This is a genomic window from Frondihabitans sucicola (assembly GCF_030296615.1).
Taxonomy (GTDB): domain Bacteria; phylum Actinomycetota; class Actinomycetes; order Actinomycetales; family Microbacteriaceae; genus Frondihabitans; species Frondihabitans sucicola.
On the sequence record NZ_AP027732.1, the window covers coordinates 1011045 to 1067378 of the forward strand.

Here is a 56334-nt window from a genome sequence, read left to right on the forward strand (position 1 = left end):
GCCCGCCGGGCGGCTCCCACCACCTAGAGAAAGGCGACCTCGTGTCGACCGGTCAGACCGAACCCTCCACCACCACGACTCGCGATTCGTCCCCCGACGAGCTCGCCGCTCTCTTCGAGTTGCAGCGTCTCGCCCACCGGGGCGCCGGCTCGCCGACCGCGGCTGAACGACGCGATCGCATCGATCGTTTCGTCCTCGCGGTGCTGGAAAGCGCCGACGAGCTCGCTCGCGCCCTCGACGCCGATTTCGGGGTCCGCCCCGAGCTATTCAGCTACCGGGCGGACATCGTGGGAATGCTTCCCACGATCGAGCACACGCGGGAGGGCCTCGAAGAGTGGATGGCGGACGAACCCGTCGCCGAAGGATCGGCGCTGGGAATCCCGTCGTTCCTCCAGAAGAAGCCGAAGGGCGTGGTGGGCGTGATCGGCCCCTGGAACTTCCCGGTGCAGCTGACCGTGCAGCCCGCCGTCGAGGCCCTGGCAGCCGGAAACCGCGTGATGATCAAGTTCTCCGAGATCCCACAGCAGACCGCCGCTGTCTTCGCGCGTGCCGTCGCCAGCCGAATGGACCCCTCCGAGGTCGCCGTCGTGCTGGGAGGACCGGCCACGGCGACGGCCTTCTCCGACCTGCCGTTCGATCACCTCTTCTTCACCGGCTCGCCCTCGGTCGGGCGTCGCGTGGCAGCGGCCGCCGGGCGCAATCTCGTCCCCGTGACCCTCGAACTCGGAGGCAAGAACCCGGTGATCGTCGCGAGAGGAGCGGACCTGGCCGTCGCCGCGGACCGGATCATGGGAAACAGGATGATCAACGGCGGGCAGCTGTGTCTGTGCCCCGACTACGTGTTCGTCCCCTCCGAGAGCGTCGACGCATTCGTCGACGACTATCGCGCTCACCTGTCGTCGACCTATCCCGAGTACGCCACCTCGTCCGACATCGTCTCCGTCGTCAACCCGCCGAACTACCACCGCGTCGTCGGACTCATCGAGGACGCCCGCGCGAAGGGAGCGGTGGTGCTGAGCGCCATCGGGGCGCAGGACGCCGATCGCCTCCCCGACGAGGCGACGCGGCGGATCGCGCCCACCGTCCTGCTCGAGGTCACGGAAGACATGGCGATCGCGTCGGAGGAGATCTTCGGCCCGGTCATAGTCGTCTATCCGTACGAGGAGGTGGACGACGCGATCGACTACGTCAACGGGCATCCTCACCCTCTCGCCGCCTACTGGTACGGCGAGGACGACGCGGACTATCGGCGCTTCCTGGATCGCACCACGTCGGGGGGCGTGACCCGAAACGACATGGCGCTGCACCTGTCGATCCCCGACGTCCCCTTCGGAGGCGTGGGCCAGAGCGGCACGGGGTACTACCACGGGAAAGCGGGCTTCGACACGTTCACGCACGTTCGCGCGGTGGCGGCGTCGGAACTGCCGCACAGGATGTCCGGCTCCGGCACCCCGCCCTACACCGACGCCGACCTCGAGGCGGCTCGCGCCTCGGTGAGTCGGACGATCGAAGCGATCACGAACCGAATCGGCTGATCGCGGTGGCCAGAACCTCTCGCTCCCTCCCTCTCGACGGGATCCGTGTGGTCGATCTCGTCCGAGGCCCTCTGCAGAGCGTCGGAAAGACCCTCGCCGACCTCGGGGCCGAAGTCCTCCTGGTCGAGCCCGAGGGCGGATCGGTCGCCCGGCGGACCGGCGTCGTGAGAGGCGACACCAGTCTCACCTTCGCGGTTCTGAACCGCGGCAAACGAAGCGTCGTGGCCGATCCGTCGACGTCGGATGGTCGGCGAACTCTGGACGCACTCCTCGCCGACGCCGACCTGTGCCTGATGGACGCCAGGCCGAGCGAACTCGGTGCGTTCGCCGACCCGGAGTGGATCCGCAGCCGGTACTCCCGACTCGCCGTGGTCTCGATGACGGATTTCGGCCGGTCGGGGCCGCGCAGCGGATGGAGCGCGACCCCCGATGTGCACGCCGCCATCTCGACCGCCCTGTCGCGGAGCGGCCTCCCGTCGGTCGACCACCCTCTTCTGCCGCCGGAGTTCCTGGCCTCCGGAGCGGCGTCTGCCCAGGGGCTCTTCGCCGCTCTCGTGGCGCTCTACCAGTCACTGCGCACCGGAACGGGCGAGTACGTCGATTTCAGCGTCTCCGAGGCGCTCATGCACGTGCTGGATCCGGCGTTCGGAATCGGCGGCACGGCTCGGGTCGGCCTCTCGGTGCGGGACCTGCCCCGTGGCCGGCCCGACGCAGGCCACATGTACCCGGTCTTTCGCACCCTCGACGGCTGGGTGCGGATCTGCGTCCTCAGCCCGCGTCAGTGGGCGGGCATGTTCGAGTGGCTGGGCCGCCCGGAGCGATTCGCCGACGCGCGCTACACCGACACCCAGACGCGCTTCGATGCGGCGGCCGAGCTCTACCCCTCTATAGCGGCGCTGTTCGCGGGCCTCACGAAGGACGCCGCGGCGGAACTCGGCCAATCGTTCGGTGTCCCCACGGCCGCGCTTCTCTCGGTGAGCGAAGTCCTGGAGAGCGAGCACTACGGTGCGGCGGGCTCCTTCGGCGCTGTGCGAGCAGGCGATCTCGACCTCGTCGCGCCCACGGGCGTGTTCGACCTCGACGGCGCGCACGTGGGTGCCGACGCCCCGGCTCCCGAGCTGGACGAAGCGCGCGAGCTCGCACGGGAGACGCGCGTGCGCCGCGATACGAATCTCTCGCCGACGGGGATCCTGCCCTTCGAGGGACTCCGCGTCCTCGACCTCGGGGTGATCGTGATGGGAGGCGAACTGGGCCGCCTCTTCGCCGATCTCGGCGCCGAGGTCATCAAGATCGAGAGCCGGTCGTTCCCTGACGGAAGCAGGCTCGCCGGAGACATCACGGAGAGCTTCGCGTGGGGTCATCGCAACAAGCTGAGCATGGGACTCGACCTCACGTCGGACGACGGCCGCGTCGCCTTCACCGAGCTGGTGCGCCGATCCGACGTGGTGCTCACGAACTTCAAGCCGGGCACGCTTCAGAAGCTGGGCTTCGGCTACGGCACCCTGAAGGCCATCAATCCCCGCGTCATCCTGTCCGAGTCGAGTGCCTTCGGCAACGGAGGGCCCTGGAGCGGTCGGATGGGGTACGGCCCGCTGGTGCGCGCGAGTGCCGGGCTGAGTCTGCTGTGGCAGTACCCCGACATCGAGGGCAGCTTCAGTGATGCGATCACCATCTATCCCGATCACGCGGTGGCTCGACTCAACGCCGCGGCGATCATCGCCCTGCTGATCCGGCGCGGCCACACCGGGCTCGGCGGTTCGGTCTCGACCGCGCAGGTGGACGCCATCCTCGACGCCATGGCCGTGGAGATCGCCCTCGAATCGGTCGAGCCCGGCTCCGTTCGCGCAGCCGGCAACCGGCGGGACGGCGACGCTCCCCGCGGAATCTTCCCGGCGGCGGGAGACGACGAGTGGGCCGTCATCGACGTCCAGGGCGGCGACGTCTTCGCCGCGCTCGCTCGCGTCGTCGGGCACTCCGAGTGGACGGCGGACCCGCGATTCGCGACGGCTTCCGGACGGCTCGAGGCCGCCGCCGAGATCCGTGCGGGTGTCGAGGAGTGGACCCGCAGGCTGTCCTCGTCGGAGGTGGCCAGCCGATTGCAGCAGGCCGGTGTCCCCGCCGGTGACATGAAGCGGACCGAGGATCTCGTCGACGATGCGCATCTGGCGGAACGCAACACCCTGGGAGTGCTGCAGCAGCCACAGCTGGGCGGTCCGCTCCCCGCCTTCGCTTCCGAGACCACGTTCGAGACGATTCCCGAACCGAGACTGCGCCCCGCTCCATCGCAGGGCGAACACACCAGACGTCTCGCCGAACGTCTCCTCGACTGGGGTCCGCAGCAGATCGAGGCGGCGATCGTGGCGGGGGCCCTCGAGGTCGGCGAGGCCGAAACGGCGCGCCCCGAACGAGCCGATGCCTGACCCCTGCAAGCCTGCTCCGCCGGAGCACGCGGTGCCACTCGAAAGGAAAAGCCGATGACAGACCTCGTCGAAGACCCCGTCCCGTTCCCCCTCGGTGGCGAGGGGGCGGTGCTGGCCGAGGTGCGCGGCCACGTGCTGCTCGTCACGATCAACCGGCCGGAGGCGCGGAACGCGGTCGACGTCAACGTGACGCGGGGCATCGGAGAAGCGCTCGATCGCGCGGAGCAGGACGCCGACGTCTGGGTCGTGATCCTGACGGGTTCGGGAGACCTCTCGTTCTGTGCGGGACAGGATCTCAAGGAGGCCGCGGCCGGGGTGTTCTTCGACGGCCCCGAAGCCGGGAGGTGGGGCTTCGCCGGCTATGCGAACCACGCCGTCTCGAAGCCGACCATCGCCGCCGTCAACGGGTACGCCCTCGGGGGCGGCACCGAACTGGTGCTCGTGAGCGACTTGGCCGTGGCTTCCGAGACGGCGACCTTCGGCCTGCCCGAGGTCACGCGCGGGATTCTCGCCGGAGCCGGCGGGAGTTTTCGGCTGCCCCGGCAGATCCCTCAGAAGATCGGCATGGAGGCCGTCCTCACCGGTCGGCCGATGACAGCGCAGCGGGCCTACGAGCTCGGACTGGTCAATCGGGTGGTGCCCCCGAGAAGCTCCTCGACGAGGCGTTCCGTCTGGCCGACGCGATCATGGCGAACGCGCCGGTGGCCGTGCAAGTGTCCAAGCGAATCGCGCGCGGCATCGACGACGGGGTCTTCACCGCCGAGAGCGCGGACTGGAGGCGCACCGACCGGGAAGCTGCGATCGTGATGGCGACCGACGATGCGATCGAGGGGATGACCGCCTTCGCCCAGAAGCGCGCCCCGCTCTGGACGGGCAAATGACGACCACGGAGACGGCCGTCGCGGGGCTCGGCATCACTCGACTGGGGAAGGTCTACGGAAGGACCGCCACGCAGTTCGCCGCAGAGGCGGTGCGGCTGGCCGCCGAGGACGCCGGCATCTCTCTCGGCGATCTCGATGGGCTGATCGTGTCGGGAGGAGTGACGAACGCGGTCGGCCTCGACCTCCAGGGCGTCCTGGGCCTCACCGACCTGCGCCTGCTGACCGCCATGCAGGGCTACGGCTCCACCGCGGGCCAGATGGTGCAGTACGCGACGATGGCCGTGCGATCGGGGATGGCCGAGACGATCGCGGTCGTCTGGGCCGACGATCCCCTGAGGGAGAACGGGCGCAGCTCGGCCGCGTACGCCGCCGCGGGTACCGCTCCCGCAGGCTTCGCCGGACTTCGAGCCTCGAATGGGATCTCGTCGACGAACACTCTGTACGCCCTCGCCGCACGCCGCCACATGAAGCGGTACGGCACCACGCAGGACCAGCTCGGACACATCGCCGTCGCCCAGCGCGACTGGGCCGTCCTGAATCCGCTCGCGCAGTTCCGCAGCCCGCTCACTCTCGAGGAGTACCACGCGTCCCGGTACATCGCCGAGCCGTTCCACCTGTTCGACTGCTGCCTGGTGTCGAACGGAGGCGCCGCCCTGATCGTCACCACACTCGACCGCGCACGCGCCATGAGGCAGCCGCCGGTCCGCGTCCTCGGCTGGGGGCAGAGCCATCCGGGCGCCACCGGCATCCGCAACGACGAGTTCGGACTGGTGACCGGTGCTGCGGCATCGGGGCCGCGAGCGCTGGCGATGGCAGACACGTCCCTCGACGAGATCGGCGTCGTCGAGCTCTACGACTGCTACACGTACACGGCCCTGGTGACCCTCGAGGACTACGGATTCTGCGAGAAGGGCGAGGGCGGCTCCTTCGTGTCCGAACCGGGAGTGCTCGGTCCGACCGGTCGACTCAAGGTCAACACGGGAGGAGGACAGCTCTCGTCGTACTACCTATGGGGAATGACGCCTCTGACCGAGGCGGTCATGCAGACGCGCGGCCAGGCGGGAGAACGCCAGGTGGCGGATCACGATCGAGTGCTCGTCTCCGGTAACGGCGGCGTCCTCGACCACCACTCGACCCTTGTCATCGGCACCGATTAGGAGACCGCCATGCCCCAGTTCCCGCTTCGCCGCGACGCCGAGTCCGCGGAGTTCTTCGCCGCCGCCGCCGCCGGGGAGTTCTTGCTCGTCAGGGATTCCGAGACCGGAGAATTCCACGGGCCGCAGTTCGATCGCACCGTCGATCCCCAGCGCTACGTGAGCGCACCCGCCGCCGGCACCGGACGCGTCGTCAGCTGGGCGGTCGTGCACGACCGCGGCTCCGACGGACTCACGACGCGGGTCGTCGTCGGCATCGTCGCCCTGGACGAAGGCCCGTGGTGGTGGACCGAGCTCGCTGACGCGGATCCGGACACCGACCTCGACGGCGCGAGAGTCGAGGTCGCCTTCGAGAGGATCGGCAGCGGCGACGAGGACGAGGTCCAACCGTTCTTCCGGATCCTGGGGTGAGTCGCCCCGCAGCTCAGGCCACGGTGCGCGCTGTTCTCACCGTTCGTCCGCGAGAGTCGCGGCGAGCTCCTTCGCCGCGCGCCATGCGAGCGCGACGGTCGTCAGCGTGGGGTTCGCCGCGGTGGCGGTCGGGATGACGCCGTTGCCTCCTACGTACAGGTGCGCGATACCCCACACCCGAAGCCGTTCGTCGCACACCGACGAGCCGTCGTCGACCGGCCCCATGCGCACGGTGCCCTGGTAGTGCAGCGACGATCCGCCGGCCGCGAGCGTGGGCTGGTCGGTGAGCTCGCCGATGCGTGCGGCGGACCGGATCGAGTTCGCGTACATCGCCGAGATCGTCTTCTGATCGTGGTCGGTGCGTGAGTACCGGATCGTCATCCGCGGCATGCCGAAGAAGTCGGTCTCCGTCTCACTGAACTCGACGGCGTCCTCGTACCGGACGTCCTTCGCGGCGTACCAGGCGAGGATCCCGAGGCGCGACGCGGCAGCTCCGTCGTCGTCTCCGATCGCGTACGGGGAATCCGCGAGGGCCATCACGCCGCCCTGCATGGGGCGCGCGTCGGAGAACGGGATCAGTACGTAGCCGTGTTCTCGGGGATCCCGGCCGAACCGCGCGGGGTCGAAGTCGTCGCCGAGCTGCAGGAACGACGCCATCTGGAAGTGCTCGTTGAGGTAGTGGCCGAGTGCTCGGGGCCGGATGCCGGACGCGAACAGCACCTGGGGAGTCCGGAGGCCGTCGGCGCACACGACCACTCGAGCAGCCCGAACGGTGGAGACCTCACCCGTTATTCGATCCTGCAGCTCGGCGCCCACGGCGACCCCGTCTTCGAGGAGGACGCGGCGCGCGAGAGTCTCGGGCCGCAGTTCGAAGCCGGGAACGTCCTCTTCGAGGTCACCGAGAATCGCACCGGTGCCGGAGAACACCAGTCGCTCGCCCTCCCAGTGCATCGCGCTCGGCATGAACCCGACGGGAGTGAGTCCCGGGCCGTCGAACTCCTCCGCCATCGCCGAGTGGATCGCGGCTGCGAGCCCCGCTCCGGGCGGCCTCTGCTCGGTGACGCCGAGCACGCGTTCGGCGTGCGACAGAGCGGCGTCCATCTCGTCCTCGGGGATGAACGGGATGCGCTCCGACTGGTGTGGTCGCGGTGTCGAGGCACCCCAGTGGATGCCCATGCCGCCGACGCCGGTGGACATACTCGCTGCGGGGAGGCCCACCTCGCCACTGCGGAGAGTCGGATGCGAGTCGACGAAGTGCAGCCCGGGCAGGACCGTCTGACGGAATTCGAGACTGGGATCCAGTCCTTCGGCGATGTCGAGGAGAGCGGCGTCCCGCTGGGTCCCGGCATCTGGACCCTGTGTCAGCAACTGCGCGGCCTCCCGATCCTGCTCCGACATGTTCTGCGTGTGGTCGCCGCGCGTTCCCGGGACGCGCGGACCCGCCTCGACCATCAGAATGCGAGCGTGCGGGACGAGCTCTCCGATCGTCCTCGCGTACATCGACCCTGCGGGACCGCTGCCGACGATGAGGACGTCGACGTCCGTTCTGTCGTTCCGCGGGCTCACGCTCGAGCCTCCGCGGCGAGACGGGTGACCTCGAGGACCCGGGCGCTCTTGGCCCACGGATCGCCTCCTGTGCCTTCGTACTCGATCGTCAGCGGGCCCGAGTAGTCGTGCTCCCGCAGGATCTTGAGCGCGCGGTCGATGTCGACGGCCCGGACCACCCCGGCCTCGTCGACGTCGTGAGCCTTGACGTGGACGAGTTCGGCGTGCGGAGCAAGTCGTTCGATGCCCGAGTAGACGGTCGTGAGGTCGACGCTGTCGAGCACCTGCGCGGCGTCGGCGGCGGGTGCGCCGTCAGCGGGGAACGCCAGCGCCCCGACGGGCTCGAGGAGGGCGTCGAAGTTGCCCAGGTCGAGCAGGAGGCCGAGCCGCTCGACGCCGACCGAGTGGAGGAGGTCGAGCATCCACGCGGGGTCGCTGCTCGGGCCTCCGTGATTCTCGACGAGGAGACGGCTGCCGTATCGCGCGGCGAAGTCCCCGAGCTCTCCCAACGCCTCGACGAGATGCGCCGGTGGCTGCGCGCCGCCGTCGTGGGGGCTGAACGGCGAACCGGGATTCACTCGCAGGAAGCGGGCGCCCATCTGACCGAAGCGGGCGATCCAGTCCTTCAGCTCAGCGACATCGCCTGCGCGCCTGAGCTCGTCGGGGTCGAGCAGGTCGCCGACATCGATGGCCACGTTCACCAGGGTCACGCCGGCCGCGCCGAGCGCGTCGGCGAAGGCGTCGAGCTCCGGATCGCCCAAACCTCCCGTGAACTGGAAGGCGACCGTCTCGATGGCATCCACGCCGAAGGCGCTCTTCGCCCGCTCGGGGAAGTCCGCGAGCGTCAGGAGACTCGGGAACGGAAACGAGAACGACCGGTCCTCCCCGTGGGAGTCGGTGAACTGGAACTCGACGGGTCCGAGGTGCTCTCGGACGCTGTACGACGACATGGACAGTGTTGTCACGGTGGTTCTCCTGTCGGTGAGGGGGCAGGGAGGGCGGTTAGAGGCAGGCGCGCAGGGCGGCCGACAACAGTTCCGCGCGCTCGTCGGGAACGCCGCCGGGTCGGATGGTCTGGTAGGCGAAGGACACGCGGCCTTCCAGCCGCGCGAAGCCGAGGTGCCCGCCGGCGCCGTCGTGACCGAAGCTGCCCTCGCCGGCCATGCGGCGCGCGCGGTTATCGATCATGAATCCGGTTCCCCATCGGAGGCCTTCGTCCGGGCCGACGAGCGGGGCGCCGAACGACACGGGTCGGATCGCGTCGCGCAGGGTCTCCGGCTGCAGGAGGCGGACTCCGTCGACCTCACCGACGGTCGCCGCGTAGATCCGGGCGAGTGCGCCGGCGCTGCTGACGAAGTCGGCAGCGGGGATCTCGGCCGCGAGGAAGTCGGGCCGGTTGGCCGAGTCGAAAAGACGGAGGCCGTCGTAGGCGCCGTTCATCCCGAGCACCCGGTCGAGGAGGAGAACGTCGGCTTCGCTGGGCCCGGGTCCGGTCGTGTCGGCGGCCGTGGCCAACTGCTCGCCCTGGAAGGCGAAGTCCGCGTCCGTCGGGTCGGCTCCGAAGCCCGCTCGCAGGTGGAGCGGCGAGGCGATGCGATCCTGCAGCCACTGCGCGGGTCGCTTCCCGGTGGCCCGGCGCAGGATCTCGCCGGCGAGGTAGCCGAAGGTGATCGCGTGGTATGCGAACGCGGTGCCCGGCTCCCACATCGGGACTTGACGAGCCAAGAGGTCGACGACCGGCGTCCAGGCCTGGAGGCCCGAAAGGGTGACTCGCTCGGCCGGGGCGATGAGTCCTGCGCGATGCGCGAGGACGTCGCGCACGGTCGTGGCCGCTTTACCCCCTGAGCCGTATTCGGGCCAGTAGTCCGTGACGAGTGAATCGAGTGCGAGAGCACCCTCCTCGACTGCCATGAGCAGGCAGATGGTGGTGATGCCCTTGCTGACGGAGAACAGGACGCTGCGCGTCTCGGATGTCCACGTGCCTCGGCCGGTGTCGCCGCCCCAGAGCTCGACCACGTGCTGCCCGTCGACGTAGATGCTGCAGGCCGCACCGGTGTCGCCGCGGACGCTGAAGTTCTCCCGGAAGACGTCGGCGACCGCGCCGTAGCCGTGCTGTGCGTGCCCACTGAGCACCACGTCCGTGTGTCTCATGGCACTCCCTCGTGCGAGATCGAACAAAAATGGAAGTCACTGCCAATATGAAGTCACATCCATTCTTTTGTCAAGGCCGGCCCTGGTCGTCCTAGACTGCGGGGGTGGGCCTGCGAGAGATGAAAGCCGCTCGGACGCGACAGCAGCTCGTCGATGTGGCGGTGACGACGTTCATCGACCAGGGCTACGACGAGACCACGATGGAGCGGATCGCCGAGCTCGCCGAGGTGGGCACCTCGACGCTCTATCGCTACTTCCCGAGCAAAGAGCTCCTCCTCCTCGCGCCCTACGCCGAAGTCGTCGACCCGGGACGGTATCTCCGAGCGCGCCCCGTCTCCGAGCCGACCGGGGTTGCACTGGCCGGAGCCCTCCTCGACCTGGGTGACGACTACGCGGACCCGTCCCGCCGCATCCCCGAGATCCGGCGGATCCTCGACTCCTCGCCGGTGCCTCGAGCGCGCGTCTGGGATGTCCTCCTGCAGTCGCGGGCAGACCTCGAGGCGGCGCTCGCGGAGCGCATGGGCTTGCCCGCCACAGACCACTCCGTGCAGATCAGTGCGGGGATAGCTCTCGACGTCTTCTATCGGGTCGACGAGGAGCGGAAGAGCGGCGACCGGGAGGACTACCGCGCGCTCTTCCGGGAGGCGCTGGCATCCCTCTCCACGACGACGATCGTGCTCCCCGTCCTGCCCTGACCCGTCGGCCCGTCGGGCTCCTCGGCGGCGGTCTCGCAAGCCCGGCTGCGCATCAGGACGCGGTTTGTCGCGCCTGATTCGTCTCGGATCCGGTCACTCTTCGATCCCTGTTGACAAGAATCCGTTTGCTGTTAGTGTCTCGTATGCGAACGCCAATCGCCAGTATGAACAAACAGCAGCAAGCGTTCATGTTTATGAACAAGCGTTCGAAATACTGATTGATTTTCCCTTCACCGAGAGGAAGCACGAACGATGAAGTTCAGCACTCTAGCGGCGGGCGCGGTTGCCGTCGCCTTGGCCGTGTCCCTTGTCGGATGCTCGAGTTCGAATTCGACAGGCGGAGCCAAGAAACCCGACAAGCTCGTCATCCTGACCACAAACAGCCCCAGCGAGAAAGCGTTGCAGGCCACCGGAAAGCTGTACACAAAAAAGACCGGCATCGACATCCAGTTCGTGGACGTGCCCTACGACCAGCTCGCCACCAAGCTGGTCCTCGCGGGAAAGTCCAAGACGTCGACGTTCGACGTCGCCATGCTGGATCCGCTGTACCTCGCCACGGTCGCCCCCTCGGGCGGACTCCTGCCCCTCGACAAGCACCTCGCGAAAGACTCCACGTACGACTACTCGGACTTTCCCGCGTCGTTGAAGGACTACCCGAAGTACAAGGGCGTCACCTACGGCCTGCCTCTGTCGACGGAACCCTACGTCCAGCTCTACCGCACCGATCTCTATAAGAAGGCGGGTATCACGCCCGCGACGACGTGGGATCAACTGAACTCGAACGTCAAGGCGACGACGAGTCCGGGTTCCAGCCAGTACGGCTACGCCGGCTGGTACGGGGCGCAGGGAGCGAGCGCCGAGCCCTACCTCGAGCGGCTCTACGAGTACGGCGGCCGCCTGCTCGACCCGAAGACGTCGGAGCCCCTGCTGAACACCGCCGTGGCGAAGAAGGCCATGAAGGACTTCCTCGAGCTGACGGCCGATTCTCCGGAGGCCACCATTTCCGGCGGGTCGCCCGACGCGGCGACGCAGTTCAGCCAGATCCCGGTGGCTCTCGATATCGCGCCCTCCGGCTGGTACTCCACCGTCGCCGATCCTGGGACGTCCAAGGCCGCCGGCAAGGTCGGAGTGGCGCCGGTTCCGTCGCAGGCGATCGGGAAGTACGCCCCCAAGGGAATCCTCAAGGGATGGATGGTCGGTATCTCGGCACAGTCGAAATACGAAGACGCGTCCTGGGACTTCTTGTCGTTCGCGCTCAGCAAGAGCAACGTGCAGACGTTCATCGACTCCGGATCACCCGTCGTGGCACGGACCTCGACGCTCGACGACGCGAAGTACCAGAACCAGTTGCCGTATCTCCAGTACCTGAAGCCCGGCGTCGTCAACGGAGTGCCGCTGCCCGCGATCCCCGAGCTCCTGCCCCTGGCCGTGGCGCTCGGCAACGGGATCAACTCGATGGCCACACAAGGGTCCAAGGCCAACGTCGACTCGAGCATGGACTCGCTCAATCAGAAGCTGCGTCAGATCCTCGTCGACTCCGGGAGGCTCAAGAAGTGACGCGCACGGAAACGGAGGGAGGCCGCACCGCCGGCCTCCCCGGGTTCGGGACATCCCCCGACCCGCACGCGATCCGCGACGCCGGGCCATCCGGCGTCGCCAGTACCTCGAGTCCCTGCCTTTCGTCGGTCCGGCCTGGGTGCTCGTGGGCCTGATCGGGATCGTGCCCCTCATCTACGCCGTCTGGGAGGCCTTCACGAATCAGGGGGTCTCGGCCCTCCATCACAACTTCGTCGGTTTCAGCAACTTCATGGCCGCCGTCTTCAGGCCGTCGTTCCTCGACTCCCTCGTCGTCACGGGAATCTTCGTGGTGGTCTGCACGGTCGTCGAGTTCGTCATCGGCTACGGAATCGCCTATTTCCTCAACCTCCAGCTCCGGGGCTATCAGCTCGCACGAAGCGTGCTGCTGATCCCGATGCTGCTCACCCCCGTCGTGATCGGCCTCGTGTTCAAGTTCATGTTCACGCCGAAGATCGGGGTCGTCTACGCCCTGCTGCAGAGCGTCGGCGTTCACATCCCGTGGTTCACCGACGCCTTCTGGGGCAAGGTGTTCATCGTCACGCTCGATTCCTGGCTGTTCGTGCCATTCGTGATGCTGATGCTCCTCGCCGGGATGTCGGGGGTGTCGAAGGAGCAGCTCGAGGCGGCCTCGCTCGACGGCGCAGGCTGGTGGAAGAAGACGCGCTACGTGTCGTTGCCCGCACTGGCTCCGGTGATCATGATCACCCTGCTGCTCCGCGTCGTCGACACGTCGCGCATGTTCGATCAGGTCTACTCGTCGACCCGTGGCGGTCCTGGGACGTCGACGCTGACGACCTCGATCCTGGTCTACAACGACACCTTCGGCTCCTTCCAGTTCGGCTACGGGGCAGCAGAAGCCGTGACTCTGACGCTGTTGCTGTCGCCCTTCTACTTCCTCTACATCCGATTGACACGCATATGAGAATCGAACGAACCGTTCAGCGCCTCGTGGCGCACGTCGTCCTCATCGTCGCCTGCCTCCTGGCGTTGTTCCCGCTGTTCTGGGTCGTGCTGACCTCGATCAAGAGGAACGTCGACGCGAACTCGCCCTCCGTGAACGCGTTCGCGTTCACGCCGACGTTGCAGAACTACGCCGACCTCTTCAACTCGCCGGTGTTCCTCCATGCCGCACTGACCACCGCCGTCACCACGGCGGGGACCACTCTGGGTTCCGTCCTCGTCGGCACGCTCACGGCGTACGGCCTGGGCCGCCTCTGGGTCTTCGGGCGTCGAGTCCTCGTCGGCATGATGGTGCTGCTCCAGGTGGTGCCGTTCCTCGTCCTGATCGTTCCGCTGTTCAACATCGTCAGCGCCGTCGGGCTCTACGACACGTGGATCGGCCTGATCGTCGTGCAGGTGGGGCTCTTCACGCCGTTCGTCACCTGGCTGATGCTGGCGTTCTTCCGCTCCGTCCCGGTGGAGGTCGAAGAGGCGGCATTCGTCGACGGCGTCAACCGGTACCAGCTGTTCCGTTACGTGCTGGTGCCCATGCTCGCGCCGGGTCTCGTGGCGGCCGGCATCTTCACGGCGATCGCCTCGTGGAACTCCTTCTTGCTTCCGGTCGTGCTGGGGCAGACGGTGACTCAGACGCTGACGGCCTTCGCGGCGACGTTCGCTTCGTCCGAGCAGCTGCTCTGGGCGCAGATGTGCGCGACGGCCGTCGTCATCCTGGCGCCGATCGTGATCTTCACGCTGATCATGCAGCGACCGCTCGTGAACGGGATCACCGCCGGGAGCCTGAAGTCGTGATCACCATCGGGTGAAGCACGGCTTCGGATCGCGCGTCAGGAGCGGAGGCGCGCGATCAGGCTGTCGAGCATGACGGCCGAATCGCGGAGGTGGGCGATGATCGCTCTCTCGCGCTCATCGGTCATCCTGCTCGTGGGCACCGAGCAACTCAGCGCGTTGAGGGAGCCGGCCCGGCTGGCGAGGGCGACGCCGATGCAGCGAATGCCGGGACTGTTCTCTCCGTCGTCGACACTCCAGCCGGCGACCCGGATGCGGGCGAGCTCGTCGTGCAGGGCATCCTTCTCGACGATCGTGTTCTCCGTCAGGCGCGGGAGGGGAATTCGAGGCGTGCGTCGACGTCCTCGTCGGGAAGGCGGGCCAGGATGGCCTTGCCGAGAGCCGTGGCGTGCGCGGGCAGCCGGCGTCCTACCGCCGAGAAGAGGCGCAGGGTGTGACGGGACTCGCGCTTCGCCAGGTAGACGACGTCACTGCCGTCGAGCCGGCCGAGGTGCACGGTCTCGCCGGTGAATTCGGCGAGGGAATCGAGAACGGGTTGCGCCATGCCGACCACGTCATCGCTCTCGATGTACGCGTTGCCGAGGACGAGAGCGCGGAGACCGAGCCCGAACAACGTGCCCGTGCCGTCCGTTTCGAGCCACCCCATCGACTCCATCGTTCGGAGGAGCCCGTGGAGACTGCTCTTCGGGATGGAGAGTTCGCGGCTCAGGGTCGCGACGGACCTCTTCTCGTTCGAGCGGCTCAGTGTCTCGAGGATCTCGAGGGTGCGAACCGACGATTTCACTCCCGCGCGGGCGACCGTCGGTTCGCCTTCCGCGACGTCCGTGACAGTGCTCACAGCCGCACTTCCCTTCTCGTCGACTTCCCGCAGGCCATCGTATATGTTCACATATGCGAGCGCCATGCGGGTGTGTGAACACGATGGCGGCTGGGGTAGGCGACCGGGCGGCTGTCTCCTCAGAAGGTCGCAACCGCGCTGGCGACGAGCTCGTTCTGCGCGATCAGCCGACGCAGCTTCATGATCTTGCGTGGTTCGTTGAGCGTCGCAGCGCCGACCAGGCGATCGCCCCGGCGGAACAGGGCGACGAACGCCTCTTCGTCCGGGCCTCCGGAGACGAAGCTGACCGCGTCCGCGATCGCGGTGCCGACGAACTGGATGCGATTCCCGTACCAGTCGCTCCAGAAATACGGCACGGTCTCGTACGGTTCGGCCCGGTCGGGGAAGAGGGCGTTGAGGGCGGCGTGCGCTCCCTGATCGGCGGCGTTGGTCCAGTTCTCCAGGCGCATGGTGGTGTCGAGAAGGCCGTTCGGCCAGTGCGCGACGTCGCCGGCTGCGTACACCCCGTCGGCCGAGGTTCGCAGGTACCGATCGCAGATCAGGCCGCCGTCGACCGGGCTCAACTCGAGTCCGGAGTCGGCCAGCCAGCCTGTTGCGGGTGCGGCGCCGACGCCGACGACGACGAGATCCGCGGCGATCAGTTCGCCGCCGACCAGGCGCACGCCCTCGACGTGGTCCTGTCCGATGACCCTCTCGATCTGAGCGGAGCACAGGAGGCGAGTCCCGTTGCGTCGGTGGAGATCGGAGATCGCCGCACCGACGACCTCTCCCACGGCTCGAACGAGAGGGACCGGTGAAGCCTCGACGATGGTGACCTTGGCACCCCGCTTCCGAGCCGACGAGGCGATCTCGGACCCGATGAACCCCGCCCCGATGATGACGACATCCGCGCCAGGGACGATCGCCGAGCGGATCCTCGTCGCGTCGTCGACCGTTCGAAGGGTCTCGATTCCAGCCATTCGCGGAAGGTGCGACAGGACTCTCGGTGATGCTCCCGTCGCGATGATCAGGCGGTCGTAGGGGATCGGCCCGTCGGACGTCCGGAGGATCTTGCGATCGTCGTCCAGCGACAGGACCTGGCATCCGAGACGGAGGTCGACCGAGAGGTCGTTCCGGAGCTCGTCCTCCGTGGCGAGATAGTCGACGACGCCGTCGACCTCGAGGAAGGCCTTCGAGAGGGGAGGGCGGTTGTACGGAAGGTGTCTCTCGGCACCGACGAAGGTGATCGATCCGGTGTATCCGTCGCGGCGAGCGGCTTGAACGGCGCTCACCCCGGCGAGTCCCGTTCCGACCACGACCAGTCCAGGATCGCCCGTCACGCGAGGACCGCCGAAGAGGCGACCGACCGCAGCGCGATCGTCGGTGTCAGGGAGGTTCTCATGGCTGCTTCCTTGCGTGAGACGGTGGTGAAAGCTAATCGCGAAAAGCCGCCGCCTTGAATGTCTTGAAGGATCAAAGCATGGATTTTTCACTCAGGGACGAACTGCCTAGCTGAATGGGGCCCGTCAAATCAAGGAACGGTCGATCGCGTACTCTGGACGAATGCCACCGGTGCAGAGCGAACCGTCCGCCAGCGATTCCGTGGCGCGGAGCGGCGGCCCCGCTGTCGTCCACGCGGCGACGTACCACATGAAGCGAGGCGAGGTGCTCCACAACACCTACGTCGAGAGCGTCTGTTTCGTCTGGACCGTCAGCGGATCGGGGACGATCGAATGCAACGGCGAGACCTTCGGCGACTCCGGCGATTTCATGCTGCGCCTCCCGTGGGGGCACGAGGTGCGAGCCACGTGTAACGCACCGTTCCAGTTCGGCGTCGTGCACGTCGTCCCGTGGCTCGAGCAAGCCGACGACTTCGTCGCTCGAGTGGCGGTTCGGAGCGGCGATCCGCTCCTCGGCGCTCCCGGACGCAGCGGTCGTGGGTCGGGGCCGGCGATCGCGGCGATCCCCGCCCACTCGCCGTCCGGCGCACGCCTCACCGACCTCGCGACGTACACGGTCAGCCGATTCCTCGAAGAACGCGTCGAGGAATCGGCCCTTCGATCCCTCGGCGTCCTCCTCATGGACGAGAGCCGGGACTGGGATCACAGCGCCTCGGGCCGGCAGTATCCGGCGTCACTCAACCGGATGATGCGCTTCGTCGACGAGAACCTGCGATCGCCCCTCACGGCCCGTGTCATCGCCGACTCCGCGGCCGTGAGCACATCGACCGCGGAGCGGCTGTTCCTCCGCCACACGGGCACGTCGGTCCGCGCGTGGCTGCGTCGGCGTCGAATGAAGGTGGCGTCCGTTCTCCTGCAGAACAGCGACATGCATGTCCGCGAGGTGGCCATCAGCGTGGGCATACCGGACGCCTTCTACTTCTCGCGCGTCTTCACCGCCGCCTTCGGCGTGCCACCCAGCCAGTACGCGGACAGCGTGGTGAGGAGCAGATCCAGCCGGTGACCGACCGACATCGGGTCACCCGCAGAAGGCGGTGTCGAGAGTCGTCTCGACGTCGTGCGCGATCCTGACGATCTTGGCCTCGCCGGTCGCGAGGGCCTGGGGGAGGGCGGTGACGGCGATGGTGACGGCTTTGCCGCTGGCGTCGACACCGTTCCGGGTCTCGTAGCCGGGGATGTCGCCGCCGTGGCCCCAGATGGCTCGGCCGCAGCTGAGCGGGTAGCGGGCCAGTCCCAGGCCGTATCCGGCGTTCGCCCAGACATCGTCGTAGGGAACCGTGGTCTTCATCTGCGTGAGTTCGGCGGGATCGAGAAGGCGTCCGCCGAGGAGGGCCTTCATGAAGCGGTTGAGATCGCTGGGCGACGCGACGATCTCGCCGGCGGCCCACGCCCAGGACGGGTCGCTGACGGTGATGTCCTCGAGCTTCCCGGTCGTGGTGTTGTTGTACCCCCGCGCGTGCGGGCCGTGGATGCGGGAGTCGCCGGGCGCCGGGAACGTCGTGTGCTTCAGGTGGAGCCTGTCGATGATGCGATCCGAGATCAGCTCGCCGATGGGCCGGCCGGTGACCCTATCGGCGAGGAGGCCCGCGACGGCGTAGTTGGTGTTGCTGTACTCGAACCTGCTGCCGGGAGCGAAGTCGGCCGGCATCGACAGGGCCCGATCGATCAGATCCCTCGGAGAGAGGTAGGTGTTCCGGATGGCGAAGAGGTCGGTGCCGAAGGTGAGGGTGTAGTTCGGCAGACCGCTCTTGTGCTGAAGCAGCTGCCGGACCGTGATCTTCCTTCCGTCGATGCCCGTGCCCCGGAGGAGCCCGGGGAGATAGCGGTCGACGGGCTGATCGAGAGAGACCTTGCCCTCCTGGACGAGCTGCAGGATCACGACGGAGGTGAACATCTTGGTGTTGCTTCCGATCCTGACCAGGCCGTCGGCCGGGGAGCGGTGGTCGAGCCGAGCTTGGACACTCCCGCGGTGTAGGTGGTGACGTGGCCGTCGGGATCGGTGACGGTCGCGGTGGCGCCGGGGAACCCGTCTCGACTGACGAGGCGGTTCAGACTGGTCTGCAGCGAGTCCTGCTTCTGCGCTCCCCAGGCGGTCGGGACGAGCGCGGAGGCGGCGGTCGACACCGCAGCGGCCACCCCGACGATCGCCCAGATGCGGCGGCGTCGGTGACGGCGAGTGGCGGTGGATGAGTGGGTGATGAGATCGTCTTTCGTCATGCCTCCACCGTGACTCCCCGCGGCCCGCTGCACCCCGGCCGGTCGGCTGGTCCGAGGACTGGCCGTTTGGCGGGGGATCTCGAACGCGGACGGAGGGAGCGTTGACCCATGACAACGAATCAGGACGATCCCATTGCGATCGCACACCTTCACAAGGAGTTCCGCGGGCACGCGGCCGTCGACGACATCAGCTTCACCGTTCCGCGCGGTCGCGTGGTCGGCCTGCTCGGCCCGAACGGCGCGGGCAAGACCACCACGATGCGCATGCTCCTCGGCCTGGCAGGCATCACCCGGGGAACCGCGACGGTCCTCGGCCGGCCCTATGGCGAGCTGACCTCGCCGGCGCGGTCGGTCGGAGCCGTTCTGGACGCCGGTGGCCTGCACCCGGGACGGACGGGGCGCCAGCACCTGCTGATCGCCGCCGCCGCGGTGGGCGCACCGCGATCGAAGGCGGACGAGCTGCTCGACGAGGTGGGCCTGGCATCCGGCGCGCACCGGAAGATCGGCACCTGGTCGCTCGGCATGCGCCAGCGACTCGCGTTGGCCACCGCGCTCCTCGGCGACCCCCGGGTGCTCGTCCTCGACGAGCCCGCGAACGGTCTCGACCCGGTCGGCACACGTTGGCTCCGCGACCGACTCGCCTCGTTCGCGCTGGCCGGGGATCGGTGCTGCTGTCGTCCCACCTCCTGGCGGAGGTGGCCCAGGTCGCCGACGACGTCGTCGTGATCGTCGACGGCCGCATCGCGGGTGGTGGCAGCGTCGCCGCGCTGACCGACGCGAGCGAGGGCGGCCTCGAATCGTTCTACCTCGACCTGGTCTCGGGCGGCGTGGACGACGACACGAAAGCGGTGCGCTGATGTTCCGTTCGGAGATCTTGAAGGCCGCGTCCCTGACCTCCACCCGGGTCGTCTTCGGCGTCGGAGTCCTCGGCCTCCTGGCCACCCAGATCCTGCTCGTGACCCTGCTGCCCGCTCTCGCCAGTGGAGCGCTGCGTCCGCAGGGCGAGAACCTCGGTTCGGAACTCCCCGGCGTCGACCTGTCGTCGGGCTCCTTCCAGTACTCCGCCCTCAGCGTGTTCGGCGACGGTGGCTCGTCGGGTTCGCTCGGTCTCGCCGTCCTCGGAGCACTGGCGCTCGGGCTGCTCGTCGCCACCACCGACTACCGATTCGGCGGCATCGTCGGAACCGCGCTCGCGGAACCCCGCCGACTGCGGATCCTGCTGGACAAGGTGGCCGCGACGGGCGTCTTCGCCGCCCTCCTCGGCGTCGTCTACGCCGTGATCTCGGTCGTCGTGGTCGTCGGGACCGTGCAGTTGTCGCCTGCGGCGCGCCTGCGCGTGTCCGGGCTCGACATCCTCAGCACCTCGGCCCGCGGCGTGGTGGCGGTCGTCCTGCTGTCCCTCCTCGGCCTCGGTGTCGGGCTGCTCGTCCGGAGCCAACTCGCCGGATTCCTGACCCTCGGCGCCATCGTCGTCGGCGAACCCCTCGTGCAGGGAATGGCCGGCCTCCTCGCGGGCGGCGCTCCCGGCTGGACGCAGCTCCTCCCGGTGACGCTGAGCCACGCGATCGTCCGCAGCTTCAGCGCCTCCGGCACCAACCCCGGCGTGGCTCTCCTGGTGCTCGGGGTCGAGGTGGCGGCGGTGCTCGCGGCGGCCGGAGTGGCGCTGAGGCGTCGAGACCTGTGACGAGGGGGCAGGATCCCGCCGCCGCGAGCAGGAACGTCCCGGACAATGGCAGGGTGACCACACAGAACCCGAGCCGCACCCCGATCGGGGAGGTGCTCTGGCGCGGGCTGCCCTCCCTGCTCGTGATCGTCGTCGCAGCCGGACTCGCGCTGGGCGAGGTCGCCCAGCGCAGCGCCGTGGGTCGCGACGTGCTGGGCGGCTCCAGCCTCGTGCACGGCCCGGTGGTGCTCGTCGTCGTCCTGGTCGCCGCGCAGGGCATCCTGCTCTGGTGGCGACAGCGGTTCGCCGGCAGCGTCCTCCTCGCCGTCACCGTGATCGACATGGCGCTGCTCGTCGTCACCCGGGGCGACCTCGGTGTCGGGTCCATCGCCGTCCTGGTGGCCGCGTACGTGCTCGGACTGCGCTCGCTCGGTCGCCCCGACCTGCTGATCCTGACCGGGGCTGCGGCCGTGTCGACCGTCGCCGCGTGGATCGCCTACGCCGGTGGCGACACCGTCCCGCGCGGGCTCGAACTGCCTCTCGCCGTATTTCGCACCCTGCTGACCTATCTGCTCCCGGTCCTGATCGCTCATCTCGTCGGTACCCGGGCGCGCATCCTGGAGGGACTCCGCGAGCGCGCCGAATACGCCGAGCGGGAGCGCGCCCTCCTGGCCCGGGAGGCGGTCGAGAAAGAACGGACCCTGATGGCACGTGAGCTGCACGACATCGCCGCGCACCATCTCTCCGGAATGATCCTCGGATCGCAGGCGGCCCGAGCGCTCGTCGACGCCGATCCGACGCGGGCGGGCGAGTACATGGGCGACGTCGCCCGGGAAGCGCAGCAGACCCTCGCGAACCTGCGCCAGACCGTCGGGCTTCTCCGGACCGACTCCGAAGGGTCCCGGTCTCCGGCGCCCGACATCGGCCAGATCCCCGACCTCGTGGAGAGCCTGACGGCCGCGGGGATGGACATCGACCTCCGGACGACGGGGACGCCGCGACCCCTCGGGCCCGTGGCGGAGATCAGCGCGTATCGCATGGTGCAGGAGTCTCTCGTGAACGCTCGACGTCACGCTCCGGCGGCGCGCTGCACGGTGCTGCTGGCCTACCGGGACGGCGGCGCCGACATCACCGTCACCAACGAGCGCGCCACGAGACCCGCCGGGCCGGGTGGAGGCGGTGGCTTCGGTCTCGTGGGCATGGAGGAGCGTGCCGTTCTCACGGGGGCTCGATTGACGACCGGTCCGACGGCCGAGGGCGGTTGGGAGAACCACCTGGTCCTGCCACCGCAGGACACACCCGGCTCGTTCTTCCGGACGGGCGAGGACTCGTGATCCGCGTCCTCGTCGCCGACGACCAGGCGATCGTGCGCGCGGGCTTCACCGTCATCGTGGAGGCCGAGGGCGACATGGAGGTCGTCGGAGCGGCCGAGGACGGCTACGAAGCCGTCCGACTGGCCCAGGAGCTGCGACCGGACGTCGTCTGCATGGACATCCGGATGCCGGGTCGAGACGGCATCGAGGCGACCCGGATCCTGTCGGCCGACCCGGCAGGCGCGATCCCGGTGCTCGTCGTCACCACATTCGATCTCGACGACTACGTCTTCGGAGCTCTGGAGGCGGGCGCCTCCGGCTTCCTGCTGAAAGGGGCCGACGAGACGACGCTCCTGTCGGCCATCCGCTCGGTCGCCGCCGGCGACGGCACGCTCGATCAGAAGCTGACCAGGAGGGTCCTGACGGAGTTCGCCACTCGCCGTCCTGCGCCTCGAACGGCCGACCCGGCCTCGGCGAGTCGCCTCACCCAGCGCGAGATCGAGATCCTGCAACTGCTCTGCACCGGGCTCTCCAACCAGGAGATCGCCGGCGCGCTCTTCATCGAGCCGTCGACGGTGAAGTACCACCTGGCGGGTCTTCTCGGAAAGATCGGCGCCCGCGACCGGCTGCAGGCGGTCGTCTGGGCGTTCCGGAACGGGTACTCCGCGCCCGAGTGACGGCGACACCGCAGGCCGCCCGGCGCTTGCGTTCGGGTACCGAATCGCTCAGCCGGCCCCGGCGGCGAGGAGGTTGGCGATCGCGTTGTTGGTGACGTGGACGATCACGCCGGGCCAGATCGAGCCGCTTCGCCGGTAGAGCTCGGCGGCGACGATGCCTTCGACGATCGCCGTGAGGTAGGCGATGTTGAAGCCGTTCAGCCCGTGGAAGAACATGAAGACGACGGCGCTGCCGAGAACGCCGGGCACCCATCCCCAGCGGAGGAGGACGGTGGCGAGGACCCCGCGGAAGAGCACCTCTTCGCCGATCGGCGTGAGGACGCCCAAGAACAGGGTCGACAGGATGAGCGCCAGGACGCCGCCCTGCGCGGCAGTGTTGTACGTGGCCTGGACGTTCTCGGGCACCCCGAAGATCACGGTGTAGCCCGCGACGAGGAGGCGCGCGACGATCCAGACGACCACCCCGCCGCCGATGCCGATGAAGACCCACCGCCAGCGCGTGCGTCGAACACCGAAGGGCCGGAGCGCGCGGACCCGAAGGCTCAGCGCGGCGAGGAACGCGACGATCCCGGCCACGCCCGAGAGCGCACCGAGCGCCAGGCCGTAGCCGACGGCGTGAGCGGTGTCGAGGCCGGCGGCCTTCAGCAGCGGTGGGACGCCGTAGGAGACGAGCCCGAAGACGACCAGGCCGATGACGGCTTCCGGGATGCCCGGGCGGGCTCTGCGCTCGCCCTCGGGGAGGGGGATGCGGTGGTCACGGGTGGTGCTCCTTCGGCTCAGACGCGTCGGGGACGCGGTGTGGAGGGGTGCCTATCGTGCTGTGTCCTCGGTCATCGCCGAGTCGCGCCAGGTGCGCAGGATCGCGTCGAGACAGTTCAGGATCCGGCTCCAGGATGCTTCGGGGTCGTCGGCACGGCGGCGGAGCATGCCCGTCCGTTCCAGCTCGACGAACCCGTTGATCGTGGAATCGAGCATCCGGGACGCGTGTACGAGCTCGCCCTCGGGGATGTCGTAGCCGCGCAGGGCGGCCAGGCCGAGGGTGCGCAGCCGGGCCTCCGCTCTGGAGGTCGAGATGCTGGACGAGAAAGGGTGCAGCAGGGCGGCCCACCGTCCCGGGTGGTCGCGGCCGTAGACGCGCTGTGCCTCGGCGAGCCCCACGAGAGCGTCTCGGCCGGAGCGGCCGGCGACTTGGACCTCGATCGCGCCCGAGACCTCGTCGAGCGCGAGCTCGCGGACGCCGTCGAGCACGGCAGCCCGGTCTTTCACGTGCGCGTAGAGGCTGGCCGTCTGCACGCCCAGCTGTCGCGCGACGGCGGTCAGAGTGATCGAGTCGAAACCGTCGCGGTCAGCGGCGTCGGCCGCGGCCCGAATGATGGCGTCCGGCTTCAGATTCGCGCGAGGCATGGTGTCAAACTAACACCATTAGGCTTTTGTTGCATGCTTATAGGTTCTGTGGAATCATCGCCGGATGTCTCAGCCCGTTGAACAGACCCTTCGCCCGCTCGGTGCCTTCGAGCAGACCATCGATCTCTACATGCACCGCAATCCGGTTCAGTTCTCCTTGATCGCCGAGCTGACACGCGACGTCTCCGAGTCGGAGCTGGCAGCCGCCCTGCGAGACGTTCAGCGCGTGCACCCGCTTCTCAGCGCCGCTGTCGTCCGGCCGGGCGCCGGCGGACAGGCGTCGTTCGGGCTCACGGACGAGGCGATCCCGATCCGGGTGGCCGGAAGCTCGACCTGGCAGGACCAGGCGGCCCTGGAGCAGACGACCGCGATCGAGCCGCTTCCGGGTCCGCTCGTCCGAGCCGTTCTCCTGCCGGGTCGGATGCCGGACACGCCCACCGCCCTGCTCCTGACCTTCGCGCACCAGATCGCGGACGGTCGGGGCGCTCTCCTCGCGGTCACCGACCTGCTCGGAATCCTGGCGGGCAGCCGCCTCGCACCGCGCACCACCCCGTCGGCTCAGGAGGAGCTCTTGACCGCCGACCCGCCGACCCCCGGCGAACCCCCGCCGATCCTGCTCCGCTGCCGCCGAGCCGGCTGCGCCCCTTCGACGGATCGAGGCCCGCCGTCCAGCCCGCGGCGCTCGATGCCCGGGCGACCGAAGCCCTGCTCGACCGGGCCCGCGCGGAATCCTGCACCGTGCAGGCGGCGCTGTGCGCAGCCGCCGCATCGGCCCTGTTCCGCACGAGCGCGGACGGGCGCGTTCGGATCAACGTACCGATCGACCTGCGCTCGGCGGTCGACCTCGACGACGACGTGGTCATCCGCTTCAGCGCCACCATGGTCGACCTCGAGCGGGTGGCCGGAGAGCCCTTCTGGGATCTCGCCAGGCGCGCCCACGGCCAGCTCGACGCAGCCCGTCAGCCCGCCACCGTCCAGGCCACCGCTCTGATGATCGCGGCCGCGACGCCGGCGACGCCGGAGGAGGCGGAGGGCGCCATGCTCGCGGCGACCGGGGCCGACATCGAGATCACCAACCTCGGTGTCGTCGACCCGTCGGCCGAAGCCGAGATCTCCGCCCTCTGGGGCCCGACCATGACCACCCAGGTCGACGGCGAGCGGATCCTCGGCGTGGTCACCAGCGGAGGCGTCCTTCGCCTCGTCAACGTGACGCACGACCCGAGCGGAGACATCGCCGCTGACATCGTCGGTGCGCTCGCCGCTGCGCTCGACTGAGTCGACAGCCCGCCGGAAGCGAGCGCGTCACAATATAAATTCCATCTTGACATACTCGTCCGTCCCCGCTTGACTCGTGGGACGCCGAGGCGAAGCCTCAGAACGGACGGAGTCAGATGAAAAGACGGCACAGCTCGAGCGCGGCGGCGGCGCTGTGATCACGTCTTCGGGACGCAAGTGGGGAACAAGCGGCACAGAAGCGGTCTCCGCGTACAAGGCATTCAAGCCGAACGCCGCAGACAACGGATGGGGCCACGCGAAGACGTACTACGGCAAGTAGCCACACCGAGCGGGGGAGGGAGCAGTGCGCCCTCCCCCGACTGTGTTCGACCCGGGGGTCACCTTGACTGCTCCGCGCACGGCGACCATCGCCCTGCTCTTTCTGCTCTTCACCTTTCTCACGACGGCTCTGGGCGTGTACCAGCACCGCCAGGGTGCCCTCACGCTGGAAGGCAACTCTCTCTACTCTCCGTCGGCAGTGGCGGTGGATGCCGACGCGGAACACGTGGTGAATGCATTGGCCGAGCGGGGATCGTCGGGGCGAGTCTTCCTGCGGCTCACCGACGACGGCCGCGTTCGCGCCCTGTCCAGCATCGGGTCGCCCGGTAGGCCGCTCCTCTCTACGCCGGGCAGCAACCAGCAGCTGACGATGATCACGTCGCATTCGTCGGGTCTTCTGTGTCCGTTCGACGTGAGGCGTCGAACGACTACTTCGTACACGACGGCGAGAGGTATGCGGTCAAAGGACGCCTCGGGCTCGAGAAGGCGAGCCTCGTCTCCGACCAGGTCTTGATCGTGAACCGAAAGCTCTTCGCCGTCACGGGAACGGCAGCGCTCGTGGTCGACAGCGACGAGGCACCCGCCCTGTTCCGCCGGGAGATCGATGACGGAACAGCCATTCCGATCGCAGCCACCACCAGCCTCCGGACCAACATCGATTTCGTCTCGCCCGTGCTCTCCACCTTCGGCGCGAGCCTGACGCTCCTCGGCTTCGCACTGACGGGCTCATTGGCCGGAGCGGGGTCGCGGCCCGCCTTCGAAGTGGCCTTTCTCGTCGGAGCCGTCCGCTGGCGTGCCCTCTCTCGACGAGTCGCTCGGCTGGCTCTCCTCGTCGTTCCGCTGGTCGGAGCCGGGGTCGCCGTTCGAGTCGGGTCGACCACGGCGCAGCTCGAGTGGTTCCCCCTCGTCGGACTGGCCGGTATCCAGGTTCTCCTGGCCGTGATCGGCTACATCGTGAGCGTGACGAGACGGCCTCGGGGTGAGGGCGCGTGGAGCTGATTCATGTGCTCCGAGCGGGGGTTCTGCCGCTGATCGCGAAGATCCTTCTGGCGGGCATCCTGTTCGTCACGCTCTACAACGTCGTGACCTTCTCCGAGTCGACCCACGCAGCCGTCAATCGGAGCTTCAGTGATAACGCCGACGTCAACCTCTACGGTCTCATCGACGACCTCCACGATCCTGACGCGTTCCGTTCTTTTCGCGACTCGCTTCCCGACCTGGAGCGACTAGGTGCCTTCTACAACCAGCTTTCGAACGACGACGAGTTGACCTTCCTCTCTAGCTTCGACCAGCCGCTGCCGATCCGAGACTTCCCGGGTGACGGAAGCTTCGAAGACGGGTACGGCACCGGGATGAGCACGCGTGGCCCCTATACGGATGAAGAGACCGGACGCACGATGGTCGACGTCAAGTCGCTGCAGATGAACCGAAACGCATTCGAGTTCTACAAGCTGCGAACGAGCACGGGGGATACCCCGGACTGGGAGACGATCGACTATGAGGCCAGCGTGACGCCGGTGGTCCTCGGCAGCGATTTCGAGGGCGTCTACGAGGTCGGCGACACGTTCGTCGGCACCCTCTACTTCGCAGAGATGACCTTCGAGGTCGCCGGGTTCCTCGCGCCCCACTCTTCGATCTTCTACCACGACGACATCAACTTCTTCCTCGACACCTCCGTCGTGATCCCGTACCCCGAACAGCTGCGAGGGTTCACCGAGGCGAACAAGGACTTCTCGGGAATCCTCTCCTTCGCCATGGTCAACGGTGACATCGCCGCGTCCAAGAACCTCGCGACGGACGAAGTGCTCGATCGTCTGGCGTCCATCGCGAGCTCGACCGGATTCGAGAACTACGCCCTGCTGAACGTGTCCCCCTATCTCACCCAGTTCACGTTGACCAAGAAAATCATCCAGAGCAACCTCGGACTCGTGGTCGCCATCGAGGGAGCGCTCGTGGCGGGCGTACTGTTCGCCATCTTTCTTCTCAACCGATTCCTTTTCGCGCGCGAATCGAACCGCTACCGAATCGCCTGGATCGCCGGTACGTCCCGGCAGCGAATCTTCCTGACCAGCCTTCCTTCCGTTCTCGTGGCGCACGGAGGAATAGGGGCGGTCGTCGCCACGGCCTACCTCATGTATCCCCAGCACAGTGAGGCCGCGCTCCGGCCGGTCCTCCTGGCCTTCGCCGCCTTCGTCCTTCTGGACCTGGGCCAGCACGGGCGCCTTCTGGCAACGCTGATCCGCACCGAGTCGGGAGAGCGCAGATAACGTCTCATGATTCAACTCACGTCCATCACCAAGGTCATCCGCGAGCCGAACGGCCACCCGCGCACCCTGTTCGCCGACCTGCATTTTCGACTCGGCGACCAGGACCGGTCCGTCGCCATCCTCGGGCGCAGCGGCAGCGGCAAGAGTTCCCTCCTGCGACTCCTGGCCGGACTCGACACGGCATATCGCGGTGAGTACCTGGCCGACGGCATGCTCTTGCCCCGATCGGCGGCCGGCATGGCGCGTCATCGAGCCGCCGCCGTCGGCATCATCACGCAGCGCTACGACCTCCTGCCGGAACGCACGGTCTTGCAGAACGTGCGCCTCGGTCGTGCCGACAAGCAGGCAGCCACAGAGGAGGCCCTTCGGAGTCTCGAGCTGGTCCGGCTGAGAGGCCTTGCCGCCACACGAGTCCGACACCTCTCCGGTGGGGAAGCCCAACGCGTCGCGATCGCGAGAGCCCTCGTCAAGCGCCCTCGACTCGTCCTGGCAGATGAACCCACCGGAGCACTCGACGCATCGACCGAAGGCGAGGTCCTCGAACTCTTCGCTCGACTGCAAGATCTCGGCCACCGATTCGTGATCGCAACGCACAGCCCGACGATCGCTGCCAGCTGCGACCGCCGACTGCTCCTCCAGGACAACGCGCTCGCTGAGCTCCCGTAGACACCTCCGGGGCGTCCAGAGCTGGAACCACCGGAGCCGAGAGATCTTCCGAAAGGTCACTCGCGACTGTATGGTCAGCACATGCTGACACGTGCGACTCGACTCGACGTCATGAACCGACTGGGCCGGGCGCTGGCTGATCCGACCCGTTCGCGGATCCTGATGCACCTGCTTCGTGAGCCGGGGTACCCGGCTCGTCTGGCCGACGAGCTCGGCCTGACGAGAACGAACGTGTCGAACCACTTGGCGTGCCTTCGCGGGTGCGGGATCGTCGTCGCGATCCCCGAGGGGCGCAGGACCCGGTACGAGATCTCCGACCCGCACCTGACCCGCGCGCTCGAGACGCTCGTCGACGTCGTCCTGGCCGTCGACGACGGTGCCGCCTGCTCCGACGACGACTGCGACGTCCCGCTCTGCTGCGGGCCGGCCGCATGACCGCGGCCGACATCGTCACCGCCGGCCGCCGCGCGCTCCTGCAGCGGCGGATCCGGTGGATCGTCGCCCTCACCATCGCCTACAACAGCCTCGAAGCCGTCGTCGCGCTCGCCGCCGGCGGGTCTGCGTCGTCGGCGGCCCTCATCGGCTTCGGGCTGGACTCCGTCGTCGAGGTCCTCTCCGCTGCGGCCGTCGCCTGGCAGTTCTCGTCACCGGATCCGGAGTCGCGCGAGAGGACGACGCTCCGAGTCATCGCGCTGTCGTTCTTCGGACTCGCCGCGTACGTCACCGTCGATGCCGTCCTCTCGCTCACGGGCGTCCGACAGGCCGAGCACAGCGCGGTCGGCATCGTCCTCGCGGCCGTCAGCCTCGCCGTCATGCCGTTCCTCAGCTTCGCGGAGCGACGCGCCGGCAGAGAGCTCGGCTCGGCATCGGCGGTCGCCGACTCGAAGCAGACGCTCGTGTGCTCCTACCTGTCCGCGGCCCTCCTCGTCGGCCTGCTGCTGAACACCCTGTTCGGCTGGGCGTGGGCCGACTCCTCGCCGCGCTCGCCATCGTCGTCTTCGCCCTGCGCGAGGGCCGCGAAGCCTGGCGCGGAGATGTGTGCACGACGTCGGTCGCGGAGCTGACGGGGGAGCGACCGCCGCACGACGAGCGCGTCTGACCTCTCCCTTGCGCAACCGCGAGGAGGGCGGATAAGTTCGATGAGTTCGGTTTCACACCGGACGAAGAACTCGGCCCAGACCCCGCCGATCCTGGAGTGCGCGGGGTGGGTCGTTCCCTGATCCGGCGACCCATCCCGTGCCGAGACGACGAAGGGGAACCCCGTGGGAACTCTCCTCTACGGTTCGCTGAGCTTCCCGTTCGACGACCGCACCCTGGTGCACCTCCAGATCGCGATCGGCGCGAAGCTGCGTCGCGGTGAGGGCTTCTTCTTCTCGTGGAACGCGATCGGCGCGGGGACGGAGCGCGGCAGCATCTGGCTCAGCCACACCGTTCCGCTCGCGTTCGCGTTCGACAACAGCAAGGTCGGCCCGATCGACGCCGCCTGGCTGCACGACCTGGAGGCGCAGTCGAGCAACGGCCCGAGCCTGACGCTGACCGCCGACCTCGTCCGAGAGCTGGCCGGCGAGGGCGTTCGGAGCCGCTGAGCCGACGACGCGCGTCGTGACTCTCCGGAGGCCGCACGCTCGAGTCCGCCAGTCGGCGGGCCAAGGGGCCGGGATTGCGCCGCTGCGGCGGTGGGGGCGGGGAGCTTCGAGGCGGAAGATGGAGGCGACCACAGAGCCGTGGTCAGACAGCTGGAGGCCGTCATGTCAGAGAAGACCGAAATCCACCCCGCCCCGCCGTTCGACGTCGAACTGGGCGCCGTGCTCGCCGTGCTCGCCGAAGCGATGCCGCCGACCCTCACCCCGGAGATGATCGAGCCGATGCGCACGGGCGTCCCTCTTCCCGTCATCGCCGATCTGCTCGGCGGGCGGCCGATCGACCACGAAGAGCGCAGGATCCCCGTCGCGGACGGCGAGATCACCGTGTCCGTCTTCACGAAGCAGGGCCACGTCGCAGGCGGCCCCGGGATCTTCCACACCCACGGTGGCGGCATGATCATCGGCGACCGCTTCACCGGTGCGGACGAATACCTCCAGTGGGTCGAGGAGTTCGACGCGGTCGTCGTCTCGGTCGAGTACCGTCTGGCGCCCGAGTTCCCGGACCCGACGCCGGTCGACGACTGCTACGCGGGCCTCCTCTGGACGGTGGAGCACGCCGACGAGCTCGGCTTCGACCCCGCACGCCTGGTCATCGGGGGTGCCAGCGCCGGCGGCGGACTGGCCGCCGGCGTGAGCCTCAAGGCCCGCGACGAGGGCGGCCCGGCGTTGGCCGGCTCGCTGCTCATCTACCCCATGCTCGACGACCGGAACGAGACCGTGTCGAGCCACCAGATCGACGGCTTCGGCGTGTGGGACCGGGGCAGCAACGACACCGGCTGGGACGCCCTGCTCGGCGACCGGCGATTCACCGACGAGGTCTCGATCTACGCGGCCCCGGCGCGAGCGCAGGATCTCTCCGGCCTGCCGCCCACGTTCATCGACTGCGCGACGGCCGAGGTCTTCCGCGACGAGGACGTCGCCTACGCCTCGAAGATCTGGGCCGTCGGAGGCATCGCCGAGCTGCACGTCTGGCCGGGCGGTTTCCACGGCTTCGACGCGATGGCGCCCCAGGCACAGCTCTCGGTCGAGGCGCGAGCCGCGCGCGTCAGGTGGCTCCATCGAATCCTGGGCGCCTGAGCATGTCGAGTGCCTGAGCATCTCGAGTGCTGAGCATCCTGGCTGCGGTCTAAGGTGAGGCGCAGGATTCAACCCACGGACGGCAACGATGCAAGAACTGGTCGGTCGGCTCACCGCGCTCGACCCCGAGGCGAGCGAGAGCCTCAAGGTCATCTCGTACTTCGACGCGCTCGTCGACGGGCACGCGTCGATCGAGGTGCTGCTGCGCGGTGCCGCGGTGCTCAGCGGGCAGGCGGCGGGGTGCGACGCCCACGGGGTCGTGCTGCGGGTGGCGGCCAACGGCGTCCTGCAGAGGGCGCAGGATCCGGGGGCTCCCGACCCAGCCCAGGCGCCGTGGCCCTCCCACCCCGTCGCCCACGACGGCCGCGTCTGGATCGAACGATCCGGGCCCGCTCACGCCAACGACGAGATGATCCTGGAGCGCCTCGCGCTCGCCGTGGCCATCGTTCTCGACCGGACACCGGCCGGAGCCGCTCGGCGAGCGCTCGAGACGGTCATCGACGCCGGGACGCCGCCGACTGAACGCCTCGAGGCCGCTCGCAGGCTCTCCCTCGACGCGGGCACGTCGTACCGGGTCGTCGCTGCTCCCGCTGCGGGTGAGGTCGGCCCGACGGCGCCGGTCACGCCGAGCGTCGTCGTGGAGACGCCGTTCGGTCGGGTCCGGGTCGGGGTCGCGCAGGATCACGCCGGGTCGGTGGGGCCCGTCGGGATCGGGCTCGCTCGCAGGCCAGAGGCCCTCGACGAGTCGTGGGCGTCGGCGCTCGTGGCGCTTCGGCTCACGGACGAGCGCGAGCCCGTGGTCCGCGCGGACGATCTCGGGATCCTGCTCGCCCTCGCCGACGCGGCGGACGGGGATTCCGCGGACGACCCGGATCTCACGGCGCTGCGCACTCTGCTGGGAGCTCACCCGGCAGCCCTGCCCCTGCTCGAATCCCTCGCCGTGTCGGAGAGCGTTCGGGCCGTTGCGCTCGACCTCGGGTTCCACCACTCGACCGTGCAGGCCCACCTGGCCTACTACGGCGATCGGCTCGGCTTCGACCTCAGGACACCGCGGGGCCGGGTGCGGTTGTCGCTCGCCCTGTCGGTCCTGCGTCTGACGACGCGCCGCTTCGACTGACCGGGCCGGATTAACAACCTCGAAACGTGCTCCCTGGGTACTGTCCAAGGGAGACGTTCGTTCGAAGGGCAGGAGCCTGGCAATGGTGACGGTGGCGATCACGCAGACGACATGGACCGGCGACAAAGAGTCGATGCTCGACAAACACGAGAACTTCGCACGAGACGCGGCGGCGCAGGGGGCCGACGTGATCTGCTTCCAGGAGCTGTTCTACGGCCCGTACTTCGGCATCACCGAGGAGAAGAAGTACTACTCGTTCGCGGAACCCGTAGATGGCCCGGTGGTGACTCGCTTCGCGGCCCTCGCGGCCGAACTGCACCTCGTGATGATCCTGCCGATCTACGAGGAGGAGATGCCCGGGGTCTACTACAACACGGCCGTCGTGGTCGAGGCGGATGGCCGAGTCCTCGGCAAGTACCGCAAGCACCACATCCCGCAGCTCGAGAGCTTCTACGAGAAGTTCTACTTCCGCCCCGGCAACACCGGCTGGCCGGTCTTCGACACCTCCGTCGGCAAGATCGGCGTCACCATCTGCTACGACCGCCACTTCCCCGAGGGGTGGCGCGTGCTCGGCCTGGGCGGTGCCGAGATCGTCTTCAACCCCAACGCGTCCAAGCCGGGTCTCTCCAACCGGCTCTGGGAGCTCGAACAGCCCGCGGCCGCCGCGGCGAACGGCTACTTCGTGGCCGTGCCCAACCGGGTCGGCAAAGAGGACAACGAGTACGGCGACAAGGCCGTCGACTTCTACGGGACCTCGTACGTCGTCGACCCGCAGGGCAACTTCGTCGGGGAGAAGGGCAGCGGCACGCACGAGGAGCTCCTGGTGCGCGAGATCGACCTCGGACTCATCCGGCAGGTCCGAGACGACTGGCAGTTCTACCGCGACCGCCGCCCCGACGTCTACGGCCCGATCGTCGCCCCGTAGCCATGAAGACGCTCATCACGAACGGCACCGTGGTCAACAGCACGGGGGTCGCGCAAGCCGATGTCCTCATCGACGGCGAGACGATCGCGGGGGTCGTGGCACCCGGATCATCCCTCCTCGGCTTCGACCTCGCGGCCAACGTCGACCGCGTGGTCGACGCAGCCGGCAAGTACGTCATCCCGGGCGGGATCGACGCCCACACCCACATGGAGATGCCGTTCGGCGGCACGTTCGCCAGCGACACGTTCGAGACGGGCACCCGCGCCGCGGCCTGGGGCGGCACGACCAGCATCGTCGATTTCGTCGTGCAGTACGCGGGCGAGAACGTCCTCGACCAGTTCGCCCTCTGGCACGAGAAGGCGGCCGGGAACTGCGCGGTCGACTACGGGTTCCACCAGATCCTGTCGGACGTCCAGGACTCGTCGCTGACCGCGATGGACGAGCTGCTGAACGAGGGCGTCTCGAGCTTCAAGCTCTTCATGGCCTACAAGGGCGTCTTCCTCAGCGACGACGGCCAGATCGTCAAGGCGATGCAGCGGGCCAGCGACAACGGCAGCCTCATGATGATGCACGCCGAGAACGGCAGCGTGATCGACGTGCTCGTGCAGCAGTCGATCGCGCGCGGTGACACGTCTCCGTACTTCCACGGCCTCACGCGACCCTGGCAGGCCGAGGAGGAGGCGACTCACCGCGCGATCATGCTGGCGAACCTCACCGGGGCGCCGCTCTACGTCGTCCACGTCAGCGCGAAGCAGGCGCTCGACCAGATCACGGCGGCGCGCGACACGGGGCAGAACGTGTTCGCCGAGACCTGCCCCGCCTACCTGTACCTGTCGCTCGAGGATCAGCTCGGTGCGACGAGCGACGAGTGGGGTTCGTTCGAGGGTGCGAAGTGGGTGTGCTCCACGCCTCTTCGCGCCAGGGCGGAGGGGCACCAGAACCACATGTGGCGCGGCCTCCGCACCAACGACCTCCAGGTGATCTCGACCGACCACTGCCCCTTCTGCATGAAGGGCCAGAAAGACCTGGGGCTCTCCGACTTCTCGAAGATCCCGAACGGGATCGGGTCGGTCGAGCACCGCATGGACCTCATCTACCAGGGCGTCGTGATGGGCGAGATCAGCCTGCCGCGCTGGGTGGAGCTCTGCTCGACGACACCCGCGCGCATGTTCGGCATGTACGGCAAGAAGGGAGTCATTCAGCCCGGTGCCGATGGCGACGTGGTGATCTACGATCCTGCCGGCCACACCTCGATCGGCACGGCTCCCGGAAGAACCCACCACATGAACATGGACTACTCGGCCTGGGAGGGCTTCGAGATCGACGGCCACGTCGACACGGTCCTCTCGCGCGGCAAGGTCGTCGTGGACGACGGGCAGTACCTCGGCACCAAGGGCGACGGTCGCTACTTCAAGCGCGGCCTCTCGCAGTACCTGATCTAAGGACATCTGATGGATTTCGGCGTCGTCGTACAGACCAACCCGCCCGCCGCCCGGACGATCGCCCTGGCCCGCCTGGCCGAGGAGCATTCGTTCGATCACTTCTGGACCTACGACTCCCACATCCTGTGGATGGAGCCGTACGTCATCCACTCGCAGATCCTGTCGCAGACGTCGCGCATCGTCGTCGGGCCCATGGTGACGAACCCGGCCACGCGCGACTGGACAGTCACGGCGTCCACCTTCGCGACGTTGAACGCGATGTTCGGCAATCGGACCATCATCGGCATCGGCCGCGGCGACTCTGCCGTGCGCGTCACGAACGGGTCGCCGGTCACGCTGAAGGACTTCGCGGAGTCGATCGGCGTCATCCGGGAGCTCGCGAACGGGAGGTCCGCGGTCGTCAACGGGTCGACGATCCGGTTCCCCTGGTCTCGCGGGTCGTCGGTCGACGTCTGGGTGGCCGCGTACGGGCCGCGCGCGCTCGCCATCGCCGGCGAGGTCGGCGACGGCTTCATCCTTCAGTGCGGCGACGTCGACATCGCGAAGTGGATGATCGACACCGTGAGGGCTGCTGCGGTCGGGGCGGGGCGGGATCCTGATGCCATCAAGTTCTGCGTGGCAGCGCCGATGTACGTGACCGACGGCAGCGCATCGGATCGAGAGCACGCCCTCGAGCAGTGCCGCTGGTTCGGCGGCATGGTGGGCAACCACGTCGCCGACATCGTCGAGAAGTACGGCAGCGACGGCACCGTGCCGACGGCCCTGACCGACTACATCGCGGGCCGAGAGGGCTACGACTACAACGAGCACGGCCGCGCCGGGAACTCGCACGTCGCCTTCGTGCCCGACGAGATCGTGTCGCGCTTCTGCGTGATCGGCTCCGTCGACGAGCACATCGCGAAGCTCAAGGAGTTCGAGGCGATCGGCGTCACCCAGTTCGCCGGCTATCTCGACCACGACGACAAGGAGGAGACCCTCCGGCTCTACGGCGAGAAGGTCATCCCGGCGCTGCGGGAGCACGTGCTCGCGAAGTCGTAGGGGTGGGCCCGGCTCGACTCGCGGCGCCGAACTGCGTTATGTTCCTGTCGCGGGTGTCTCCGTCGTCGGGGGCCGGAGAACACGTGGGAGTCAGCATGGCAGGCGGGGTGAGGTCGCCAGCGACCATGCAGGATGTCGCCCGACTCGCCGGCGTCTCCGTCAAGACGGTCTCGAACGTGCTCTCCGGCTACGAGCACGTGTCCGCCAAGATGCGCGACCGCGTCATGACGGCGGTCGGCGAACTCGACTACGAGATCAACGTGTCCGCCCGCAACCTCCGGGTCGGGCGCACGCACGTCATCGGACTCGCCGTCCCGGAGCTCAGCCAGGCCTATTTCGCGGAGCTCGCCGACGCCGTGATCCGCGCCGCCCAGACGCGCGGCTACACCGTCCTCATCGAGCAGACGGCAGCCGGCCGCGACACCGAGATCAGCGTCGTCTCGACGATGCGGAAGCACTCGATCGACGCCCTGATCTACAGCCCGCTCGCCCTCGGGCCCGACGACGTGCGGCAGCTCGACGTCGAGTTCCCGCTGGTGGTGCTCGGCGAGTGGATCGACGGAAGCAAGGCCGACCACGTCACGATGTCCAACGAGGGGGCGATCCGGGCTGCCACCGAGCATGTGCTGGATCGCGGTCGGCGGCGCGTGGCCGTGGTCGGGGCGCACCCCGACGGCCCCATCGGTACGGGAGCCTCTCGGCTCCGCGGCTACACCACCGCCCTCCAGGCGCGCGGCCTCGAGGTCGATCCCGACCTGGTGCTGACGGCGGCCCTCTGGCACCGGACCTACGGGGTCGAGGCCACGGAACGCCTGATCGCGAGCGGCGTCGAGTTCGACGCCGTGGTCTGCTTCAACGACGCTCTCGCGCTCGGTGTGATGCGCGCCCTGCAGCGCAGCGGTCGGCGCATCCCCGAGGACGTCATGGTCACGGGCTTCGACGACATCGAGGACAGCGCCTACTCGACGCCGTCTCTCACGACCGTCTCGCCGGGTCGCGACGAGATCGCGCGGACCGCGGTGGACCTGCTCGTCGACAGCCTCGAGGGCACGAGGACCAGGCTCCGCCCCGAGCAGATCGAGACGAGCTTCTCGCTCGTCGTCCGCGAATCGTCCGGCCTCTCCTCCGTCGCCTGAGGTCGCCGCGACTTTTCTCGGCCACCCGGTTGACAGCGTCCTCGCGCTGCCGTAGTTTCTCGATTTACATCGATGTAAATCAAGAACACATTCCCCGAGGGCTCTCGGACGAAGAGGTCGAGAGCAGATAGCAGGTTCGCAGTGAAGAAGCTGATCGCAGTCGTCGCGACCGCAGCCGTCGCGGCACTAGGACTCACCGGATGCGCCGGTTCGACCGGTGCCTCGTCCTCCTCCGAGAAGGTCTCGCTGACCTTCTGGCACGGCTACACGGAGGCGGACGGCGGTGTGCTCGACGACATCGTCAAGAAGTTCAACGCCTCGCAGAAGAACATCACGATCAAGACGCAGACGAAGACCTGGGCCGTCATCGACGACACGCTCCTTCCGGCCCTGTCGTCCAAGAACGGTCCCGACATCGTCGCCATGACGTCCGACCGCCTGCCCGTCTACGCGAAGAAGCACGCCCTGGTCGACCTGGACGACTTCTACGCGAAGCCGTCGAGCAACACGTCGAAGCTGAAGGCGGAGGCCGTCTCGATGGAGACGGTCGACGGCAAGAAGTACGGCGTCCCGAGCGGCTTCGTCCCGCTGTCCGTCATCTACAACAAGACGCTGTTCGCCAAGGCCGGGATCACGACGTTCCCGACCACGTGGGACGAGTGGGTGTCCGACGCGAAGAAGCTGACCGTCGATTCCAACGGTGACGGAACGCCGGAGCAGTACGGCCTGGTTCTGCCGGATCACGCCACGGTCGGCAACGGGATCTGGCCGAGCCTGTTCGAAGGCAACGGGGGTTCCATCACCAACGCCGCCGGAACCAAGGCGACGATCGACTCGAAGGCGAACGTCGAGACGCTGACCTACTGGGCGAACGCCATCCGGCAGGACAAGATCTCGCCGACCGGCACCGACGGGATCGCAGCCGACAAGCTCTTCACCGCCGGCAAGACGGCGATGGAGGTCGGAGGGCCCTGGATGGCCGGTGTCGCCACCGCATCCAAGATCGACTACGGCCTCGCCGCGATCCCGGCCGGCCCGAAGGCCCAGGCCGCCTCGGCCATCGGCATCTCCCTCGGCGTGACCGCCCAGACGGACACCGCGAAGCAGCAGGCGGCCGAGAAGTTCCTCGCCTACTTCAACGAGAAGTCGACGGCGACGACCTGGTCGCTCGGTTCCGGCTGGCCTCCGCTGCGCACCGACGTGTCGGCAGCGGACGTCGACTCGAACGCGACCGTCGCGAGTCTCACGAAGATCGCGCCGAACACGCGGGCTCTCCTGCCGGGAGTCGTCGACAGCACCGACGTGCTGACGGCGATCGACACCGCCACTCAGAAGGCGGTCGCCGGTGGCGATCCGAAGCAGCTCCTCGGCGATGCTCAGTCGAGCATCCAGCAGGCACTGTCGAAGTGATCCCGTGACCACTCAGCAGCTCCAGCGGAAGCGCCCGTACCGGCCCCCGGGCCAAATCGGCGGACGCACTCGCCTGAACGGGACCTTCAAGCGACGGGCCACGATCGTCGGGTTCCTGGCCCCGGCGCTCGTGATCCTGGCCGCCTTCGTCGGCTGGCCGATGATCTCGGCGCTCCGACTGTCGTTCACCGACGCCAGCGGGTTCGGAACCCCGAGTTTCGTGGGCCTGGCGAACTACGTCCGGGTCTTCACCGACTCGGACATCCTCAAGGCGATGGCGAACACGGCGCTCTACGCGGTCCTTTTCACGCCCGTCTCCATCGTCGTGGCACTGGTCCTGGCCCTCGTGGTCAACAGCCCCCGGCTGCCGTTCCGCGGATTCTTCCGTTCGACCCTGTTCCTGCCGTTCATCGTCTCGCTCGCGGTCGCGGCGTTCGCGTGGTCCTATCTGCTCGATCCGCAGATCGGGCTCGCGAACTACTGGCTGCAGGCGGTCGGGATCCGGATCGGGAACGTGCTGCAGGATCCCACCCTCGCGATGCCGACGGTCGTGCTCGTCGCGGTCTGGAAGAACTTCGGCTTCTACATGGTCATCTTCCTGGCGGGCCTGCAGGAGATCCCGAAGAGCCTCTACGAAGCGGCGCAGCTCGACGGGGCCGGCGGGTGGAAGAGATTCACCAACGTCACCTATCCGATGCTGAGCAACACGATGGCCTTCGTCGTCATCGTCGCGGTGATCGCCGCCCTGCAGGCGTTCGACCAGATCTACGTGCTCACCGGAGGCGGCCCCTACCGGAGCACCGAGACGATCGTCATGCAGATCTACCAGTCCGGCTTCAAAGACCTCGACCTGGGCTTCGCCTCCGCCCTGTCCTACGTCCTGCTCATCGTCACCCTGCTGCTCAGCCTCGTCCAGTTCCTGTTCTTCGGACGTCGCGGAGAGGACACCGCCTCATGACCGCACTCACTCGGCCGGGCGTCCGCCTGGCTCGCCGCGCCACCACGCGCCGCCACGGAGATCCCGGCCGCTGGATCTTCTTCGCGGGCTTCCTGATCGTGACGTTCGCCCTCATGCTGCCGGTGATCATCATCGTGCTGACGGCCTTCAAGCCCGCCTCGGAGGTCAACGCGTTCCCGCCGACGCTCGCCCCGCACCAGTGGACGCTCGACAACTTCCGGGCGATCTTCTCGGAGCTGCCGTTCGGCCGGCTCATCGCGAACAGCTTCGGCTTCGCCGGGGGTGTGACGGTGTTCGCCCTGGCGTTCGACTCCCTGGCCGCCTACGCCCTGGCCCGACTCGACTTCCGAGGGTCCAGGATCCTGCTCATCGTCATCATCGCGAGCCTCATGATCCCGTTCCAGGCCACCCTCATTCCGATCTACCAGCTGGTCTCGCAGCTGGGCTGGGTCAACACGTTCGCAGGTCTCATCGCCCCGAGAGCCGCCGACGCCTTCGGGATCTTCTTCCTGCGACAGTTCTTCGTCTCGCTGCCGCGCGACCTCGACAACGCCGCGCGCATCGACGGAGCGTCGGAGTGGCGGGTGTTCCGCAGCGTGGTCCTGCCCAACGCGGTCCCCGCGCTGCTGACCCTCGGCATCTTCACGTTCGTGAACAACTGGAACGACCTGCTCTGGCCGCTCGTCTTCACGACCGACCAGAAGATGGGCACCATCACCTCCGGACTCACTCTGCTGACCGGCCCGGGCGGCATCATCCCGCAGGGCGTGATGATGGCCGGCGCGCTGATCGCGGTGCTCCCCCTCGCGATCATGTTCCTCCTCGTGCAGCGTCGCTTCATCGAGAGCGTCGCCAGCACCGGGCTGAAATGACGTCGCAGCAGCAGCCCACCACCCCTCCCCACCCTGAGACGAGCACGCCCATGAAATGGTTCGAGGACGGCGCCCTCCACTTCGCACTCGGCATCGAGGACACCTTCGTGCCTCAGAGCCGCGCCGGAGAACGGCCCATCGACGAGTACGAACTCACCGAGCACTACGAGCAGGTCGAGACCGACCTCGGACTCGCCGCGTCCGTCGGGGCGGAGCTCCTGCGGTGGGGCGTGCCCTGGTACCGGGTCGCCCCGACGGCCGAGACGTGGGACTGGTCGTGGACCGATCGCGCGCTCGACCGATTCCGGGAGCTGGGACTCCGGCCGGTCGTCGATCTGCTCCACTACGGCACGCCGCTCTGGCTCGACGACCAGTTCGCGAACCCCGACTACCCCGAGCGGATGGCCGAGTTCGCGAGTCGGTTCGCGGAACGCTACGGCGACGTCGCCACGGACTACACCCCGGTCAACGAGCCGATGATCCACGCGCTGTTCTCCGGCGAGTACGCCTACTGGCCCCCGTACCGGTCGGGACCGACCGGCCTGGCGTCGATCGCGTCCTCGCTGGCCCGGGGTTTCGTCCTCACTCAGCAGGGCATCGCCGAGCAGCTCGGGGACCGCGCCACCTTCGTGCACGTCGACGCCGGAATGCGTTACGTGGGCGACACCGACGCCCCTGAGCATCGGGAGACGGTCGCCCGGCTCCGCGAGCAGACGTTCCTCGTCGAGGACCTCGTCACCGGCGGCGTCGGCGACGGGCATCCGCTCCTCGCGCAGCTGCACCGGGGCGGCGTGACCGACGCCCTTCTGGCGTGGTTCCGGGACAACGCCGTGAGGCCGGACGTGATGGGGGTCAACTATTATCCGCTGCACTCGACCGAGGTGTTCGAGGCGGGCGTCCACCACGGCGGAGGCTTCGCCGATCCCCGACCGTTCTTCGACGCCGGCACCGACGGGCTCCGCGAGGTGCTGACCACCTACGCCGACCGCTACGGCGCTCCGGTCATGCTCACCGAGACGTGCGTCACCGGAAGCGTCGAGCAACGGATCGCCTGGATGGACGAGTCCGTCGCGGCCCTGCACGACCTCCGGGGCGAGGGGGTTCCGGTCGTCGGCTACACCTGGTGGCCGCTGTTCGACATGTACGAGTGGACCTATCGTCACAGCTCGAGCCCCCGGGTCGATCACCTCCTCACCATGGGGCTCTACGACCTCGTCGAGACCTCCGGCGGTCATCTCGACCGTCGCCGCACGCCCGTGGCGGATCGCTTCCACCAGCACGCCGTGGCCGGCAGTCGCGCGGAGGCGCCTGCCTGACCTCTGGCGCCCTCCGTGGCGCAGCCGGCATCCGGTGCCGATCGCGTCAGCGCGCCTGCAGCCGGCGCAGTCGCGTCGACACGCTCGACGCCCCCACGGCGAGGACTCCGCCCGAGACGATCCACGGCGCGGTCGCCTGCGCGTCCTGCTCGAGCAGCACCGCCCACGGCACCCGCGTCCCGTCGGATCCGACGCCGGCCACCATGCAGATGATCGTGTAGGCGCACGAGGGCAGCCACGCGAGGGCGAGGTCGATGACGGACACTGCCGCCAGAGAGAGTCCCAGCAGGAGGCCGGCGTTCCGCATCGCGACACCGAGGTCGGCTGCCGGTGCACCGATCGCCGCCAGTCCGAGTGCCAGTCCGACGGCGAAGGCGAGGGTGCAGGATGCCACTCGCGCGGCTGCGAGCCGTCGCAGCGGTCGCACGGAGGTCGCGCCCATCGGCCCGACCGGATCGATCACGGCCCCGGTGATGATGCACGCGGCGGCCAACGGCAGGAGCAGGGAGGCCGGCACGTGGAAGTCGACCTGGTCCCCGATCCTGACCGAGAGGGATCGTCCCCAGCCCGAGACGAGGCCTGCCGCGAACACGGCCACGAGAATCCGCCCGAGCCGAAAGCTCGAGGCGTGGTCCTTCACGAGAGTTCCGACAGGGGTGCTTCGCCGGCGCACAGCTCGCTCGCGCCCCGAGTCACCCATGCTTTCTGCGCGTCGGGCGGGAGTGAGTTCAGCCTGTCGTAGGCAGCTCCGCCACCTTCCCAGGAGTCGGCGATCTCTCGACTGCCGACGGCCCAGCCGATGAAGACGAGCGCTGAGCCGTTCTGTTCGCCCGGCCCCGATCGGGCGCAGGCCGAGCCCGGGCCGCGAGAGTCGAGCATGCTCTGGACGAACTCGGACAGGTCTCTCGTCTGCCAGTCGGTCGTGAAGTCGTCGACGTGGAGGGCCGCGGTGCCGGCAGGCGAATCGCCGCCGACTCCCCGCTGGGTGAGCTCCACCCGGTCGAACGCGAAGGGTGTCTCGTCGAGTCGGCGCTCCACCGGGAGGAGGGCCGCCCGAAGGGCCGCGCGCTCCGGCTCGTAGGCAGGGTTCAGACACAGCTGCGGGTGGGAGCCCGCACACCGGAGCGCGGCGCTGGGCCGGTCGAGACTGATTCCTGTCGACGCGCCGAGGACGCCGATCGCGCCGATCGCGACGAGCCCGGCGCCGAAGACCGCCACGACGGACGCGGCCCGTCGCGATCGGGCGACGGACAGCAGGAGAACGGCCGTCGCGAGCAGAGCGCAGCCGCCGAACCAGGCCGAACGCGCCTCGAAGAGGGCGTCGTTCAGCCGGAAGAACGGGCCGAGGGATGCCACGAACAGCGGCGACAGGATCGGCGTCGTCGGCGTGACAGCCGATCCGAGCACCAGGATCACGACCCCCGTGGCATACGAGACGACACACGCGGCAGGCGCCGACCACCACCACGGCAGCAGGATCCCGACGACGTACCCGACGAGGGTGGCCGCGACGAGGGCGACCGCCGACGAGACGAGCCACGACCAGTCGGGGTTGCCCCTCGGGATCCCCGGCGAGCCCCAGGGAATGAAGATACCGACTGCCATCGCCGTGAAGGCGGCGACAGCCAGAAGGGCCGCCGCGGCGAGGAAGGCGAGGGTGGCTCGCACGCCTCCGTCCGGCGCCGAACGAATCAGCGCGAAGGCTGCCGATCGCCGGAGTCGCGCCCCGGCGAACGCGGACACGCCCGAGAGGAGAGGCAGGGCGAGGGTGAGAGCCGCGGCGACGGCGGCGGTGCGATCGCGCCACTCGTAGAAGCCGGGCGCCGTCTCGCCCCTCCCGAGGGCGATCCCTGCGAGCGCGATGACCGCGGACGGCGCAAGGAACTGCGAGCGGCGCAACGCCAGCCACGCCGCCCCGAACGATGTCACGTCGCCCCGCGGACCGCGGCGTAGGCGGCTTCCCACACGTCGAGGTCGGTCGCAGGGGTCGCATCGGTGGCATGGGTCGCATGGGTGCGCTCGCGGAAGTCGCGCTTCGAGCCGGAGAACTGCGCCCGACCCGCGTCCAGCACGAGGACGTCCGTTGCGGCAGCGAGATCGGACGTGATGTGCGTCGACACGAGCACCGTCGCCCGTCGGCCCAGTCGGCTGATGATCTCCAGAACCGCCTGTCGTTCCGTCGGGTCGAGCGACGCCGTCGGCTCGTCGAGCACGACGAGGTGCGGCTCGTGGACGATTGCCTGGGCGATGGCCGTTCGCTTCTGCTGCCCGCCGGAAAGCCGTCGCACCTGCCGCGATGCCAGGTCGGTCAGGTGGGTCGCGCCGAGAGCCCGGTCGACCAGCGCGGCGGACTCGCGTCGGCCGACACCCTTGAGCCAGGCGGCGTAGCGGACCGCTTCGAGAACCGTGAAGCCAGTGTTGAAGACGGGCGCCTGCGGCTGGAAACCGAGCGTCGCGCGAACAGCGCGAAGACCGCTCCGGTCGCGATAGTCGTCGCCGTCGAAGAGGACGACGCCGGACGTCCGTTTCGCGAGGCCCGCCAGAACGCGGAACAGCGTCGACTTGCCGGCGCCGTTCGGACCCAGCACGGCCAGCACACCTCGCCCCGCCTCGAAGCTCAGCCCGTCGAGTGCGTGCCGCCGCCGGTGCCGCACGACGAGCGAGTCGACCACGAGGGTGTGCCCTCGCGTTGTCGTCACCGATCAGCCACCTGTTCCGGCACAGGTCCGAATGCGCTTAGCTGCACTGTTCTTGGAACCGCCGTAGTCGACGGTGACTCGGGTGTCGTAGTCGGCCTCCGTTTGGTTATCGCATCGGCGATTCGAGTACGTGAAGGCCGCTCCGTTCTGGGGACCCAGCTTCGCTCCCCAGAAGACTTGTGCGTCGGGAATGATTCCCGGGTACCGGTGGAAAACCCGCTGCGTGATTGTGCCCTTGAGTCCGACCTGGCACTGAGTGGTCGAGTTTCCCTGGACTCGGCCGCTGACATTCGTCGTCGTGACGCTCTTGATCGTGCACTGGGCTGCTTGTGCAGACTCGTTCGGCACGAGCAGCGTGCCGCTTACGGCAACGACAAACGCCGCGGCCACGATCATTTTCTTTAACGACATGTTCACCCCTTCGTGGGCGGGACGCATTCCCGCAGTACTTCGAACACTAGTGCAGTATTCTGTCTTGTACATGCTGAATTCGCATCGGGGGACTGAATCTGCGGTCGCTTCGGTCGTTGCTACGCTGAGGGAGTGAGCAGAAACTCGATCGTGGAGCCCTCGGGGCGCGGGGAGGTCGCCGGCGGTTTTCGCGCCGGCGGCAGATAGAGCCGACCTCGGGCATCGCTTCGTCGTGCCCGGCGCGCTCTTCCCTCCACGAACTCTCGCCCGCAGGCGCACGCCGCGGGCCCTCACGAACGGCGATACCCATGCTTCCCCTGACCGAAAAGATCATCCGCGCCTCCTTCGCCAACGCCTCCCGCAAGGAGGTCAGCGTCCTCACCCTCCCGCCCGACTTCGACGAGCTCGACTGGGAAGCCGTCGACTACCTCGGCTGGCGTGACCCCAAGATGTCGAAGCGTTCGTACGTCGTGGTGCCGAGTGGCGAAGGCGAGGTGACGGCGATCCTGCTTCGGGAGGCCGACGCTCGCCCCGCGGCCCGCGCCCAGTGCACCTGGTGCCAGGACGTCAAGCTGCCCAACGACGTCGTGTTCTTTAGCGCGAAGCGTGCCGGTGCGGCTGGCCGCAACGGCGACACGGTCGGGACCCTGGTCTGCGCCGAGTTCCAGTGCTCGACGAACGTGCGGCGCCCCGTGCCGCCGGCCTACCTCGGGTTCGACGTCGACGCCGCGCGCGAGGAGCGGATCCTGGCCCTGCGCGAGCGGGCCGCCGCCTTCGCGGAGAACGTGCTGCGCCCCAGCTGACCCGTCCCTCCCCGCCCCGCAGAAATCGAAGGGGATTTTCGCGCTGACCGCCCCCGATCCGCATGAAAAGGTCGGTGCGCGCAAAATCCCCTTCGATTTCGGGAGGGACAGGGGGCGAGGGGCGGGGGGACGGGAGAAGCGGGAGGGACAGAGGGGCGGAAGGCGCGCAGGGTCAGGACACGCGGACGGGCGCGAGCGCGTGCTCGACGAGAGCGCGCAGGATCGCACGCCCGTCACGAGACAGCACCGACTCGAGGTGCCCCTGCACCGAGGCGAAGCCGGGGCCCGACAGGGTCTGGACCACGCGCGATCCCGCCTCGACCGTCGACGCGACGCCCGACGGCAGCGGGCCGTCGAACGCCGCGAACGAGTTGTAGAAACCGACGTCGGAGCTCAGTCCGTCGTACGCCAGCGGCACGGCGCGGCCCTGGTGGGGCGAGACGAGCGGACCGACGTCGAGGCCGAGCGCGAGGGCCAGGAGCTGGTGGCTCAGGCAGACCGCCAGCAGCGGGCGTCCGCTCGCGAGGCGGGCCTCGATGAGCCGACGCATCGCGGCCAGACGAGGGGCGGCAGGATCACGGGGATCGCCCGGGCCCGGACCGGCGACGAGAAGGTCGGCGGTGGCGGGATCCTGCGTTCCCGTTTCGGAGAGGGCAGTCCACGACACGACGTCGACCGCAAGGCCGAACGACCTGAGCTGGTGCGCGAGCATGGCGCTGAAGTCGTCCTCGGCGTCGACGACCACCGCGCGCCGGCCGGCCAGGGCGGCCTCGGGCGAGAGCGCCGGTGCCTGCGGTGCCAGCCAGAACGGCGCGAGCCGCGTGTTTCGGGCGGCGAGCAGCTCGGCGACTCCGGGGACGTCGGCCAGCCGGACGTCCTCGCGCGTGTCCGGTTCCCGGGATCCTGCGCCGATCGCCCGCAGGATCCCGGCCGCTTTCGCGCTCGTCTCCCGTACCTCGGACGCCGGGTCGCTGTGCCGCACGAGCGTCGCGCCGACCGGCACGCGCACGTACCCGTCGTCGCCGATGTACGCGGTGCGGATCAGGATCGGCGCGTCGAGGTCGTGCCCGCCTCTGCCATCGCTCTCGAACAGGGCGAGGACTCCCGCGTAGTACCCGCGACCGGTGGTCTCCCGTCGGCGGATCACCGCGCAGGCGTTCTGCATGGGGGAGCCGGTGACCGTCGGGGCGAACAGCGAGTGGCGCAGGACGTCGACGGGGTGACGATCGGTTTCGCCCTCCAGCAGGTACTCGGTGTGGGTCAGCGCGCGCATCTGCTTCAGGTACGGGCCTCGGATCCTGCCGCCCTTCTCGCAGATCTGACTCATCATCTTCATCTCCTCGTCGACGACCATGAAGAGCTCCTCCGTCTCTTTGGTGTCGCCGAGGAACGCCGTGAACGCGCCGGCGTCCGGGCCGGTGGCGGGGTGCCGATAGGTGCCGCTGATCGGATTCATCGACGCGACGCGAGAGCCGGTCGCAGGATCGCGCACGACGCCGACGTGCTTCTCGGGGCTGGCGCCGACGACGTTGATCCCGGGGGTGACGATCGCGAAGGTCCAGTAGGCGCCGGTCTCCTGCCGGACGAGGTTGGCGAACCACGCCAGCACGGCACGTCGACCGGACGCGTAGGCGCGGGCCTCGAAGTCGCGCCGGATCACGAAGTTCGCGCCCGCGCCCGTGCCGATGTCGTCGGAGACGACGCTTCGGACGACCTCTTCGTACGCCGCGTCGGAGGTGGTGAACCGCCCGCCGGTGGCGACGATGCTGTCGTCGCGGAGAGCGTCGACGTCTGCGAGCGGAACGTCCTCGCGCTCGTGGACGATCAGGCAGCGCAGGGGTGAGCCGTCGTCGTGCGCGTCGAAGCCGCGCTCGCGGATCTGCGCGAACGGGACGAGCGTCAGGACGTCGTGCTCGGGCCGGAGCGGGATCGACGCGAGGTCGGTCACGTCCACCACGTCGCCGGTGAGGACGACGACATGGTCGGCGGAGCCGCGCCGGAGGAGCGCGAACGGCTCGGTCGCATCGGGAGCCGTCAGTCGGTCGAGGAGTCGCACGGGGTGCCTTTCGGAGGGGGCACCTCTCGCACGGGGCACGCAGGAACGGCCGCCCGAGAGGCGGCCGTTTCGAGGATGAGTCTGCAGGGGTCGCCTAAGTGAGGCGCCACCAGCTGCTCATCGTGTTCATGGGGGTGACGTTAGCGCGCGACCCGGCTGTGTGTCCAGTGGCCGAGTTCAGTTCTCGGCGGCCTCGGCCTCTGCTGGCCCGCGTCGACGCCCTGGTCGCGCGCGCCGATGCGGCGGCGGAGTAGGGCGAGGCGTCAGGACTGCCCGCCCACCGCGGGCTCGCCGACGAACGCGTGCGCCTCACCGGCCAGCTCGAGCCAGAGGTCGACGCTCGACACCGAGACCCAGCCGTCGCCCGCGGTATGACCGCCGACGACTCGGCGAGCGATGAGGTCGGCCGCGCGGGCGTCCGGAAGCCTTACGACGAGCCGGTCGTCGTCGAGGAACGCGAAGCGTCTGCCGTGGGCGAGCAGGCCGTCGTCGGTCACGGTCACGTCGACGTCGGGATCTTGCCCGAGCGTGAGGACGACCTCGTCGTAGGCGGCATCGGTGAGTTCGGACATGGGGCCTGCTCCCTCGCGCTCCGGGGCTGCGGAGTTGCGGCCTCGGGCTGCTGCCAGTATGGCGCGCTTCAGCGCTGCGAGGCCTGCCGGTCGATCTCCGCCAGGATCCCGGGAAGCACTCGCTGCATGTACGGTGCCCAGAACAGCGAGACGATGGCCCGCAGCACGGGGCCGGCGCCGGGGCGGGCGAAGAACGTGTACTGCCAGTCGACGCGCGTGCCCCCGGCGACGGCGGTGTACTCCCACTCGGCGCGGGCCCCTGAGACGAGCCGACCGAAGAGCTTCTCGAAGTTGCTCAGTTCGTAGACGAAGCGGTGCGGCGCGTCGACGGTCACCAGCGTCTCGGTCACGCTGCCGCCGTCGGACAGCATCAGCTGCCGTCGCCTGCCCGGCGTGTTCCACGCGCCCGACTGGCCGCGGACCTCGAGCACCGCCGGGAGAGGCCCGTGCTTCGGGTAGTAGCCGACCGGGGTCATGGGTGTGCCGATCTCGTACGCGCGGTCGAGAGGTGCGCGCGTCGTCCCGCTGGCCGAGCCGCTGGCTGTCGTCGTCATGGAGGTGATTCGGACCGGAGGCCCTCGGGGATGGCTCCGGCGCCCGGCCGGCGATCAGGCCGGCCGGGCAGACTCGGGGGCATGGCTACTCTCGCTCGTCCGACCCGCGGCAGGGTCATCGCCGGCGTCTGCGCTGCAATCGCCGACCGCTTCCACTGGAGCCGATTCCTGGTCCGACTGATCTTCGTCGTCTCGATCGTCCTTCCCGGCCCCCAGTTCGTCCTCTACATCGTCCTGTGGATCCTCATCCCCAAGCGCAAATAGCTCCCGGGCGACGCCCGACTCGAGTGCGTTAAGGTCGCGGGATGGTCTCTCGCACAGCGCTGGTGGCGGCCGTCGTCGTGCTGACGACCATCGCCGGATCCAGTGGTGTCGCCACCACCGGTCTCTCGCGAGCCGGCGTCGAGCCGCGACCCGCCCCGGCTTCGACCGAGACGATCCCCGGCCTCGACGTGAGCGCCTACCAGCACGGCGTCGACTGGCGGAAGGCGTACGCCAAGGAGCCCGCTTCGCGTACGTCAAAGCCACCGAGGGTGATCGCTACACCAGCGCCCGCTTCCGCGAGCAGTACACCGGGGCCGCGAGAGCCGGTCTGATCCGCGGTGCGTTCCACTTCGCGAAACCGAACGTGTCGACACCGGTCGCGCAGGCAGAGTACTTCGTGAAGTCGCTCTCCCGCCTCGGCGGCGGCCGGGCCACCGGGTCGTCGACGCTGCCGCCGCTGGTCGACCTCGAGTACGACCCGTACGTGCGCACCGACGGCACCGATTCCTGTTGGGGCCTCACGCCCAAGCAGATGGTCTCCTGGATCTCCGCGTTCGTCGACACGGTCACCGGACTGACAGGCCGGGTGCCCGCGATCTACACGACGACCGACTGGTGGTCGAGGTGCACGGGAGGCAGCCCCGACTTCCTCGGCAACCCGCTCTTCCTGGCCCGCTACGTCGATGATCCGGCGCAGGGGGCAGGTGCGCTGCCGGCCGGCTGGCAGCACTGGACAATCTGGCAGTACACGAGCAAAGGTCACCGGTACGCCGGCGTCACCGACGGAAAGAAGGGCGACACCCCGGCCTCCGACGAAGACCTGTTCGCGGGGTCGATCAGCGATCTGCGCGCTCTGGCCCGCGGCACGTTCGACGACGTGACCGGTCTCGACCCCGAGCTGCCCGCGATCCTGCCGTCGTGACTCCGTTCTGGTCGCCCATCCGCTGCGTCACTCGTCGAAGAACTGCCGGATGAGCTGCGCCGTCTCGGCGGCTCGCTCGATCTGGGGCATGTGCCCCGTGGCGTCGAACAGGTGTGTCCGCGCGGACGGCAGCGAGGCCGCAACCGAGTCGAGGTGCGACGCGGGCAGCACGATGTCGCGCGCGCCCCAGACGACCAGCACCGGTGTTCCGGCGCGGTCCACCGCGGCCAGGAGGCGCGACCGCCAGGCCGGACGGATTCCGCGCGCGGTTCCCAGGTCGTGAGCCACCTCCCGGAAGGCGCGCATGGCCTGCGGTCGGGATCCGCGAGCGAGGCTTCGCGAGATGCGCTCCTGCGACACGAAGTCGCGGCTGACGAAGAGGGCGCGCTCGGTCCGGGCGGTCGTCTTCGGGGTCGGGCGGAGCAGGATCCTGCCGACGACGGGGAGGGCGATCAGCCGGAGGGCAGCCGTGACGGTCGCCCCGAAGCCTGCGCTGTCGAGCAGGACCAGCCGGCGCACGCGCGACGGTGCCCGCACGGAGAGGGCCATCGCGACGGCGCCGCCGAGCGAGTTGCCGACGACGTCGACCCGGCCGAGGTCGAGAGCGACCACGAAGTCGTCGACGAAGGAGGCGAGCCCCTCGAGGGTGTGGCGTCCGCGAAGCGGGCTCGAGTCGCCGAAGCCGGCGAGGTCCAGGCTCACCACGTGCCGGTCGTCGCCGAGGAGGCGGTGCTGGTCGTCCCAGTCGTCGAGGCTTCGGCCGATCCCGTGAATCAGCAGGATCGCCGGGCCCGACGCGGTCGCACCGGTCTCTCGGTACCGCGTCCGGACGCCGGCGACGTCGACGAAGGTCGGTGCAGGAAGGACGCCGAGGTCGCTCACGACACCCTCTCCCGCTCGGGCGCGCGTCGCGGTTCTGCCGAGGAGAAGCGGAGGCCGTCGCCGGTCAGTCGGCTGAAGCGGAACAGCCGGACGTCCCGCGGGTAGTTCTGGTGCAGACGCCACGGTGCCACCCGCCCCTGTTTCGGCATCTGGGCGATCCCGCGGCGGATGTACCCGCTCGCGAGGTCGATGAGGGGCTCGAGCGGACCGACATCGGCCGGCGCGACGGGCGTCACCGTGCGCGCGCCGTGGCGGTCCTGGAAGCGCAGGATCCTCTCCACGTAGCGCGCCACGAGATCGATCTTGAGGGTCCACGAGGCGTTCGTGTAGCCGATGGCGAAGGCGAGGTTGGGGACGCCGTCCAGCATCATGCCCTTGTACGTGACGCGGTCGGCGGGGTCGAACGGCTCGCCGTCCATCGACAGCGCCATGCCGCCGAACAGCAGGAGGTTGAGCCCCGTGGCGGTGACGACGACGTCGGCCGGCAGCTCGTCGCCGGACGCGAGCCGAATGCCGTCGCGCGTGAACGTGTCGATCCCGTCGGTCACCACCGCGGCGGTGCCTCGCCGGATCGCCCGGAAGAAGTCGCCGTCCGGAACGATGCAGAGGCGTTCGTCCCAGGGATCGTAGGCCGGGGTGAAGTGCTTGTCGACGTCGAACCCCTCCGGCAGGCGATGGGAGACGCCCGAGCGGAGCATCGCCTTCATCCGGTCGGGCTGGTTGCGGCTGATCCGGTAGCTGATCAGCGCGCGGGCGATGCCCTTCCAGCGCGAGACCCGCGAGGCGAGACGCACGGGGATCCTGCGCGAGAGCTTCTCGAAACCCGCGTCCGCGCTGGGGAGGGCGGCGATGTAGGTGGGGGAGCGCTGCAGCATCGTGACGTGCTCGGCGGTCTCGGCCAGGGCCGGGAGCAGAGTGACCCCGGTGGCGCCGCTGCCGATCACCACGATGCGCTTGCCGGTGGCGTCGAAGTCGTCCGGCCAGTGCTGCGGGTGGATGATCTGCCCCGCGAAGTCGTCCTGCCCGGGGAAGGTCGGCCGGTAGCCCTGGTCGTAGCGGTAGTACCCCGAGCAGACGAAGAGGAACGAGCAGGTGAGCGTGGTGGGGGCGGAGCCGTCGCCCCGGTCGACCTGCACGCGCCAGTGGGCGTCTTCAGTCGACCAGTCGGCGGACACGACCCGGTGACGGTAGCGGATCCTGCGGTCGACGCCGTAGGCCTCGGCGGTCTCGCGGACGTAGGCGAGGATCGAGGCCGCGGGCGCGATCGACTGCGGGGACGACCAGGGGCGGAACGGGTAGCCGAGCGTGAACAAGTCGCTGTCGCTCCGGACGCCGGGGTACCGGAAGAGATCCCAGGTGCCGCCGGACTCCTCGCGGGCCTCCAGGATCGCCAGAGATCGGGACGGGAAGGCGGTGCTCAGTCGACAGGCGGCGCCGATGCCGGACAGGCCGGCACCGACGATGAGGACGTCGAGGTGTTCGCCGGGCATGAGTGCTCCTTTGCAGTCGACCGATCCCCGGCAGCTTATAAACACACTGTCGATTCAGTCAACACCCTGTCGATAACTCGCAGATGGTGCTTGACTGCCTCCATGGAGTCAGCCACCCGCAGCCGTCGTGCGCCTCGTCCCCCGCGTGTCTCGGGCGACGAACGCGAACGCACCATCCTGGCGACGGCCGAGCAGCTGCTCGACGAGAAGACGTTCGCCGAGATCACCATCGACGACCTCGCCCGCGGCGCCGGTCTGTCCCGGCCGACGTTCTACTTCTACTTCGCCTCGAAGCAGGCGGTCCTCCTGGCGCTCCTCGATCAGGTCGCGCACGAGGCCGAACGTCGCTCGGCGCACGTCTTCGACGACCTGGCGCGCGATCCGGCCGGTTCCTGGCGCCGCGCCATCGAGGCGTTCGCCGACACCTTCGCCACGCACCGCGGGGTGTCCGTCGCGGCGTCCGCGGCACGTGCCACCGAGCCCGAGCTCGCGGCCCAGTGGACTACGCTCACGCGCGGTTGGATCGCCGCCACCGCTTCGGCCATCGCGGCCGAGCGGGAGCGCGGTGCGTCGCCGTCCGGCCCGTCGCCGGAATCTCTCGCCACCGCCCTGAACCTGCTCAACGAACGAATGATCGTCGCGTCGCTGACCGAACCGGGTCTCCCCGGCGCCCGAGAGGCGACCGTCGAGACCCTCCTCCACGTGTGGCTGAGCAGCATCTACGGATCCGCCCCCTCGCCTGAACCCGCATTCCGGCACTCGATTTCGAAGGAGAGATCATGCTCGCAGGACGACTCGACGTCGCCACCACCACGTTCGCCGTCGAGGAGGTGCCGACCCCGGAGGCCGGGCCGGGGCAGGTCCGCATCGCGGTCCGAGCCGCGGGCGTGTGCCTCTCCGACGTGCATCTCATCGAGGGGATGCTGAAGCCGCAGTATCTGCCCGGTGACGTCGTCACGCTCGGACACGAGGTCGCCGGCGTCGTCGATCAGCTCGGCGCGGGTGTGACCGGCGTCGAGCTCGGGCAGCGAGTCCTGCTCCAGGCCGGCGAAGAGCAACACGGTGCCGTCCTGACCCGAGGGGTCGACTACGACGGCGGCTGGGCGGAGTTCGCCGTCGCCTCGGCCGCGACCGTCGTCCCGATCCCGGACGGCCTGCCGTTCGAGCAGGCCTGCTTCATCCCGGACGCGGTCTCGACGCCGTGGTCGGCCATCACAGCGACCGGTCGCGTGCAGCCCGGCAAGGCCGCCGGGGTCTGGGGCATCGGCGGTCTCGGTGCGCACGGCGTCCAGCTGCTCCGCTTGATCGGTGCGGCTCCGATCGTCGCGGTCGACCCGCTCGAAGCGGCGCGGGAGCGGGCGCTCGAGTTCGGGGCGGACGTCGCCCTCGATCCTGCCGCCCCGGATTTCGGTCGTCGGATGAAGGAGATCACGCGCGGGACGGGGCTCCAGACGGCGTTCGACTTCGCCGGGGTACCCGCGGTCCGCGAGCAGGCCGCCGCGTCACTCGGACTCGGCGGACGGCTCGTCCTCGTCGGGCTCACCGACCAGCCCGTCTCCGTGAAGAACGGAACGCTGTTCAGCTACCTCCGGCAGCAGATCCTGGGCCACTACGGCTCGGTGCCGGGCGACGTCGTCGACCTGGTTGCGCTCCAGGAGCTCGGCCGCCTCGATTTCGCCCGTTCGGTGAGCCGTGTGATGCCTCTTACCGAGGCGGCCGAGGCCGTCCGGATGCTGTCCGAAAAAGACGGAAATCCGATCCGGATCGTCCTGCGACCCTGATCAGATCGCGCCACAGCCGGTGTCCTCCGAGTGCAGGACACAGCCACCCGCGGGGGTAGACAGAGTCACCCACCCCGGAGAGGGGGATTGCAGTCGGGTGACGAGGGGGTGATAGTCGTCTTGTCCCCCCGCACCAGATCGGAATCCGCCGTGCTGTCACCGCTCCACTCCCTCGCCCTGCCGTTCTTCCGCGGGCGCTTCACGGGAGTCGGACAACGCCTCACCATGCCGAGGCCGGACGACGCCCCGATGGCTCATGCGCCCGGGATCGACCCGGACCGCATCCTCGTCTTCGGCAACGGCGCGGCGGTCGGCTGGGGTGTCCGCAGCCACGACCTCGCCCTGCCGGGGCACCTGGCCCGCCAGGTGTCGAGCCTCACCGGGCGCGGCGTCGACGTCGACCTGGTGGCCGACCCGACCGTGACCATCGCCACCGCGGAGCGCGCCGTGCCGACGCCGCGGGTCGTCTCCTACGACGCGATCGTCGTCGTGATCGGCCTGAGCGACGCGCTGCGCATGACGTCGGTGCGGCAGTACCGGAAGTTCCTCGGAGCTTTGCTCGATCGCTTCATGGACGCTCGCCGCGACGGCGCCGAGATCCTCCTCGTCGGCATCCACCGGCCGTCGGCCCTCAACGTGTTCTCGCTCCGTCGCGACAACGCCATCGACGAGCGCGCCGGTCAGTTCAACGCCGTGGCCCAGGAGGTCTGCGCGGCGAGGCCGCGCGTGCGCTACCTGGAGTCGCCCGACCACGACGCCGTGATGACCGGAAAGGGCGGACGCAGTCAGCTCGCCCCGGACATCTTCCGCACGCTGGCCGCGTCGGTCGCCACCGAGTTGGCCCCGCTGCTCGACATCCAGGCCGCGCAGGGTCGCGAGTCGTGCCCACTGCGCGTTCGACAGCAGAGCGACGGCGAGCGCCTGGCCGCCATTCGCGCGCTCGGCATCCTCGACTCGCCGCACGAAAAGAGGTTCGACGACATCGTCGAGCGGGCTCGCATCCTCCTCGGCACGGCGGGAGCCGCCTTCTCCGTCGTCGACGAGAACCGCATCTGGAACAAGGCGGTCGCCGGTGCCGCCGTCGTCGAGACGCCGCTCCGCGGTGCCATGTGCGCCGAGACCATCAAGGGCTGCGGCCCGTTCATCGTCCCCGACGTGTGGAGCGACGACCGCTTCGTCACGCACCCGTCGGTTCGCTTCTACGCCGGCTATCCGGTCGAGACGCCGGACGGCATCCGCATCGGAGCCCTCTGCGTGACCGACCCCAACCCGCGCGCTGCCGACAGCGTCGACCTCGTGCTCCTCCGCGAACTGGCGTTGGCCGTTCAGCGCGAGCTCTCGCTGGGAGCGGTACCCGTCAGCGCCTGACGTAGTCGCGGTGCATCTCGGTCTGCGACAGCGCCGAGAACAGCATGAACCCCGCGAGGTTCTCGAAGCCGGCCGTCCAGGTGAGCTGCGCCGCGATCTGCCAGACGGGGGTCGCAGGATCCTGCCCCACGATCCGCGCCACCTCGGCCGTCCGCGCGAGATGGTGTGCTGCCGAGGCCTCGGCGCGTTCCCCCAGCCCCGTGAAGCGATAGCCGTGACCCGGCAGAGCCTCATGGTCTCCGAACGCCGTGACGCGCGCGACGCTGTCGACGTAGTCGGCGAGCGCGTTCGACTCGGTGGGGCCGCCGAGCCCCAGCCCGGCGAACATGGTCGGCAGCACGTGGTCGCCCGTCACGAGGAGCGACCGCGCGTCGTCTCGGAGACAGAGGTGGCCCGGGGTGTGGCCCGGGGTGTGGATCGCGACGAGCTCGAAGCCGGGGACGTCGAGGCGGTCGCCGTCGTCGAGGAGGCGGTCGACGACCGGGGGCTCGTCAGCCGCGGCCCCGTCAGCGGGGACCTCGTCGGTGAGCGCGAGGGCAAGCAGCTCGTGCCGCCGGTCGGCCGGCACGCCCCACTCGTCGGCCTGGCGCTCGACGCTCGCCTGCGAGGGGCGGTGCTCGGCCTGCGTCGACAGGGCGTGCGCCTCGGCACGGTGGAGCTGCAGGATCGCGCCCGTGGTGTCTCGCATCCTGCGCCCGAGCCCCAGGTGGTCGGGGTGGAGATGCGTCGCAGTGATGGTGCGGACGTCGCCCGGCGTCGCGCCGAGGGTCTCCAGCGCGGCCACGAAGGCCGACCAGTTGGCGTCGGTGTCCCAACCGGGGTCGACGACGTGGAAGCCGCCCTCCGAGTCGCGGAGCAGATAGAGGAACGAGCAGGGGATGTGCTCCCCGGGCATCGGCTGGGCCAGAGCCCAGACGTCGTCGCGGACCCGCTCGAAGGGGGAACGCCGAAGGTCTTCGACGCCTGGAACTGGGGGAGACTCGTGGGCTGCACCCGCTCAGCCTAGGCCGGGGCTCGCGGCGTGCGTCGGCACCGCCCGCGGCGCAGGACGCCGCGCGAGACAGGTGTCAGGAGCAGGTTCCGGTGTCAGGACGCCGCTCGGGCGAGGTCGGCGCCCGCGCGCTCGAGGAAAGGGAGGGGGTCGGCGATGGCGGCTGCGGACGATCCGGCGAGGTCGGTGAGCGAGGCGGCGGCGCGGAAGGCACCGGTCTCGGCGGCGATCGCCCCCGCGACGAGGAACGCCGGGACGTCGGTCTCGGCGGCGGCCGCGAGCACGAACGAGGGCACCTTGCCCGAGGCCGACTGGGCGTCGAAGCGCCCCTCGCCGGTGACAGCGGCGTCGGCCGCTCGAATCGCCGGGGCGAGTCCGATGGTCTCGGCGACGAGAGCCGCGCCGGGCTCGAGGGTGGCGCCCCACGCCAGGAGTCCGAAGGCCGTTCCGCCG

General features: G+C 68.9%; 58 protein-coding genes and 3 pseudogenes (1 of these 61 cut by a window edge). 39 read left to right on the top strand and 22 right to left on the bottom strand.

The genetic code is table 11. The features are described 5' to 3' along the window. Window positions 1–41: 41 nt before the first annotated feature. From QUE79_RS05320 to QUE79_RS05340, 5 genes are all read left to right on the top strand, one after another. Window positions 42–1535 carry an aldehyde dehydrogenase family protein gene (locus QUE79_RS05320; RefSeq protein ID WP_286345760.1) on the top strand — a complete coding sequence of 498 codons (1494 nt, stop codon included), beginning with the start codon at window positions 42–44 and terminating at the stop codon, window positions 1533–1535. 5 nt (window positions 1536–1540) lie between these two features. Next, window positions 1541–3955, top strand: coding sequence for a CaiB/BaiF CoA-transferase family protein (locus tag QUE79_RS05325; RefSeq protein WP_286345761.1), 2415 nt, complete (start codon window positions 1541–1543; stop codon window positions 3953–3955). A 54-nt stretch (window positions 3956–4009) separates the two neighbouring features. Beyond that, on the top strand, window positions 4010–4762 hold the full coding sequence (locus QUE79_RS05330; protein WP_286345762.1) for an enoyl-CoA hydratase-related protein: 753 nt from the start codon (window positions 4010–4012) through the stop codon (window positions 4760–4762). Between the two features lie 70 nt (window positions 4763–4832). After that, window positions 4833–5993 (top strand): thiolase family protein, encoded by a 1161-nt coding sequence (locus QUE79_RS05335; protein WP_286345763.1) that lies wholly within the window; start codon window positions 4833–4835, stop codon window positions 5991–5993. Window positions 5994–6002: 9 nt separating this feature from the next. Further along, on the top strand, window positions 6003–6401 hold the full coding sequence (locus tag QUE79_RS05340; protein WP_286345764.1) for a Zn-ribbon domain-containing OB-fold protein: 399 nt from the start codon (window positions 6003–6005) through the stop codon (window positions 6399–6401). Window positions 6402–6437: 36 nt separating this feature from the next. Here the strand turns inward: QUE79_RS05340 and QUE79_RS05345 are convergent, their stop codons facing one another. The 3 genes from QUE79_RS05345 to QUE79_RS05355 are packed head-to-tail and all read right to left on the bottom strand — an operon-like array spanning window position 6438 to window position 10097. Then, entirely contained in the window at window positions 6438–7967 is a 1530-nt protein-coding gene (locus QUE79_RS05345; protein WP_286345765.1) for a GMC oxidoreductase, read from the bottom strand. Further along, entirely contained in the window at window positions 7964–8911 is a 948-nt protein-coding gene (locus tag QUE79_RS05350; RefSeq protein WP_286345766.1) for a sugar phosphate isomerase/epimerase family protein, read from the bottom strand. The genes QUE79_RS05345 and QUE79_RS05350 overlap by 4 nt, the downstream gene beginning before the upstream one ends. A gap of 37 nt (window positions 8912–8948) precedes the next feature. Next, window positions 8949–10097 (bottom strand): serine hydrolase domain-containing protein, encoded by a 1149-nt coding sequence (locus QUE79_RS05355; RefSeq protein ID WP_286345767.1) that lies wholly within the window; start codon window positions 10095–10097, stop codon window positions 8949–8951. 104 nt (window positions 10098–10201) lie between these two features. Between QUE79_RS05355 and QUE79_RS05360 the strand changes: the two genes are divergently transcribed. The 4 genes from QUE79_RS05360 (at window position 10202) to QUE79_RS05375 (ending at window position 14119) form a co-directional block, all read left to right on the top strand. Beyond that, window positions 10202–10792: a TetR/AcrR family transcriptional regulator gene (locus QUE79_RS05360; protein WP_286345768.1), complete on the top strand. Its 591-nt coding sequence runs from the start codon at window positions 10202–10204 to the stop codon at window positions 10790–10792. Window positions 10793–11044: 252 nt separating this feature from the next. Further along, on the top strand, window positions 11045–12349 hold the full coding sequence (locus QUE79_RS05365; protein ID WP_286345769.1) for an ABC transporter substrate-binding protein: 1305 nt from the start codon (window positions 11045–11047) through the stop codon (window positions 12347–12349). 139 nt (window positions 12350–12488) lie between these two features. Next, window positions 12489–13292, top strand: a complete 804-nt coding sequence (locus QUE79_RS05370) for a carbohydrate ABC transporter permease (protein ID WP_286345770.1) — start codon at window positions 12489–12491, stop codon at window positions 13290–13292. Beyond that, on the top strand, window positions 13289–14119 hold the full coding sequence (locus QUE79_RS05375; protein ID WP_286345771.1) for a carbohydrate ABC transporter permease: 831 nt from the start codon (window positions 13289–13291) through the stop codon (window positions 14117–14119). Before QUE79_RS05370 ends, QUE79_RS05375 begins: the two co-directional genes overlap by 4 nt. 131 nt (window positions 14120–14250) lie before the next feature. Here the strand turns inward: QUE79_RS05375 and QUE79_RS26110 are convergent. From QUE79_RS26110 to QUE79_RS05385, 3 genes and pseudogenes are all read right to left on the bottom strand, one after another. Further along, window positions 14251–14439: pseudogene (locus QUE79_RS26110) on the bottom strand (IclR family transcriptional regulator domain-containing protein); the annotation flags it as partial. Then, window positions 14421–14954, bottom strand: coding sequence for an IclR family transcriptional regulator (locus QUE79_RS05380; protein ID WP_286345772.1), 534 nt, complete (start codon window positions 14952–14954; stop codon window positions 14421–14423). The pseudogene QUE79_RS26110 and the gene QUE79_RS05380, both read right to left, overlap by 19 nt. 119 nt (window positions 14955–15073) lie before the next feature. Further along, window positions 15074–16273, bottom strand: a complete 1200-nt coding sequence (locus QUE79_RS05385; RefSeq protein WP_286345773.1) for an NAD(P)/FAD-dependent oxidoreductase — start codon at window positions 16271–16273, stop codon at window positions 15074–15076. 223 nt (window positions 16274–16496) lie between these two features. On the opposite strand from QUE79_RS05385, the gene QUE79_RS05390 reads away from it, so the two are divergent. Further along, window positions 16497–17396, top strand: coding sequence for a helix-turn-helix transcriptional regulator (locus tag QUE79_RS05390; RefSeq protein WP_286345774.1), 900 nt, complete (start codon window positions 16497–16499; stop codon window positions 17394–17396). 15 nt (window positions 17397–17411) lie between these two features. Here QUE79_RS05390 and QUE79_RS05395 read toward each other — a convergent pair whose 3' ends face one another. Together QUE79_RS05395 and QUE79_RS05400 are read right to left on the bottom strand one after the other, a co-directional pair. Further along, window positions 17412–18287, bottom strand: coding sequence for a serine hydrolase domain-containing protein (locus tag QUE79_RS05395; protein ID WP_286345775.1), 876 nt, complete (start codon window positions 18285–18287; stop codon window positions 17412–17414). Then, window positions 18269–18610, bottom strand: a complete 342-nt coding sequence (locus QUE79_RS05400; RefSeq protein WP_286345776.1) for a hypothetical protein — start codon at window positions 18608–18610, stop codon at window positions 18269–18271. The genes QUE79_RS05395 and QUE79_RS05400 overlap by 19 nt, the downstream gene beginning before the upstream one ends. A 108-nt stretch (window positions 18611–18718) precedes the next feature. Here QUE79_RS05400 and QUE79_RS05405 point away from each other — a divergent pair, with 108 nt between their 5' ends. From QUE79_RS05405 to QUE79_RS05425, 5 genes are read left to right on the top strand one after another with little or no spacing between them, the layout of a single operon-like run. Continuing rightward, entirely contained in the window at window positions 18719–19336 is a 618-nt protein-coding gene (locus tag QUE79_RS05405; RefSeq protein ID WP_286345777.1) for an ABC transporter ATP-binding protein, read from the top strand. Next, window positions 19333–19467: a hypothetical protein gene (locus QUE79_RS05410; RefSeq protein ID WP_286345778.1), complete on the top strand. Its 135-nt coding sequence runs from the start codon at window positions 19333–19335 to the stop codon at window positions 19465–19467. Before QUE79_RS05405 ends, QUE79_RS05410 begins: the two co-directional genes overlap by 4 nt. Next, window positions 19467–20294: a hypothetical protein gene (locus tag QUE79_RS05415; protein WP_286345779.1), complete on the top strand. Its 828-nt coding sequence runs from the start codon at window positions 19467–19469 to the stop codon at window positions 20292–20294. The genes QUE79_RS05410 and QUE79_RS05415 overlap by 1 nt, the downstream gene beginning before the upstream one ends. Before the next feature lie 53 nt (window positions 20295–20347). Continuing rightward, a complete protein-coding gene (locus QUE79_RS05420) occupies window positions 20348–21607 on the top strand; it encodes a sensor histidine kinase (protein WP_286345780.1) in 1260 nt (419 codons plus the stop codon). Then, the gene (locus tag QUE79_RS05425) at window positions 21604–22263 is read left to right on the top strand and encodes a response regulator transcription factor (RefSeq protein ID WP_286345781.1); all 660 of its coding nucleotides are present in this window, start codon (window positions 21604–21606) and stop codon (window positions 22261–22263) included. Before QUE79_RS05420 ends, QUE79_RS05425 begins: the two co-directional genes overlap by 4 nt. Window positions 22264–22311: 48 nt before the next feature. On the opposite strand, the gene QUE79_RS05430 is transcribed toward QUE79_RS05425, so the two are convergent. The 3 genes from QUE79_RS05430 to QUE79_RS05440 all read right to left on the bottom strand — a co-directional run bounded on the left by QUE79_RS05430 (window position 22312) and on the right by QUE79_RS05440 (window position 24130). Beyond that, on the bottom strand, window positions 22312–22839 hold the full coding sequence (locus tag QUE79_RS05430) for a CPBP family intramembrane glutamic endopeptidase (RefSeq protein WP_286345782.1): 528 nt from the start codon (window positions 22837–22839) through the stop codon (window positions 22312–22314). Between the two features lie 234 nt (window positions 22840–23073). Then, window positions 23074–23667, bottom strand: coding sequence for a TetR-like C-terminal domain-containing protein (locus tag QUE79_RS05435; protein ID WP_286345783.1), 594 nt, complete (start codon window positions 23665–23667; stop codon window positions 23074–23076). A 37-nt stretch (window positions 23668–23704) separates the two neighbouring features. Further along, window positions 23705–24130, bottom strand: coding sequence for a hypothetical protein (locus QUE79_RS05440; protein ID WP_286345784.1), 426 nt, complete (start codon window positions 24128–24130; stop codon window positions 23705–23707). A 173-nt stretch (window positions 24131–24303) separates the two neighbouring features. On the opposite strand from QUE79_RS05440, the gene QUE79_RS05445 reads away from it, so the two are divergent. The 17 genes and pseudogenes from QUE79_RS05445 (at window position 24304) to QUE79_RS05525 (ending at window position 41088) form a co-directional block, all read left to right on the top strand. Then, entirely contained in the window at window positions 24304–24942 is a 639-nt protein-coding gene (locus QUE79_RS05445) for a phthiocerol/phthiodiolone dimycocerosyl transferase family protein (protein ID WP_350271742.1), read from the top strand. 678 nt (window positions 24943–25620) lie between these two features. Next, window positions 25621–26220 (top strand): hypothetical protein, encoded by a 600-nt coding sequence (locus QUE79_RS05450; protein ID WP_286345786.1) that lies wholly within the window; start codon window positions 25621–25623, stop codon window positions 26218–26220. Further along, entirely contained in the window at window positions 26211–27488 is a 1278-nt protein-coding gene (locus QUE79_RS05455) for a hypothetical protein (protein WP_286345787.1), read from the top strand. Before QUE79_RS05450 ends, QUE79_RS05455 begins: the two co-directional genes overlap by 10 nt. 6 nt (window positions 27489–27494) lie before the next feature. Continuing rightward, window positions 27495–28154 carry an ABC transporter ATP-binding protein gene (locus QUE79_RS05460; RefSeq protein WP_286345788.1) on the top strand — a complete coding sequence of 220 codons (660 nt, stop codon included), beginning with the start codon at window positions 27495–27497 and terminating at the stop codon, window positions 28152–28154. A gap of 81 nt (window positions 28155–28235) precedes the next feature. Then, a complete protein-coding gene (cmtR, locus tag QUE79_RS05465) occupies window positions 28236–28589 on the top strand; it encodes a Cd(II)/Pb(II)-sensing metalloregulatory transcriptional regulator CmtR (protein ID WP_286345789.1) in 354 nt (117 codons plus the stop codon). Further along, window positions 28586–29253, top strand: a pseudogene (locus tag QUE79_RS05470) (cation efflux transmembrane domain-containing protein). The gene cmtR and the pseudogene QUE79_RS05470 overlap by 4 nt, the downstream one beginning before the upstream one ends. 163 nt (window positions 29254–29416) lie before the next feature. Then, on the top strand, window positions 29417–29740 hold the full coding sequence (locus QUE79_RS05475; RefSeq protein ID WP_286345790.1) for a DUF7882 family protein: 324 nt from the start codon (window positions 29417–29419) through the stop codon (window positions 29738–29740). Between the two features lie 162 nt (window positions 29741–29902). Beyond that, on the top strand, window positions 29903–30874 hold the full coding sequence (locus QUE79_RS05480) for an alpha/beta hydrolase (protein WP_286345791.1): 972 nt from the start codon (window positions 29903–29905) through the stop codon (window positions 30872–30874). A gap of 88 nt (window positions 30875–30962) precedes the next feature. After that, window positions 30963–31991: a helix-turn-helix domain-containing protein gene (locus tag QUE79_RS05485; RefSeq protein WP_286345792.1), complete on the top strand. Its 1029-nt coding sequence runs from the start codon at window positions 30963–30965 to the stop codon at window positions 31989–31991. Between the two features lie 82 nt (window positions 31992–32073). Continuing rightward, window positions 32074–32916 (top strand): nitrilase-related carbon-nitrogen hydrolase, encoded by an 843-nt coding sequence (locus QUE79_RS05490; protein WP_350271641.1) that lies wholly within the window; start codon window positions 32074–32076, stop codon window positions 32914–32916. Between the two features lie 2 nt (window positions 32917–32918). Next, window positions 32919–34358 (top strand): dihydropyrimidinase, encoded by a 1440-nt coding sequence (gene hydA, locus QUE79_RS05495; protein WP_286345793.1) that lies wholly within the window; start codon window positions 32919–32921, stop codon window positions 34356–34358. A 9-nt stretch (window positions 34359–34367) separates the two neighbouring features. Beyond that, the gene (locus QUE79_RS05500; RefSeq protein WP_286345794.1) at window positions 34368–35396 is read left to right on the top strand and encodes a TIGR03842 family LLM class F420-dependent oxidoreductase; all 1029 of its coding nucleotides are present in this window, start codon (window positions 34368–34370) and stop codon (window positions 35394–35396) included. A gap of 125 nt (window positions 35397–35521) precedes the next feature. Further along, complete coding sequence (locus QUE79_RS05505) at window positions 35522–36532, top strand: LacI family DNA-binding transcriptional regulator (RefSeq protein WP_286345795.1); 1011 nt, start codon at window positions 35522–35524, stop codon at window positions 36530–36532. A gap of 141 nt (window positions 36533–36673) precedes the next feature. Beyond that, window positions 36674–37942: an ABC transporter substrate-binding protein gene (locus QUE79_RS05510; RefSeq protein ID WP_286345796.1), complete on the top strand. Its 1269-nt coding sequence runs from the start codon at window positions 36674–36676 to the stop codon at window positions 37940–37942. A gap of 4 nt (window positions 37943–37946) precedes the next feature. Beyond that, a complete protein-coding gene (locus QUE79_RS05515) occupies window positions 37947–38900 on the top strand; it encodes a carbohydrate ABC transporter permease (protein WP_286345797.1) in 954 nt (317 codons plus the stop codon). After that, on the top strand, window positions 38897–39772 hold the full coding sequence (locus QUE79_RS05520) for a carbohydrate ABC transporter permease (RefSeq protein ID WP_286345798.1): 876 nt from the start codon (window positions 38897–38899) through the stop codon (window positions 39770–39772). The genes QUE79_RS05515 and QUE79_RS05520 overlap by 4 nt, the downstream gene beginning before the upstream one ends. A gap of 50 nt (window positions 39773–39822) precedes the next feature. Next, entirely contained in the window at window positions 39823–41088 is a 1266-nt protein-coding gene (locus QUE79_RS05525; protein ID WP_286345799.1) for a family 1 glycosylhydrolase, read from the top strand. A 46-nt stretch (window positions 41089–41134) separates the two neighbouring features. On the opposite strand, the gene QUE79_RS05530 is transcribed toward QUE79_RS05525, so the two are convergent. The 4 genes from QUE79_RS05530 to QUE79_RS05545 are packed head-to-tail and all read right to left on the bottom strand — an operon-like array spanning window position 41135 to window position 44198. Then, the gene (locus QUE79_RS05530) at window positions 41135–41728 is read right to left on the bottom strand and encodes a hypothetical protein (RefSeq protein ID WP_286345800.1); all 594 of its coding nucleotides are present in this window, start codon (window positions 41726–41728) and stop codon (window positions 41135–41137) included. Next, window positions 41725–43017, bottom strand: a complete 1293-nt coding sequence (locus tag QUE79_RS05535; RefSeq protein WP_286345801.1) for a hypothetical protein — start codon at window positions 43015–43017, stop codon at window positions 41725–41727. Before QUE79_RS05535 ends, QUE79_RS05530 begins: the two co-directional genes overlap by 4 nt. Next, complete coding sequence (locus QUE79_RS05540) at window positions 43014–43787, bottom strand: ABC transporter ATP-binding protein (RefSeq protein ID WP_286345802.1); 774 nt, start codon at window positions 43785–43787, stop codon at window positions 43014–43016. Before QUE79_RS05540 ends, QUE79_RS05535 begins: the two co-directional genes overlap by 4 nt. Window positions 43788–43790: 3 nt before the next feature. Further along, window positions 43791–44198 (bottom strand): hypothetical protein, encoded by a 408-nt coding sequence (locus QUE79_RS05545; RefSeq protein ID WP_286345803.1) that lies wholly within the window; start codon window positions 44196–44198, stop codon window positions 43791–43793. Between the two features lie 308 nt (window positions 44199–44506). On the opposite strand from QUE79_RS05545, the gene QUE79_RS05550 reads away from it, so the two are divergent. Further along, window positions 44507–45001, top strand: coding sequence for an FBP domain-containing protein (locus tag QUE79_RS05550; protein ID WP_286345804.1), 495 nt, complete (start codon window positions 44507–44509; stop codon window positions 44999–45001). Window positions 45002–45173: 172 nt separating this feature from the next. On the opposite strand, the gene QUE79_RS05555 is transcribed toward QUE79_RS05550, so the two are convergent. The 3 genes from QUE79_RS05555 to QUE79_RS05565 all read right to left on the bottom strand — a co-directional run bounded on the left by QUE79_RS05555 (window position 45174) and on the right by QUE79_RS05565 (window position 48183). Beyond that, the gene (locus tag QUE79_RS05555; RefSeq protein WP_286345805.1) at window positions 45174–47057 is read right to left on the bottom strand and encodes an anthranilate synthase family protein; all 1884 of its coding nucleotides are present in this window, start codon (window positions 47055–47057) and stop codon (window positions 45174–45176) included. Between the two features lie 263 nt (window positions 47058–47320). Continuing rightward, window positions 47321–47629, bottom strand: a complete 309-nt coding sequence (locus QUE79_RS05560; protein ID WP_286345806.1) for a hypothetical protein — start codon at window positions 47627–47629, stop codon at window positions 47321–47323. Between the two features lie 68 nt (window positions 47630–47697). Further along, window positions 47698–48183 carry an SRPBCC family protein gene (locus QUE79_RS05565; protein WP_286345807.1) on the bottom strand — a complete coding sequence of 162 codons (486 nt, stop codon included), beginning with the start codon at window positions 48181–48183 and terminating at the stop codon, window positions 47698–47700. Window positions 48184–48264: 81 nt separating this feature from the next. On the opposite strand from QUE79_RS05565, the gene QUE79_RS05570 reads away from it, so the two are divergent. Genes QUE79_RS05570 through QUE79_RS05580 form a run of 3 tightly spaced genes read left to right on the top strand, consistent with a single transcriptional unit; the run spans window position 48265 to window position 49369 of the window. Next, window positions 48265–48447, top strand: coding sequence for a PspC domain-containing protein (locus QUE79_RS05570; protein ID WP_286345808.1), 183 nt, complete (start codon window positions 48265–48267; stop codon window positions 48445–48447). A gap of 41 nt (window positions 48448–48488) precedes the next feature. Then, window positions 48489–48779 carry a hypothetical protein gene (locus QUE79_RS05575; RefSeq protein WP_286345809.1) on the top strand — a complete coding sequence of 97 codons (291 nt, stop codon included), beginning with the start codon at window positions 48489–48491 and terminating at the stop codon, window positions 48777–48779. Beyond that, window positions 48662–49369: a GH25 family lysozyme gene (locus QUE79_RS05580; RefSeq protein WP_286346847.1), complete on the top strand. Its 708-nt coding sequence runs from the start codon at window positions 48662–48664 to the stop codon at window positions 49367–49369. The genes QUE79_RS05575 and QUE79_RS05580 overlap by 118 nt, the downstream gene beginning before the upstream one ends. A gap of 27 nt (window positions 49370–49396) precedes the next feature. On the opposite strand, the gene QUE79_RS05585 is transcribed toward QUE79_RS05580, so the two are convergent. After that, a complete protein-coding gene (locus QUE79_RS05585; protein ID WP_286345810.1) occupies window positions 49397–50251 on the bottom strand; it encodes an alpha/beta fold hydrolase in 855 nt (284 codons plus the stop codon). Beyond that, window positions 50248–51741, bottom strand: a complete 1494-nt coding sequence (locus tag QUE79_RS05590) for a flavin-containing monooxygenase (protein ID WP_286345811.1) — start codon at window positions 51739–51741, stop codon at window positions 50248–50250. Before QUE79_RS05590 ends, QUE79_RS05585 begins: the two co-directional genes overlap by 4 nt. A 102-nt stretch (window positions 51742–51843) precedes the next feature. Between QUE79_RS05590 and QUE79_RS05595 the strand changes: the two genes are divergently transcribed. The 3 genes from QUE79_RS05595 (at window position 51844) to QUE79_RS05605 (ending at window position 54890) form a co-directional block, all read left to right on the top strand. Beyond that, entirely contained in the window at window positions 51844–52668 is an 825-nt protein-coding gene (locus QUE79_RS05595; protein WP_286345812.1) for a TetR/AcrR family transcriptional regulator, read from the top strand. After that, on the top strand, window positions 52572–53522 hold the full coding sequence (locus tag QUE79_RS05600; protein WP_286346848.1) for a zinc-binding dehydrogenase: 951 nt from the start codon (window positions 52572–52574) through the stop codon (window positions 53520–53522). The genes QUE79_RS05595 and QUE79_RS05600 overlap by 97 nt, the downstream gene beginning before the upstream one ends. A 150-nt stretch (window positions 53523–53672) precedes the next feature. Then, complete coding sequence (locus QUE79_RS05605) at window positions 53673–54890, top strand: GAF domain-containing protein (protein ID WP_286345813.1); 1218 nt, start codon at window positions 53673–53675, stop codon at window positions 54888–54890. Here QUE79_RS05605 and QUE79_RS05610 read toward each other — a convergent pair. Continuing rightward, window positions 54880–55785, bottom strand: coding sequence for an MBL fold metallo-hydrolase (locus tag QUE79_RS05610; protein ID WP_286345814.1), 906 nt, complete (start codon window positions 55783–55785; stop codon window positions 54880–54882). The genes QUE79_RS05605 and QUE79_RS05610 overlap by 11 nt on opposite strands. A gap of 191 nt (window positions 55786–55976) precedes the next feature. Then, window positions 55977–56334, bottom strand: a pseudogene (locus tag QUE79_RS05615) (glycerate kinase) (it continues 730 nt past the right edge of the window).

What these genes read in the sequence shown, in the direction of transcription:
- QUE79_RS05330 (WP_286345762.1), top strand. Translation starts at nt 4,010, where the DNA reads ATGACAGACCTCGTCGAAGACCCCGTCCCGTTCCCCCTCGGTGGCGAG.
- QUE79_RS05335 (WP_286345763.1), top strand. Translation starts at nt 4,833, where the DNA reads ATGACGACCACGGAGACGGCCGTCGCGGGGCTCGGCATCACTCGACTG.
- QUE79_RS05340 (WP_286345764.1), top strand. Translation starts at nt 6,003, where the DNA reads ATGCCCCAGTTCCCGCTTCGCCGCGACGCCGAGTCCGCGGAGTTCTTC.
- QUE79_RS05355 (WP_286345767.1), bottom strand. Translation starts at nt 10,097, where the DNA reads ATGAGACACACGGACGTGGTGCTCAGTGGGCACGCACAGCACGGCTAC.
- QUE79_RS05365 (WP_286345769.1), top strand. Translation starts at nt 11,045, where the DNA reads ATGAAGTTCAGCACTCTAGCGGCGGGCGCGGTTGCCGTCGCCTTGGCC.
- QUE79_RS05375 (WP_286345771.1), top strand. Translation starts at nt 13,289, where the DNA reads ATGAGAATCGAACGAACCGTTCAGCGCCTCGTGGCGCACGTCGTCCTC.
- QUE79_RS05390 (WP_286345774.1), top strand. Translation starts at nt 16,497, where the DNA reads ATGCCACCGGTGCAGAGCGAACCGTCCGCCAGCGATTCCGTGGCGCGG.
- QUE79_RS05395 (WP_286345775.1), bottom strand. Translation starts at nt 18,287, where the DNA reads ATGTTCACCTCCGTCGTGATCCTGCAGCTCGTCCAGGAGGGCAAGGTC.
- QUE79_RS05400 (WP_286345776.1), bottom strand. Translation starts at nt 18,610, where the DNA reads ATGACGAAAGACGATCTCATCACCCACTCATCCACCGCCACTCGCCGT.
- QUE79_RS05405 (WP_286345777.1), top strand. Translation starts at nt 18,719, where the DNA reads ATGACAACGAATCAGGACGATCCCATTGCGATCGCACACCTTCACAAG.
- QUE79_RS05415 (WP_286345779.1), top strand. Translation starts at nt 19,467, where the DNA reads ATGTTCCGTTCGGAGATCTTGAAGGCCGCGTCCCTGACCTCCACCCGG.
- QUE79_RS05435 (WP_286345783.1), bottom strand. Translation starts at nt 23,667, where the DNA reads ATGCCTCGCGCGAATCTGAAGCCGGACGCCATCATTCGGGCCGCGGCC.
- QUE79_RS05460 (WP_286345788.1), top strand. Translation starts at nt 27,495, where the DNA reads ATGATTCAACTCACGTCCATCACCAAGGTCATCCGCGAGCCGAACGGC.
- cmtR (WP_286345789.1), top strand. Translation starts at nt 28,236, where the DNA reads ATGCTGACACGTGCGACTCGACTCGACGTCATGAACCGACTGGGCCGG.
- QUE79_RS05480 (WP_286345791.1), top strand. Translation starts at nt 29,903, where the DNA reads ATGTCAGAGAAGACCGAAATCCACCCCGCCCCGCCGTTCGACGTCGAA.
- QUE79_RS05485 (WP_286345792.1), top strand. Translation starts at nt 30,963, where the DNA reads ATGCAAGAACTGGTCGGTCGGCTCACCGCGCTCGACCCCGAGGCGAGC.
- QUE79_RS05490 (WP_350271641.1), top strand. Translation starts at nt 32,074, where the DNA reads ATGGTGACGGTGGCGATCACGCAGACGACATGGACCGGCGACAAAGAG.
- hydA (WP_286345793.1), top strand. Translation starts at nt 32,919, where the DNA reads ATGAAGACGCTCATCACGAACGGCACCGTGGTCAACAGCACGGGGGTC.
- QUE79_RS05500 (WP_286345794.1), top strand. Translation starts at nt 34,368, where the DNA reads ATGGATTTCGGCGTCGTCGTACAGACCAACCCGCCCGCCGCCCGGACG.
- QUE79_RS05505 (WP_286345795.1), top strand. Translation starts at nt 35,522, where the DNA reads ATGCAGGATGTCGCCCGACTCGCCGGCGTCTCCGTCAAGACGGTCTCG.
- QUE79_RS05520 (WP_286345798.1), top strand. Translation starts at nt 38,897, where the DNA reads ATGACCGCACTCACTCGGCCGGGCGTCCGCCTGGCTCGCCGCGCCACC.
- QUE79_RS05525 (WP_286345799.1), top strand. Translation starts at nt 39,823, where the DNA reads ATGAAATGGTTCGAGGACGGCGCCCTCCACTTCGCACTCGGCATCGAG.
- QUE79_RS05545 (WP_286345803.1), bottom strand. Translation starts at nt 44,198, where the DNA reads ATGTCGTTAAAGAAAATGATCGTGGCCGCGGCGTTTGTCGTTGCCGTA.
- QUE79_RS05550 (WP_286345804.1), top strand. Translation starts at nt 44,507, where the DNA reads ATGCTTCCCCTGACCGAAAAGATCATCCGCGCCTCCTTCGCCAACGCC.
- QUE79_RS05560 (WP_286345806.1), bottom strand. Translation starts at nt 47,629, where the DNA reads ATGTCCGAACTCACCGATGCCGCCTACGACGAGGTCGTCCTCACGCTC.
- QUE79_RS05565 (WP_286345807.1), bottom strand. Translation starts at nt 48,183, where the DNA reads ATGACGACGACAGCCAGCGGCTCGGCCAGCGGGACGACGCGCGCACCT.
- QUE79_RS05570 (WP_286345808.1), top strand. Translation starts at nt 48,265, where the DNA reads ATGGCTACTCTCGCTCGTCCGACCCGCGGCAGGGTCATCGCCGGCGTC.
- QUE79_RS05575 (WP_286345809.1), top strand. Translation starts at nt 48,489, where the DNA reads ATGGTCTCTCGCACAGCGCTGGTGGCGGCCGTCGTCGTGCTGACGACC.
- QUE79_RS05590 (WP_286345811.1), bottom strand. Translation starts at nt 51,741, where the DNA reads ATGCCCGGCGAACACCTCGACGTCCTCATCGTCGGTGCCGGCCTGTCC.
- QUE79_RS05595 (WP_286345812.1), top strand. Translation starts at nt 51,844, where the DNA reads ATGGAGTCAGCCACCCGCAGCCGTCGTGCGCCTCGTCCCCCGCGTGTC.
- QUE79_RS05610 (WP_286345814.1), bottom strand. Translation starts at nt 55,785, where the DNA reads ATGCCCGGGGAGCACATCCCCTGCTCGTTCCTCTATCTGCTCCGCGAC.